The organism is Bradyrhizobium canariense (genome assembly GCF_019402665.1).
In the GTDB taxonomy this organism is placed as follows: Bacteria; Pseudomonadota; Alphaproteobacteria; order Rhizobiales; family Xanthobacteraceae; genus Bradyrhizobium; species Bradyrhizobium canariense.
The window spans coordinates 1-46,229 of record NZ_VSST01000065.1; the positions used below are offsets into that span (position 1 = coordinate 1).

The 46,229-nt window shown below is 63.9% G+C and carries 47 protein-coding genes; 22 read left to right on the forward strand and 25 right to left on the reverse strand.

Annotation, left to right across the window (positions count from 1 at the left end):
- Nucleotides 1-40 precede the first annotated feature (40 nt).
- From FXB41_RS31435 to FXB41_RS31455, 5 genes are all read right to left on the reverse strand, one after another.
- Nucleotides 41-1,456, reverse strand: a complete 1,416-nt coding sequence (locus FXB41_RS31435; protein ID WP_219684539.1) for a phage/plasmid primase, P4 family — start codon at nt 1,454-1,456, stop codon at nt 41-43.
- 342 nt (nt 1,457-1,798) lie between these two features.
- Nucleotides 1,799-2,110, reverse strand: a complete 312-nt coding sequence (locus tag FXB41_RS31440; RefSeq protein ID WP_219684540.1) for a hypothetical protein — start codon at nt 2,108-2,110, stop codon at nt 1,799-1,801.
- Between the two features lie 58 nt (nt 2,111-2,168).
- Nucleotides 2,169-2,444, reverse strand: coding sequence for a helix-turn-helix transcriptional regulator (locus FXB41_RS31445; protein ID WP_219684541.1), 276 nt, complete (start codon nt 2,442-2,444; stop codon nt 2,169-2,171).
- A 109-nt stretch (nt 2,445-2,553) separates the two neighbouring features.
- On the reverse strand, nt 2,554-3,186 hold the full coding sequence (locus FXB41_RS31450; protein WP_219684542.1) for a hypothetical protein: 633 nt from the start codon (nt 3,184-3,186) through the stop codon (nt 2,554-2,556).
- Entirely contained in the window at nt 3,183-4,553 is a 1,371-nt protein-coding gene (locus tag FXB41_RS31455; protein WP_219684543.1) for a tyrosine-type recombinase/integrase, read from the reverse strand. Before FXB41_RS31455 ends, FXB41_RS31450 begins: the two co-directional genes overlap by 4 nt.
- 327 nt (nt 4,554-4,880) lie before the next feature.
- Between FXB41_RS31455 and FXB41_RS31460 the strand changes: the two genes are divergently transcribed.
- Complete coding sequence (locus FXB41_RS31460) at nt 4,881-5,603, forward strand: DUF2569 family protein (protein ID WP_246649373.1); 723 nt, start codon at nt 4,881-4,883, stop codon at nt 5,601-5,603.
- A 262-nt stretch (nt 5,604-5,865) separates the two neighbouring features.
- Nucleotides 5,866-7,005 (forward strand): amidohydrolase/deacetylase family metallohydrolase, encoded by a 1,140-nt coding sequence (locus FXB41_RS31465; protein WP_007599321.1) that lies wholly within the window; start codon nt 5,866-5,868, stop codon nt 7,003-7,005.
- A 7-nt stretch (nt 7,006-7,012) separates the two neighbouring features.
- Here FXB41_RS31465 and FXB41_RS31470 read toward each other — a convergent pair whose 3' ends face one another.
- From FXB41_RS31470 to FXB41_RS31480, 3 genes are read right to left on the reverse strand one after another with little or no spacing between them, the layout of a single operon-like run.
- Complete coding sequence (locus FXB41_RS31470; protein WP_035993963.1) at nt 7,013-7,609, reverse strand: TlpA family protein disulfide reductase; 597 nt, start codon at nt 7,607-7,609, stop codon at nt 7,013-7,015.
- Nucleotides 7,602-8,063, reverse strand: coding sequence for a DsrE family protein (locus FXB41_RS31475; protein ID WP_219684545.1), 462 nt, complete (start codon nt 8,061-8,063; stop codon nt 7,602-7,604). Before FXB41_RS31475 ends, FXB41_RS31470 begins: the two co-directional genes overlap by 8 nt.
- A gap of 19 nt (nt 8,064-8,082) precedes the next feature.
- A complete protein-coding gene (locus FXB41_RS31480) occupies nt 8,083-8,547 on the reverse strand; it encodes a DoxX family protein (protein ID WP_246649374.1) in 465 nt (154 codons plus the stop codon).
- Nucleotides 8,548-8,617: 70 nt separating this feature from the next.
- Between FXB41_RS31480 and FXB41_RS31485 the strand changes: the two genes are divergently transcribed.
- A complete protein-coding gene (locus FXB41_RS31485; protein WP_219684546.1) occupies nt 8,618-9,502 on the forward strand; it encodes a LysR family transcriptional regulator in 885 nt (294 codons plus the stop codon).
- Between the two features lie 18 nt (nt 9,503-9,520).
- Here the strand turns inward: FXB41_RS31485 and FXB41_RS31490 are convergent, their stop codons facing one another.
- On the reverse strand, nt 9,521-10,666 hold the full coding sequence (locus FXB41_RS31490; RefSeq protein WP_007604639.1) for an acyl-CoA dehydrogenase family protein: 1,146 nt from the start codon (nt 10,664-10,666) through the stop codon (nt 9,521-9,523).
- A 126-nt stretch (nt 10,667-10,792) separates the two neighbouring features.
- Between FXB41_RS31490 and FXB41_RS31495 the strand changes: the two genes are divergently transcribed.
- On the forward strand, nt 10,793-11,470 hold the full coding sequence (locus tag FXB41_RS31495) for an alpha/beta hydrolase family protein (RefSeq protein WP_219684547.1): 678 nt from the start codon (nt 10,793-10,795) through the stop codon (nt 11,468-11,470).
- 4 nt (nt 11,471-11,474) lie between these two features.
- Here the strand turns inward: FXB41_RS31495 and FXB41_RS31500 are convergent, their stop codons facing one another.
- A complete protein-coding gene (locus tag FXB41_RS31500; protein WP_219684548.1) occupies nt 11,475-12,449 on the reverse strand; it encodes a ketopantoate reductase family protein in 975 nt (324 codons plus the stop codon).
- A gap of 154 nt (nt 12,450-12,603) precedes the next feature.
- Here FXB41_RS31500 and FXB41_RS31505 point away from each other — a divergent pair, with 154 nt between their 5' ends.
- From FXB41_RS31505 to FXB41_RS31515, 3 genes are all read left to right on the forward strand, one after another.
- Nucleotides 12,604-13,407 carry an enoyl-CoA hydratase-related protein gene (locus tag FXB41_RS31505; RefSeq protein ID WP_219684549.1) on the forward strand — a complete coding sequence of 268 codons (804 nt, stop codon included), beginning with the start codon at nt 12,604-12,606 and terminating at the stop codon, nt 13,405-13,407.
- 162 nt (nt 13,408-13,569) lie between these two features.
- Nucleotides 13,570-14,553 carry a TRAP transporter substrate-binding protein gene (locus FXB41_RS31510; RefSeq protein WP_246649376.1) on the forward strand — a complete coding sequence of 328 codons (984 nt, stop codon included), beginning with the start codon at nt 13,570-13,572 and terminating at the stop codon, nt 14,551-14,553.
- A 34-nt stretch (nt 14,554-14,587) separates the two neighbouring features.
- Nucleotides 14,588-16,606, forward strand: a complete 2,019-nt coding sequence (locus tag FXB41_RS31515; RefSeq protein WP_246649377.1) for a methyl-accepting chemotaxis protein — start codon at nt 14,588-14,590, stop codon at nt 16,604-16,606.
- Nucleotides 16,607-16,651: 45 nt separating this feature from the next.
- Here FXB41_RS31515 and FXB41_RS31520 read toward each other — a convergent pair whose 3' ends face one another.
- Entirely contained in the window at nt 16,652-17,536 is an 885-nt protein-coding gene (locus FXB41_RS31520; protein WP_219684551.1) for a LysR family transcriptional regulator, read from the reverse strand.
- Nucleotides 17,537-17,649: 113 nt separating this feature from the next.
- On the opposite strand from FXB41_RS31520, the gene FXB41_RS31525 reads away from it, so the two are divergent.
- From FXB41_RS31525 to FXB41_RS31540, 4 genes are read left to right on the forward strand one after another with little or no spacing between them, the layout of a single operon-like run.
- The gene (locus tag FXB41_RS31525) at nt 17,650-19,014 is read left to right on the forward strand and encodes an FAD-dependent oxidoreductase (RefSeq protein ID WP_219684552.1); all 1,365 of its coding nucleotides are present in this window, start codon (nt 17,650-17,652) and stop codon (nt 19,012-19,014) included.
- 33 nt (nt 19,015-19,047) lie between these two features.
- Nucleotides 19,048-20,052: an ABC transporter substrate-binding protein gene (locus FXB41_RS31530; RefSeq protein ID WP_007599346.1), complete on the forward strand. Its 1,005-nt coding sequence runs from the start codon at nt 19,048-19,050 to the stop codon at nt 20,050-20,052.
- Nucleotides 20,053-20,068: 16 nt separating this feature from the next.
- On the forward strand, nt 20,069-20,842 hold the full coding sequence (locus tag FXB41_RS31535) for an ABC transporter ATP-binding protein (protein WP_219684553.1): 774 nt from the start codon (nt 20,069-20,071) through the stop codon (nt 20,840-20,842).
- On the forward strand, nt 20,835-21,659 hold the full coding sequence (locus FXB41_RS31540; protein WP_007599348.1) for an ABC transporter permease: 825 nt from the start codon (nt 20,835-20,837) through the stop codon (nt 21,657-21,659). Before FXB41_RS31535 ends, FXB41_RS31540 begins: the two co-directional genes overlap by 8 nt.
- 122 nt (nt 21,660-21,781) lie before the next feature.
- Here FXB41_RS31540 and gtdA read toward each other — a convergent pair whose 3' ends face one another.
- A complete protein-coding gene (gene gtdA, locus FXB41_RS31545) occupies nt 21,782-22,822 on the reverse strand; it encodes a gentisate 1,2-dioxygenase (protein ID WP_219684554.1) in 1,041 nt (346 codons plus the stop codon).
- 90 nt (nt 22,823-22,912) lie between these two features.
- Between gtdA and maiA the strand changes: the two genes are divergently transcribed.
- Both maiA and FXB41_RS31555 read left to right on the forward strand, forming a co-directional pair.
- Complete coding sequence (gene maiA / locus FXB41_RS31550; protein WP_007599350.1) at nt 22,913-23,545, forward strand: maleylacetoacetate isomerase; 633 nt, start codon at nt 22,913-22,915, stop codon at nt 23,543-23,545.
- Nucleotides 23,535-24,044, forward strand: a complete 510-nt coding sequence (locus FXB41_RS31555; protein ID WP_007599351.1) for a MarR family winged helix-turn-helix transcriptional regulator — start codon at nt 23,535-23,537, stop codon at nt 24,042-24,044. Before maiA ends, FXB41_RS31555 begins: the two co-directional genes overlap by 11 nt.
- Nucleotides 24,045-24,162: 118 nt before the next feature.
- Here FXB41_RS31555 and FXB41_RS31560 read toward each other — a convergent pair whose 3' ends face one another.
- The 4 genes from FXB41_RS31560 to FXB41_RS31575 form a co-directional block, all read right to left on the reverse strand.
- Nucleotides 24,163-25,776, reverse strand: coding sequence for a benzoate-CoA ligase family protein (locus FXB41_RS31560; protein ID WP_219684555.1), 1,614 nt, complete (start codon nt 25,774-25,776; stop codon nt 24,163-24,165).
- Nucleotides 25,773-26,912 (reverse strand): FAD-dependent monooxygenase, encoded by a 1,140-nt coding sequence (locus FXB41_RS31565; RefSeq protein WP_219684556.1) that lies wholly within the window; start codon nt 26,910-26,912, stop codon nt 25,773-25,775. Before FXB41_RS31565 ends, FXB41_RS31560 begins: the two co-directional genes overlap by 4 nt.
- A 269-nt stretch (nt 26,913-27,181) precedes the next feature.
- The gene (locus FXB41_RS31570) at nt 27,182-28,015 is read right to left on the reverse strand and encodes a cysteine rich repeat-containing protein (protein ID WP_219684557.1); all 834 of its coding nucleotides are present in this window, start codon (nt 28,013-28,015) and stop codon (nt 27,182-27,184) included.
- 153 nt (nt 28,016-28,168) lie between these two features.
- Nucleotides 28,169-29,170 (reverse strand): NADP-dependent oxidoreductase, encoded by a 1,002-nt coding sequence (locus FXB41_RS31575; RefSeq protein WP_219684558.1) that lies wholly within the window; start codon nt 29,168-29,170, stop codon nt 28,169-28,171.
- Nucleotides 29,171-29,378: 208 nt separating this feature from the next.
- Between FXB41_RS31575 and FXB41_RS31580 the strand changes: the two genes are divergently transcribed.
- On the forward strand, nt 29,379-30,674 hold the full coding sequence (locus tag FXB41_RS31580; protein WP_219684559.1) for a dicarboxylate/amino acid:cation symporter: 1,296 nt from the start codon (nt 29,379-29,381) through the stop codon (nt 30,672-30,674).
- A gap of 12 nt (nt 30,675-30,686) precedes the next feature.
- Complete coding sequence (locus FXB41_RS31585) at nt 30,687-31,610, forward strand: amino acid ABC transporter substrate-binding protein (protein WP_219684560.1); 924 nt, start codon at nt 30,687-30,689, stop codon at nt 31,608-31,610.
- Nucleotides 31,611-31,954: 344 nt separating this feature from the next.
- On the opposite strand, the gene FXB41_RS31590 is transcribed toward FXB41_RS31585, so the two are convergent.
- The 4 genes from FXB41_RS31590 to FXB41_RS31605 form a co-directional block, all read right to left on the reverse strand.
- A complete protein-coding gene (locus FXB41_RS31590) occupies nt 31,955-32,320 on the reverse strand; it encodes a nuclear transport factor 2 family protein (protein ID WP_219684561.1) in 366 nt (121 codons plus the stop codon).
- Between the two features lie 166 nt (nt 32,321-32,486).
- Nucleotides 32,487-32,837 carry a RidA family protein gene (locus FXB41_RS31595; RefSeq protein ID WP_007599359.1) on the reverse strand — a complete coding sequence of 117 codons (351 nt, stop codon included), beginning with the start codon at nt 32,835-32,837 and terminating at the stop codon, nt 32,487-32,489.
- Between the two features lie 115 nt (nt 32,838-32,952).
- On the reverse strand, nt 32,953-33,873 hold the full coding sequence (locus FXB41_RS31600) for an extracellular catalytic domain type 1 short-chain-length polyhydroxyalkanoate depolymerase (RefSeq protein WP_219684562.1): 921 nt from the start codon (nt 33,871-33,873) through the stop codon (nt 32,953-32,955).
- Nucleotides 33,874-35,532: an FAD-binding dehydrogenase gene (locus FXB41_RS31605; RefSeq protein ID WP_219684573.1), complete on the reverse strand. Its 1,659-nt coding sequence runs from the start codon at nt 35,530-35,532 to the stop codon at nt 33,874-33,876.
- Between the two features lie 292 nt (nt 35,533-35,824).
- Here FXB41_RS31605 and FXB41_RS31610 point away from each other — a divergent pair, with 292 nt between their 5' ends.
- The 5 genes from FXB41_RS31610 (at nt 35,825) to FXB41_RS31630 (ending at nt 40,116) form a co-directional block, all read left to right on the forward strand.
- Entirely contained in the window at nt 35,825-36,346 is a 522-nt protein-coding gene (locus tag FXB41_RS31610; protein WP_007599362.1) for a Clp protease/crotonase-like domain-containing protein, read from the forward strand.
- A gap of 109 nt (nt 36,347-36,455) precedes the next feature.
- Nucleotides 36,456-36,650 (forward strand): hypothetical protein, encoded by a 195-nt coding sequence (locus FXB41_RS31615; protein ID WP_219684563.1) that lies wholly within the window; start codon nt 36,456-36,458, stop codon nt 36,648-36,650.
- 24 nt (nt 36,651-36,674) lie between these two features.
- Nucleotides 36,675-37,265 (forward strand): SCO family protein, encoded by a 591-nt coding sequence (locus tag FXB41_RS31620; RefSeq protein WP_007599364.1) that lies wholly within the window; start codon nt 36,675-36,677, stop codon nt 37,263-37,265.
- 91 nt (nt 37,266-37,356) lie between these two features.
- Entirely contained in the window at nt 37,357-38,292 is a 936-nt protein-coding gene (locus tag FXB41_RS31625) for a transporter substrate-binding domain-containing protein (protein WP_219684564.1), read from the forward strand.
- A 180-nt stretch (nt 38,293-38,472) separates the two neighbouring features.
- A complete protein-coding gene (locus FXB41_RS31630) occupies nt 38,473-40,116 on the forward strand; it encodes a lysine--tRNA ligase (protein ID WP_219684565.1) in 1,644 nt (547 codons plus the stop codon).
- Between the two features lie 124 nt (nt 40,117-40,240).
- Here FXB41_RS31630 and FXB41_RS31635 read toward each other — a convergent pair whose 3' ends face one another.
- Both FXB41_RS31635 and FXB41_RS31640 read right to left on the reverse strand, forming a co-directional pair.
- Entirely contained in the window at nt 40,241-40,987 is a 747-nt protein-coding gene (locus FXB41_RS31635) for a carbonic anhydrase (protein WP_219684566.1), read from the reverse strand.
- Nucleotides 40,988-41,126: 139 nt separating this feature from the next.
- Nucleotides 41,127-41,780, reverse strand: a complete 654-nt coding sequence (locus FXB41_RS31640; RefSeq protein WP_219684567.1) for a S24 family peptidase — start codon at nt 41,778-41,780, stop codon at nt 41,127-41,129.
- 290 nt (nt 41,781-42,070) lie between these two features.
- On the opposite strand from FXB41_RS31640, the gene FXB41_RS31645 reads away from it, so the two are divergent.
- Together FXB41_RS31645 and FXB41_RS31650 are read left to right on the forward strand one after the other, a co-directional pair.
- Complete coding sequence (locus FXB41_RS31645) at nt 42,071-42,415, forward strand: DUF952 domain-containing protein (protein ID WP_007599376.1); 345 nt, start codon at nt 42,071-42,073, stop codon at nt 42,413-42,415.
- Entirely contained in the window at nt 42,412-43,509 is a 1,098-nt protein-coding gene (locus FXB41_RS31650) for a quinone-dependent dihydroorotate dehydrogenase (protein ID WP_007599377.1), read from the forward strand. The genes FXB41_RS31645 and FXB41_RS31650 overlap by 4 nt, the downstream gene beginning before the upstream one ends.
- Nucleotides 43,510-43,609: 100 nt before the next feature.
- Here the strand turns inward: FXB41_RS31650 and FXB41_RS31655 are convergent, their stop codons facing one another.
- The 3 genes from FXB41_RS31655 to FXB41_RS31665 form a co-directional block, all read right to left on the reverse strand.
- Nucleotides 43,610-44,941 (reverse strand): MATE family efflux transporter, encoded by a 1,332-nt coding sequence (locus FXB41_RS31655; RefSeq protein WP_219684568.1) that lies wholly within the window; start codon nt 44,939-44,941, stop codon nt 43,610-43,612.
- 1 nt (nt 44,942) lies between these two features.
- Complete coding sequence (locus FXB41_RS31660; RefSeq protein ID WP_219684569.1) at nt 44,943-45,677, reverse strand: MBL fold metallo-hydrolase; 735 nt, start codon at nt 45,675-45,677, stop codon at nt 44,943-44,945.
- Nucleotides 45,678-45,755: 78 nt separating this feature from the next.
- Nucleotides 45,756-46,058 carry a DUF6460 domain-containing protein gene (locus FXB41_RS31665; RefSeq protein WP_219684570.1) on the reverse strand — a complete coding sequence of 101 codons (303 nt, stop codon included), beginning with the start codon at nt 46,056-46,058 and terminating at the stop codon, nt 45,756-45,758.
- Nucleotides 46,059-46,229 lie beyond the last annotated feature (171 nt).

Here is a 46,229-nt window from a genome sequence, read left to right on the forward strand (position 1 = left end):
AAGTGACACAAGTGACACGCTCTGACATGGCGACCGAAAATCACATCGGTTCCCCCCATATCGGTTGCTGATCTTTCTCCTGCGTCAGAACCTTTGGGACCGTCGTGCTGAGCCCGAGAAATCCTCTTCCTGCGTGACGTCGATCTGGTCTAAAGCCGGCAGCTTCCAGTCTCTGGGAGAACCGCCTGTTCGAACCGGCATCTTCACCGTTAAACTCGGCCCATGCCTTCCAGCACAGGAACAGGGCGTCACTTCGAGTCCAGAGATCCTTGCCTTGGTTGCAGCAGTCCTTGAGCCAAAGGCCGAAGGCATCTTCAGCGCTTAGATATTCGTCAGTTGCGTTCTTGACGGCCTGCGGCGACGCGAGGCCGATCTTCTGCCACTCCATGCAGCCCCGAACCATCCAATCGAGGATGCCAGGATACTCAGCCACCAACTTCGAACCCAATTCCTGATCGCGTTCTGCTTGCGAGATTGTCACGGAGAACGGAATCATCTTGACGCGACTCTTGATCGCTTCATCGACCGACCGCAGACCGGGTTTGTGGTTGCCGGCGATAGCCAGCTTGAACTGCGGCACATACGTGAAGAAATCTTGTCGCATGAAGCGTGCCGGGATCGGGTCGCCGCCGGTCAACTTCTTGACACGAGCCTCCGCCCAGCGACGACCTTCCTCCGTTTCGGTGGAGGTGACGAGTCTGGCACCGCGGAGCATGGCCAGCTCGGTTGGGTGCTTGTCGGAGTGGGCCTCCGTGAACGTCTCGACCGGCGCCGACTGATGATAGTCGCCTAATATACCGATCAAGGTATTCATGAAGACGCCCTTGCCGTTTCTCCCGGTGCCGTAGAGGAAGAACAACGCATGCTCTCGCGTCAAGCCGGTGAGTGAATAGCCGGACATTCTCGCCAAGAAATTCTGGAGCTCCTTATCCTCATTCGTCACTGTGTCGAGAAAAGCATCCCAGAGAGGCGTCGGGCAGGAATGATCGGGTGCCACCGCCGTGATCTTGGTCATGTAGTCGTCTGGCCGGTGCCCGCTAAATTTGCCGGTACGCAAGTCAACGACGCCACCAGGAGTGTTCAGCAGCCACGGGTCGCCATCCCATTGATCGATGGTTGCAGCTAGTTTGCGGTCCTCACCTGCCAAGCTGACGACTGAGGCTCTCGTTTTAGCGGACGCAATGACCCTTGCCTCATTGGCCTTGTTGGTCCATCCCGCCGCCTCACGACAAATCCTGCGAGCCATGGAGAAAGTCTTCCGCGTCTCGTCCGTCCCCCACGTCTGGCCGTCGTAGCAAAACCATTTACCCCATGCGGCGACATATCGGAGATCACGTTCATGAAGATTTGCGAACCCGATGGCGATATCCTCTTCCGACAACCGCGGAGCTATCCCCGCGGGCCCCCACGAATCTTCTATCTCAATCCGCTCCTCAATTCTCCCTTCGCGGTTCATGACTCGCCTCCATCGCGATCGCGGCAGCACGGACGCGCGTCGCACTTCGCGGCGCACACATGCCTGTAGGCGTCTCCGAGGTGGAGCGTCGTGTGGGGATCGATCCTGCACCACGCGCGCAAGAGCTCGCCGGCGGTCCGGCAACCGAGGGCGGCCGGACAACCATAAATTGTAGATTTACTCTGACGCGACTTGCTGATAAAAGAGTCGCGTTGACGTCTACTAACCTCTTTCGCCGCGACCGGGGCCACACCGCGGTCGCGGTTTTTTTGTGCAGTTGTGTTCATGGTGATGATTGCCTTTCATGGTCTCCTCCACTCCTGTGTTGTTGTGGTTGTTGGTTTACTTCCGACCAGCGCTCCCACTCTCCCACGGATAGTTTTCGCCGGCCATTTGCACGAACTCATCTCGTGATAAATCCTTTCCGAAGATTCCGGATATGGCGCCGAGTGCGACAAGGACAATCAAACGATTACTGTCGGGTCCTTCAACGAGGCCGTCCTCGGTAATCTTACTGGCGCAGTCGTTCATCGCTTCGATGATGGTCTGCCTAAATCGCTCCAGTACCGGAATTTGAATCTCAGCATCTTCAGGGAGCATTCCCTGAAAGTAGATCCTCCTGATCGGGATGATATTGTCGTTGTTGGCGGTCATGTCATCCTCCTTGCGTGTTTGAATTTTTGCGGAGAATGATTTCTGACTCCTTGGTGGCTCATGCGTCCTGGCCAGCAGCCGCGAGACTCTTCTCATAAGCTTCGAGGGCCGCGAGACGAAAAAAATTCAGTCTCCCGAATTTAATTGGCTTCGGGAAATGCGGGTCGAGCTCGACCTTTCTCCAGAGCCACATCTGACTGCGGTCACCGTAGCGAGCTAATACCTGGTTTGTTGAGAGCCACACCGCGTCGGGTGGCACAGGGATCGACTTGCGGGGGCCGAGCCTCTCGGTCATCACGTTGACCGGCTTCGGACTCACCTTCTTCGTCGCCATGGTGTAGGTCCTTCTCTAGTTAAAAATAGAGAACCTACCTCTAATCCCTGCTGGATAAAAAAGACGGGTAAAGTTTTAGACCTGACTTTTGCAAGTAAGAAGTCGCGGTCTACTTCAAGCCCAACCGCTTGGCGATCCGATTGAGATCGTAGGGCCGACTGGCTTCCTTGCACAGCCGCTCGAAGATGGGGGCCTCAACCGCCTTGCCGCTGTAGAGCAGGTTGCAGAGCTTGACGAAACGGTTGAGCTGATCAGCATTGCTCTTCGAATGACGCATGAGCCGACTCGTTGCCTGGACGGCGAACTTTCGCCGCAGCGCCTCCTTCTGGCCGCGCCCCTTCTTGCTACCGATCTTCTGGCTTGCCGCCGTCTCGGCCCGCTTCCTCAAGTCAGCCAGCTCGGCGCTGTACCGACGAAATTCCAGGCTGAGGTCCGGATCCGTCAATGCCTTCTCAACGTGAAGCTTCAATGCATTGGCCAGCCTCCCCGCCGCCCTCTTAGAATTCTTGGTGACGGGTTGACCCCACACCCGCCACAGGACGTCGAATTCTTCCAGTTCCGCTAGTTCATGCTCGACCGCCCAGCGACGCTGCTCGACGGAGATGCCAGGGTCAAAGCGGATCAACTTGATCGCAGCATCAACCTGCTTGCGGCGAGCGAGACGCCACTTCTCGTCTCTGGCGCGGCTCATATCGTCCAGCTTGGCTTCTAACTGAGCTTCAGTGGCTTCGTCTATCATCATCGGAGCGACGCGATCTTGGCGACTTTACCCTCAACGACGTTTGCGATGTAGTCGGCCCATCGCTCCAGCGCGGCCCGCCTCTGAGATTCATATCTTTCCTTGTTGTAAATCCCGGCGACGCCGCTCTTCGCGCCGCTAACATGGTTCAACACCGCTTCAATGATGTGAGGCTGGATGCCGATGCCAGCCATGCCAGTTGCTGCGGACCGGCGGAGGTCGTGAATGCGCCAGTGGGGGATGTCCATCACCTCATCGAGGCGGCTCTTGATCTTTGAGAAGCCACTGACCGGCGTCCTGCCGTTCGTCGAGAACACATACTTGCAGTTCGGAGTGCGCTTGGTGCCAGCCAGTATCTCTCGGGCCAGCGGCGCCAGCGGCACGTCGTGAGGCAAGTTGTTCTTGGTTCTGCTACCCGGCAGGCGGATCATCTCAAGATCGTCGGTCAGTTCCGACTCCTCAAGGCGGGCAATCTCGTTCAACCTGCAGCCGGTCAAGATCAACAGTTTCAAGATCGCGCCGAACGGCTCTCCGACTTCGGCAGTGGCGGCCCAGAAGAGACGGAGTTCGTCGGCATTCCGAACGTCGGTCTTGACGTTGAGGACTCGGTCTCGCGTGGCTGGAGGCGGTGGCCGGTGAGCACCGATGCACGGGTTGGCCTTGATCCGCCGATGTCGCGACAACCACTTGAACATCGTGCCGAGGGCATCGGCCATGCTCCTGCCTCTGGCATCTGACGTACCTGAGTTGCGCCGCTCGAGACCGGGGATGCCCGAACGTCGGGCTTCCTCCACGAGATGATAGATATCGTCACCGTCGACGTCGACTATTGGTTTCTCGGCCCAGAGGTCGCAGAGGCCATTCTTGATGACGGTCGGCTCGTTGCCGTCTGCGTCATAGTAGAGGCCAAGGAGTCGCGCCACTTCGCGCCAGCGTCTCGGCTTCTTGCCCGTCTTAGCTACCTTGTGATCGTCGATGAAGTCTCTAACCGCTTCAGCAAATGTGTGGGAGAGGCGATCTGACAATAGTTCGCCCTGCCTCCGCTTGGCGGTCTTCCTGACGGCGACGACATCGACGTCCTGTTCGCGCTGAGCATTGATGTCGGCCGCGATCTTTCGCGCCTGGGCCAGCGTCAGGGACTTCCCGATTTTAGGTTCGGAGACTGCCTCACCTGACAGGTTGACGGGACCTAGCGTCAATTTTGTCGGCTTGCCGTTCGGACGGTAGAACCGCATCGCCCACGACTTGTGACCTGAAGGCTGAACGATGAGTCGCAGGCCAGGACAACCGGCGTCCGATATTTCAAGTCTCTCTGTGGCAGGTTTTATGTTGCTTACTGCCGTTGCCGTCAGGGTCTTGGCTTTGGCCATTGGCCGTCCCTCGGGGTAACATGGGGTAATATTTTTAACGTGTTTACCACAGATAACCCAAGTTATTAACGCAAGCCATTCCTAAAGGAAAAGCCAGTGAAGTCAGTGGCTTGGTGAGCCTCTAGAGGTGGTCCAAGTGGCCCCAAGTTATTCCCAGATCACTTATTCCTAAACCGTAGGTCGGAAGTTCGAGTCTTCCCGGGATCGCCATTTTCTCGAGAGCTAAGCGCCGCGACGGCCGCGGTACTGGTCGCCCCTCCAATTACTTTCTATCGTGACGTGTGTCGATCGCCGGCTAGGATATGGCGGGTGCAGGGGGGCGTTCGCATGGCGGATTCGTGGTTCTACGCGGAAGGTGGGCAGAAACGCGGTCCGATGCCGATATCGGAGCTCCTTCCGCTACTGGCTCGCATCGCAGATTCACCGCGCGTGCTGGTCTGGCGGGAGGGCTGGGAGAGCTGGAGGCCGGTCGCGGAGGTGCGTGAGATCACGGAGCACCTCTTTCGAACGCAGTCGCCGATGCCGGCACCGCAACCGGTCAACGCCACGCGGGAGCCGTCCGTTCCCGCAGAAGACGCTGCTGCCTTCAAGAACGTCCAACCCGAGATGACCGGTATCAGCGGTTGGCTCGCGCTACTCGCGTTCGGCCAAGTGATGGGCATTCTGCGCCTGATCTTCAACGTCGGACAATACGTGCAGTCGATCACCGACGAAACCTGGACTTACTTTCCGACGGTGATCTGGAGCGAAATGCTGATAAATGCCGCCATGATAGGCTTCTCGGTCTGGACAACGGTGCTCCTGTTCAGACACTCCCACAGATTTCCCGCCTTTTTCATCGTGCAAATGATCTGCGCTGTGCTGATGCCGCTCGTCGATCTCCTCTGCGTCGCATCGTTTTTTTCCGCCGCGCTGAACCGACCTTTCAGCGATTTTTTCATCATTGAAACGCGACAGGTCGGACAAACGGTTGTCGGTGTGATGAGTGCCGCGGTTTGGATAACGTACGTGCTTCGCTCCCGCAGAGTCGCGAATACGTTCACGAAATAAGCCGCGTTTGTGGTCCGCGTTGCGTCGGGCCTGATCCCGACCGCGATGCTGAGCTCGATGTCCGGCCGAATGATGCCGGATGCACTGGAGCGGCTGAAGGACGAGGCGCCGCGCGGATCGCAAGCCCAACGGGCACCGACTGCGGCCGATTTGCTTCGGCGGCGCGAAAATTGCTAACAGAGGTGACCAGGCTGGAAGTCTGCCTTCCAGCCTGGTCTGTTTCCCGCCTCTCACGATGCCTCAGCGATATCCGGAGACCATGATGCCTTTCGACTTGATCCTGCGCGGCGGCCGTGTGGTCGACCCGTCCCAGAAGCTCGATGCCGTGGCCGATGTCGCCTTTGCGGGTGGCAAGGTCGCTGCGATCGGCAGCGGGCTCAAGGCGGATCCGGGCACTGACGTGCGCGACGTCTCGAAGTTCATGGTGACCCCGGGGCTGATCGATCTCCACACCCATGTCTATTGGGGCGGTACGTCGCTCGGCATCGATGCCGAGGAATTCTGCCGTCTCTCCGGCGTCACCACCGCGGTCGATACCGGCAGCGCGGGGCCCGGCAATTTCGCCGGATTCCGCAAGCACGTGATCGAGCCGAGCCAGGTCCGCATTCTCGCTTATCTGCACGTCTCGCATGCCGGCATTTTCGGCTTCTCGCACCGGATCATGGTCGGCGAGAGCGAGGAGCTGCGGCTGATGAATCCGATCGAGGCGGCCAAGGTGGCCGATGCCAACCGCGACCTCATCGTCGGCATCAAGGTGCGCGTGGGGCTGCACTCCTCGGGCACGTCGGGCGTCGTGCCGCTCGACATCGCGCTCGAGGTCGCGAACGAGGTCGGCATGCCCCTGATGGCGCATATCGATCATCCGCCGCCGAGCTACGAGGAGGTGCTGGGCCGCCTGCGCCCCGGCGACGTGCTCACCCACGCGTTCCGGCCCTTCCCCAATACGCCCGCGACCGCGCAGGGCACGGTGAAGCGGGCGGTGCTCGACGCCCGCGAGCGCGGCGTGCTGTTCGACATCGGCCACGGCAAGGGCTCGTTCGCGTTCAAGACCGCGCGCGCCATGCTCGCCAATGGCTTCTATCCGGACACCATCTCGTCCGACATTCATCAACTGTGCATCGACGGCCCGGCCTTCGACCAGGTCACGACCCTGTCGAAATTCCTGTGCATGGGCATGCCGCTGTCCGACGTCATCGCAACCTCGACGGTCAACGCGGCGATGGCGCTGCGGCGGCCCGAACTCGGCAGCCTCAAGCCAGGCAGCGTCGGCGACGCCACGCTGATCTCGGTGAGGGAAGGCCAGTTCGACTATGAGGACGTGGTCGGCGAGCACCTGATCGGCGACCGCAAGATCGTCTCCGAGGGTGTCGTGATCGGCGGCCGCTGGTGGCATCCGAATTGATGCGGCGCTAGCCCCGCTCGCGATAGAATTGCAGCAGCTGCGCGCCTGCCGGAGAAAGCCAGTCGGGCGCACCGGCGATGTAGCCCTCGACGTGACCGCTCGTTCCGACGAGATAGGTGATGGGCATGCCGACGAGGGAGAATATCGCGGTCGATGCTTCTGCCGCTGCGCCATAGGCGTCGACATAGCAAGCGAGGTTCTGCACGGCGAGGCCGCTGAGAAACGTGCGGATCTTGCGCAGGTCTTTGGTATCCGTGCAGATCGCGACAACATCGAGCCGGTCCGACCGTGATCCCGCGAGACTTGCGAGCACAGGCAGATCGAGCCGGCAGGCCGCGCACCAGGTGGCCCAGAAATTGACGAGGGTGATGCGGCCCGGCTTCGCGCTCAACGCGACCTCCTTCCCGCCAATGTCTTGAAGCCTGAGCATTGGCATCGACGCGCGCGGCCGCACCAGCGTGAACTGACTGCGGCCGGCCTCGAACACCGGCGGCCAGTCTTCCTGCGCATGGGCCGCGCGGAAGGAGGCAACAAGCGCCGGCGCGGCCATCATGATCGATCGCCGCGACGGCAATGGACCGCTTTCGCGCGCGGTCTCACGCATGAATGTAGGCCCAGCCCTTGAGTTGCAGATCGACCACGCGGCCGATGCCGAACGGCACGAGGCTGGCACCTGCTATCAGCGGAATCGGGACCTGCTCCTTGGCTTCGGCGATCGCTTTTGACGATGCGCACATGCTGTAGGCGAGGTTGGGCAGCGACTGCCGCAGCGCCGCGAGCGGCTCGACCAGCGGACTCCTGTCCGCCCGAAAGACGTCGATGCCCTTACCATTGGCGACGACCTCGATCAGCAATCGCGCGCCCCTGTCCGCAAAGTGCTTCGAGAGGTTGGCCGAGTAGCTGATCGCGTGTCCCATGACATAGGGCTCGTTGCTGTCGATCAGGATCACGACGCCGTCGGCGAGACGATCCTCCTTGGCCGCGGCGGTGCCGCCGGCCGTGAGGATCGCGGTGCCGGCGAGCAGGCCCCTGCGGGACCATCCGTTGGCAGAAATCATGGCTGCGGCGTTCAGCTGTTCAGAACTGACGCGGCGCGATCGGCGCCTTGCGGTCGCGCCCCCACAGCACGAACAGGCTGAGCGCGAGCAGAACGACGTTGAGCGGCGTGACCGGCGCCTCGCCGCGCGAGATGTGGAAGACGAGCGCCAACACCTGCAACATGGAGCAGCCCAGTGCAGCCAACACCGTCAGCCGGGGCAGGACCCGCGTCAGCGCCGGCAGCAGGATGCCGATTCCGCCGGCGAGATCGACCAGCCCGATGAACCGGACGAACGTTGCGGAATACTGGCCGGCCCAGGGCATCATCGCGGCAAGCTCTGGAATCGGCGTCAGCAGCTTGACCAGCCCGGCCGCGGTGAAAACGAAAAAGAGCAGGGCCTGTGCGACCCAAAGGCCGATACGAATGGCGCGGCCGGGGGAGGCAGTCTCGAAGGCGGTGGTGGACACGGGTGGTTCTCCAAAAAAGGTGACGGTCGCCACCATTTGATAGTTTCCTCATATTTGATCATTATGCGTCCCGGGATTAGTTCATTTCCTGGGTGTTGATGATTTCATGGATTCCTTAGTCAGCATGAGGGTGTTCTGCCTTGTGGCCGAGCTGAAGAGCTTCGCGACCGCGGCGCAGCGCCTGCGCATCTCGCCCGCGATGGCGAGCAAGCATGTGATGCAGCTCGAGAAGCGGCTGGGCACGCGGCTGCTCAACCGCACCAGTCGGCGCGTCAGCCTGAGCGAAAGCGGAGCGCTCTATTTCGAGCAGGCGCGGCAGATGCTGGACTCCCTCGACGAGGTCGAAGCCGCCGTCAGCAATGCGACGGTCGTTCCGCGCGGCACGCTGCGGCTGACCGCGCCGGTGTGGATGGCGAACACGATCTTCGCGGGCGTGCTGGCGGACTACCAGGCGCGCTATCCGGAGGTGCGCCTCGACGTCGATCTCAGCGGACGGATGGTCAATCTGGTCGAGGAGGGATTCGATCTCGCCCTTCGCGCGACCGCCGCGCCCGACGAGGCGCTGATCGCGCGGCCCATCACCAAGGTTGCGTTCCATATGGTCGGCGCGCCCGCTTATCTCGATCGCGCGGGGCGCCCGACCAAACTTGCCGATCTCGCCGGCCAGGCGATGCTGCACTACGCGCTGTACCCGGGTGAAACCTTCTCCTTCGAGGGCGAGCACGGCACCGAGACCGTTAAGCTCAATCCGGTCCTGCGCAGCGGCAATGAAACGCTGCTGCACATGGCGGCGCTCGAAGGCATGGGCCTCGCCTTCCTGCCGAAATGGCTGGTCGCGGAGGATATCACCGCCGGCCGCCTCGAGCACGTCATGCCCGGGCAGGTCCTGTTCGAGGGCAAGCTATTCGCGGTCTATCCCAGCCGCAAATACCTTTCTGCCAAGGTCCGGACGTTCATCGACTTCGTCGCGGCCGACAAGCGGATGAGATAGCCGGCTATAGCGAGCTGATTAGAGCGACCTCGCGATCAACAGCTTCATGATCTCGTTCGTGCCGCCATAGATCTTCTGGATGCGGGAATCGATGAAGATGCGCGAGATCGGATATTCCTGCATGTAGCCGTAGCCGCCGAACAGCTGGAGGCATTCGTCGGCGGTCTCGACCTGCTTCTCCGAGCACCAGTATTTCGCCATCGACGCGGTCACGGTGTCGAGGTCCTTTGCGACCAGCCGCTCGATGCACCAGTCGACGAAGACGCGCGCGATCATCGCTTCGGTCTTGCGCTCGGCGAGCTTGAAGGCGGTGTTCTGGAAATCCATCAGCGGCTTGCCGAACGCTTTCCGCTCCTTGGTGTAGTCGACGGTGAGTTTTATGGCGCGCTCCATCGCGGCGACCGCGCCGACCGCGAGCGCGAGGCGCTCCTGCGGCAATTGCTGCATCAGCTGCACGAAGCCCTGGCCTTCTTCGCCGCCGAGCAAATTGTCCGGCGGGACCGTGACGTTGTCGAAGAACAGCTCTGAGGTGTCGGAAGCATGCAGGCCGATCTTGTCGAGGTTGCGCCCGCGCTTGTATCCATCCGCGCCTGATGTTTCGACCACGATCAGCGAAATGCCCTTGGCGCCGACATCGCCGGTGCGCGCGACCACGATGACGAGATCGGCGGCCTGGCCGTTGGTGATGAAAGTCTTCTGTCCGTTGATGACGTAGGAATTGCCCTGCTTCCTGGCGGTGGTCTTGACGGCCTGCAAATCCGAGCCGGTGCCGGGCTCGGTCATGGCGATGGCGCCGACCATCTCGCCCGAGGCCATCTTCGGCAGCCAGCGCTTCTTCTGCTCCTCGGAGCCGTAATTGAGGATGTAGTGCGCGACGATGGCGCTGTGCACGGACACGCCGGTCGTCAGCTCCGGCACCGTGCTTTCGAGGTCGTCGAGTACGGCGGCATCATAGGCGAAGGTCGCGCCGAGGCCGCCATATTCCTCCGGCACGCTTGCCAGCAGCGCGCCCATCTCACCGAGCCCGCGCCAGGCGAAGCGGTCGACCATCTTCTGCTCGCGCCATTTTTCGGCATGCGGGGCCAGATCCTTGGCAAGATACTTCCGGAACTGATCGCGGAAGATTTCGAGCTCTTCGGTCATCCAGGAGGAGCGGTAGGACATGGTCACCTCGGTCAATGCGGCTTGCCGGCTTGGTAGGCCAGCCTTCGGCGGCAATTATTGTGTTTTCAGGCTGCGCCGGTGACGCTACCAAGGCGACCGGAAACGCGTCTTTCGGGATGGTTGATTGTGGCTGTCAAAACTCAAGAGCTCAAGCTCGACATCGCGCGCATCGGCACGGTGTCAGCGATCCTGACGCAGCCGGACAAGGCGCGCTCCTGCTACGTTCTGGCGCATGGTGCCGGTGCAGGGATGCGGCACGCATCGATGGACAAGATTGCGGAGGGGCTCGCGAACCGCGGCATCGCGACGTTCCGCTTCAATTTTCCCTACATGGAAAACAAACAGGGCCGTCCCGACCAGCCGGTGGTCGCCCATGCCACGATCCGCGCGGCAGTCGAGGAAGCCGCGCGGCTCTGCCCCGGTGTGATGCTCGTTGCGGGCGGAAAATCCTTCGGCGGGCGCATGACGTCGCAGGCGCAGTCGAAGACGCCGCTGCCTGATGTCAAAGGGCTCGCCTTCCTCGGCTTTCCCCTGCACGCCGACAAGAAGCCATCGACCGAGCGTGCCGAGCACCTCGCCCGTGTCGAGATCCCGATGCTGTTCCTGCAAGGCACCCGCGATGGGCTCGCCGATCTCGGCCTCCTCAAGCCCGTCATCGCCGCTCTTGCCCCGAAGGCGACGCTGCACGAGATCGAGGGCGGCGATCACTCCTTCGCGGTGCTGAAAAAGTCCGGTCGCAGCAACGAAGAGGCGCTTGCGGAGGTGCTCGACACGCTCGCGGACTGGATCGACAAGCTCGCCTGAAATCTCACGCCGAATATAGCCCCTTGTCGCGCGCCTTCTGGATCGCGAGCGCGGCAATGAGATCGAGGGTCGGCGTCGACAGGCCGGCGGTGCGCGCGAAGGCTTGGGGCGCCTTCACCAGGACGTCGATCTCCATGGCGCGGCCGAGCTCGTAGTCCTGCAGCAGCGACGGCTTGTGATTGGGCGCGGGACCACTGCGGCTCACGCGCTTGACCTCGGGGATGAAGTGCTGGGCGATCTCGTTGGCCTCGTTCAGCATTCGCGGGATGACCTCGGCGAACGCAGGATCGTCGCGCACGCCGCGCGCGGTCTGGCCGGTGAGCAGGCACAGCACCGACAACGACATGTTGGTCAGCAGCTTTGACCAGATCGCCTCGCGGATCTCGGCAACCGGCGGCGATTCCAGCCGCGCGTCGGTGAAGACACCGCGCAGCGTCGTGATGCGCTCGCAATTGCGGTCGTCGCATTCGCCGATCAGCAGGCGGTTGCGGTCCGGCGTCAGGTTCTGCACCACGCCAGGCGCGATCACCTCGTTGGAGGAGAAGACCACGCCGCCGACGATCCGCTCCTTCGGGATGCAGGCGCGCAAGCGCCCGCCCGGGTCGAGAAAGGAAATGTCCGGCGGGGTCGGGTGTCGCGGCGGCAGGCCGATCCCGTACCACCAGGGAATGCCGTTCTGCGCGAACACGATCGCGGTGTCGTCCTGCAGCAGCGGCTTGAGGCTGGAGACCAGCCCGGTCAACGCGGTTGCCTTCAAGGTGCTGATCACGACGTCCTGGGGGCCGAGTTGGGCCGGATCGCCGGAGGCGTTCACCTTGGCGGAGACCTCGGAATCGCCGACGCGCAGCTTGAGGCCGTTGGCCCGGACCGCCTCCAGGTGCGCGCCGCGCATTACGCACGAGACCTCGTGGCCGGCGCGGGCCAGCCTGACCGCGAGATGGCTGCCGACGGCGCCCGCGCCGAAAATGCAGATGCGCATGTGATGTCCGTCCCTGATCCCTTGATGCCGCCCCGCGACAGCATGACACAAGCCGCCATGCGATGGACGCGGCTGCCCTACGCTCGAAAGATATGGATCAAGGTGCGGAGCCTCGGCCATAGTACGCGCCAAACAAACGAGCGGAGGAACACCGATGACCGACAGCCCCGTCCTGTGGACCCTGGATGCGCGTGGGGTTGCGACCGTCACGTTGAATCGGCCCGAAGTGAACAATGCCTATGACGGTGCATTGATCGCGGGCGTGCTCGCGGCCATGGACGATCTCGGTAGCAAGCCCAACCTTCGCTTGGTCGTGCTCAAGGGCACCGGCAAGCATTTCCAGGCCGGCGCCGACCTCAAATGGATCAACGGCGTGCGGCCGCAATCGAGCGAGGCGAACGAGGCCGCGTCGCGTGCGACGTTCGAGGCCGTGCAGCGGCTCAACACGCTGCCCATTCCGACGGTCGCGCTGGTGCAGGGCGGCTGCTTTGGCGGCGGCACCGGCGTGATCGCGGCCTGCGATGTCGTGATCGCGGCCGACAACGCCCTGTTCTCGATCACCGAAGTGCGCTGGGGCCTGACCGCGGCCATCATCATCCCGCAGCTCTGCGATGCCATCGGTGTACGGCAAGTCCGCCGCTACGCGCTGACAGGGGAACGTTTCGGCGCCGAGGATGCTCGCCGCATCGGCCTCGTCCACGAGGTGGTGCCGCTCGCCGATCTCGACGCCGCCGGCGCCAAGGTGGTCGAGCAGTTGCTCGCCAACGGACCGGAGGCGATGGCCGAGACCAAGCGGCTGGCACTGGAGAGCTCGTTCGGCGGAATGGCGGTGGACGATGCCGCCTACAAGCGGCTCGTGCACCTGCATTCGGTCAAGCGCCAGAGTGCGGAAGCTGCGGAGGGGCTGGCGTCGTTCGCGGAGAAGCGCGCGGCGAATTGGAGTGGCGGCAAGGCCTGAGCGCGCCGCTCAGCAGCAACCCGATACGATCTGCGTCGTGCACCATCCCCAAACCCTGGCCGCGGGACCGATTCGAATCCCCGTAATTCCGCGGGCCCGTCCTTAAGAGTTCAATCATTCCCGGCCATTATGGTTACGACAATTGTCACGCCATGGTGTCGAATGCACAGAGTTCTGGGGTTTTGGAAGGCTGGATCGATCGTCGCGGCGGCAACGCTGCTGGTCCTGCATCCGGTTGCCGCTTCACCTCGACTGGTCTCTCTGGCGTTCAATTCCCAGCTGGGGAGCCCGCAGCAGATCGGGGCGGATGAGTTTCGCCGGAAGCTGGTGGCATTGCCCGGCAAGCCCATCGTGATCGACCAGCGCGCCACCAATGCAGTCGGTAGCGAGAACGCCATTCTCGCCGCGACGCAGGCCGGCGCCGTCGATATGGCGGTGCTGTCGGGTTCGGTGGTCAGTGCGGTCGTCCCCGAACTCGGCGTGTTCGACATTCCCTTCCTGTTTCGCGATACGGCTCACGCCAAAGCCGTGGCGCAAGGTCCGGCAGGCGCCGCAATCGCCGCCAAATTCGGCGATAAGGGGCTGACCTTGCTGGCGATTGGCCGACAGGGCTTCCGCAACGTCACGAATTCCAAGCGGCCTGTTCGCAGCCCCGACGATATCAAGGGTCTGAAGATTCGTGTCATCCCGAACCCGATCTATCAGATGACGTTCAAGGCGCTCGGTGCCGAAGTGGTCCCGATGGAATTTCCGCTGGTCTATACCGCGCTCAAGGATGGCCGGCTCGACGGGCAGGAAAATCCGGTGCCGACCATTGCCGGCTCCCGTCTCTATGAAGTCCAGAAATACCTCACATTGACCGGCCACTTCTTCGCGCCGATCGTGTTCATCGCCAACCGTGCCATGTTCGAGCAGCTCACTCCGGCCGACCAGGCAACGCTGATCGCGCAGGCAAAAGCGGGGGCGGAGGCGACATGGCAGGCAAAGCTCGATGCCGCGTCGCTCGAGCAGGTGCGCAGCGGCGGCATGGACGTGATCGAGAAATTCGATCGCCAACCCTTCGTCGATGCGGTCAAGCCGCTCGACCAGGAATTCGAGAAGCGGTTCGGCAAGGATCTGCTCGCCACCATCCGGTCCACTCAGTAAAGATTTCGGGATTCCTATGAAATTATCGCACATGATGTCCCGGGTCGGTGTCCGTCCGCGCGTGTTTGGCGGTTTCGCGTTGGTCCTCAGCTTTCTGGTCCTGCTCGCGGGCTTCGCCGTGGTCCAGGTCGAGCGGATCGGCGGAACGGTCAATGACCTCGTGACCAGCGCGGCTGGCGACGCCGGAATGTCGCAGGCGCGTGCCGCGCTCTTGGAAGCGAACTCGGCGGTCGAGAAATTCATCCGAACCTGGAATGTCGGCGACAAGGATGCCGCAGCCAAGGCGATCGACGGCGTGGGCAAACTGGCCGATCAGGCCGATCGGCAATTCGGCAAGCTGCAAGCGATCGCGGAAGGCATCGGCCCGGTCAAGACGGCGCTGGAAACCTATCGTTCGTCGTTCACCGCAGCGGCGGATGCCGCCGATCGGCTGCGCGCCGCCACCACGAAGACCGACGCCCAGGGCGCGGCCGCCGGCCTCAATGTCGGCGGCATTCAGGTTGCGCTTGCCAATCGCCCGGAAGATGCGGAACGACTTGTCAACCCGATGCGCCTGGCCGGCGTCGTCGACGCGCTGCGCGTCACCGTGATGCGCTATGGATCCACTTTGTCGACGGGCGATGCCGACGACGCCAGGCAGGCGTTGTCCTACGCCCAATTGGCGATCGCAGACACCGAGGCTGAGCTGGCGACGGTGGACGCCCCCAAATTGAAGACGCTGGTCGCAGCACTCAAGACCGCGATCGCCGCCGACACGACGGCGCTCGAAGAGGTCATCAAGGTCGCCGCCGATCTGCGCGCCAGGCAGGCCGAATTGAAGAAGGCGAGTGCGGCGATCGACGATCAAGTCAACAAGATCAATGCGAAGCTCGGCACCGTGCGCGCCGAGCAGGGCGACAAGACCTCGGCAGCGGTCGATCAAACCAAACAGACCGTCGTCGCGACCGCGGCCGGCGCGCTGCTGCTGGGAGCGGTGCTCGCATGGCTTATCGGAGCCAGCGTATCCGGCCCGATTCGCGGCATGACGGACCGGATGCAATCGCTGGCGGCGGGCGAGCTCGATGAGCCCATTCCCGGCGGCGAATCGCGCGACGAAATCGGCCGCATGGCGCGTGCCGTCGAGGTGTTCCGCGAAAATGCACTGGCGGTTCGTCGCATGGAAGGCGAGGCCACGGCACAGCGCGAAGCCACCGAGGCCGACCGTGCCCGCATGATGTCTGATCTTGCCGGCCGCTTCGAGCAGGGCATGCAGGGGGTGATCGCCGGTGTCGGTGGCCGGGCCGACGACATGGGGCGTAGCGCCGAGGAGTTGGCAAAGGTCGCCGAGCGCGGTCGCGGGCTCGCCGAAGCGGTCGCGACCCGCGCCGAGCAGGCATCGATGAACGTGCAGACCGTCGCCTCCGCCACCCAGCAGCTCGCGGCCTCGATCCGCGAAATCTCGAGCCAGGTGCACCGCTCCGTCGCGGTCTCGAACCGGGCGACCGACGAGACCAACCGCACCTCCGATTTGATCCATGGGTTGTCGGATGCGGCTGAAAAGATCGGTACCATCATTCAATTGATTCAGGCCATCGCCAGCCAGACCAATCTGCTGGCGCTGAACGCGACCATCGAAGCGGCGCGCGCCGGCGACGCCGGCCGGGGCTTCGCGATCGTCGCCAGCGAGGTCAAGAGTCTCGCGACCCAGACAGCGCAGGCGACCGAGCAGATCGCCAGCCAGATTGCGACGATCCAGAGCGCGACCGGCCAATCGGTCGAGGCGATCAAGCAGTTCGGCACCACCGTCAAGGAAATGGCCGACATCGCCACCGCGATCGCCGCGGCGGTCGAAGAGCAGGGCGCGGCAACGGGCGAAATCGCGCGCAACGTCGAAGAGGCGGCGAACGGCACCACGGCGGTGACGCAGGAAATCGGTCAGGTGCGCGCGGTGGCGGGCGAGACCGACGCCGGTGCCGAAGCCGCTCTTACGGTCGCAGCGGCCCTGAAGCAGCAGGCGGATTCAATGAAGTCGAACGTCGACGATTTCCTCCACACCATCCGCTCGGCGGCCTGAATTCCCGAGAAACCGGCGATGCCGCGGGTGCCAACGAAACGGGCCTCACAGCACCGGCAACAGCGAGCTCTTCAATTCGCGCAATAACGCCTGAACCGCAGCAGCCTGGACCCGTCGCTCGGGAATGCTTGCCTTCACCCATAAATCGGGGATTGGAAAATCCGGCAACACGACCTGCAACGTGCCTTGACGTAGGGCCTCTTCCGCAAGGTAGTGCGAGATGAAGGCGATGCCGTTGCCGGCGATCGCGCTTTTCACGAGCACGTGGCCCTCGTTCGAACTCAACAGCGGTCGGACCTGAACCGTGATACGGTCGCGCGGCCCGTCGAACACCCAGTCCGGGCCGGTGGGAAGAAAACTCAGGCAACGATGATCGACCAGATCGCGCGGATGTCGCGGCACGCCGTGCGCCCTGAGATAGGCCGGCGACGCGCACAACAAGCGCTTCAATCGGCATAGGGGCTCGTCGACCACACCGCCGAACGAATGCGGGAACGCGCCGATGGCGATATCGAAGCCTTCCGTCACCGGATCGACGGGACGGTCGATCAGGACGATCTCGAGCTTCAGCTTCGGGTTTTGAGTCTGGAACGCGCTGAACACATCGGCAAGTCGGGCGATGGTCAGCGAGGTCGGGGCCTTGATACGCAAATGATCGATAAGATCATGGCCTTTCTCGCCCATGCGCGACAGGAGATCGCCGACATCGGCGACCACGCTCCGCGCCCTCTGGACATATTCCTGGCCGGCCGCGGTCAGCCGCAATTGCCGCGTCGAGCGATGAAATAGCGGCGTGCCGATCCGCGTCTCCAATTGGGTGACCCGCTTTGCGACCACCGAAGTTGCGACATTGAGTTTTCTCGCCGCGGCGGAAAATCCGGCGGCGTCTGCGGTGGCGAGGAAGGCTTGGAGGTTCACGAGGACGTCCATTTTCCACCTTTCTCGATTCGTGAAAGCTGATCGTGTATTTTGGTGGATTGTAGCCCGGCACGCGTTAATTCATAGTCGGCCCAAGCAAGAGATTTTCAGGGACGGGACGCGCCATGCAGGCCACCACGATCGAAGAACCGGCGCGCCATGTGCCGCTTTACGGCGAATATGAAGTCGTCGTCCTCGGCGGCGGTCCGGCCGGCATCGTCGCGGCGGCCTCAAGCGCGCGCGCGGGGCGGAAGACGCTCTTGATCGAGCGCTACGGCTTTCTTGGCGGCATGGGCACTGCCGCAGGCGTCACCAATTTCTGCGGCCTGCACGGCAATGTTTACGGCGAGGCCCACCGGCTGGTGCAGGGCATGGCGTCGGAGTTGCTGGCGCGGATCGATCATTTGAACGGCCTCAACGCGCCGCATCTCATTCTCGGCAAGGTCTTCGCCCAGGCCTACGACACCGCCGCCTACAAGATCGCGGCCGACCAGCTGCTCGCCAGTCACAAGGTGCACATCCTCTTCCACGCGCTCGGTGCCGGCGTCGTGATGGGCGATAACAGGTGCATCGATGCGCTGATGGTCGAGACCAAGGCCGGCCGGCAGGCGGTGCGATCGGAGATATTCATCGATTGCTCCGGCGACGGCGATCTCGCGGTCTGGGCCGGCGCGCCGTTTGAATTCGGCGACGAGCACGGCCATCCGATGTATCCCTCGATGATGCTCCGTCTCAACGGCATCGATCCGGCGAAGGCAGGCGATGCCTGGCGCACCATCCCGCAATTGATGGAGCAGGCCACAGCCGCCGGCACTCACACATTCCCGCGCAAGAGCGCGATCGTACGGCCGCAAAAGTCCGGCACCGAATGGCGGGTGAATTTTACGCAAGTGGCGCGCGAGGACGGCCATGCCATCAACGGCATCGTGCCTGACGATCTCACCCGCGGCGAGATCGAGGGCCGTAAGCAAGCGCTGGCTGCGTTCGAATTCCTGCGCACCGTGCCGGGCTTTGAAAAATCCTACATCGTCGACCTGCCGCCGCAGCTCGGCATCCGCGAAACCCGCCGCATCAATGGCGGCTATCAGCTCAGCGGTGAGGACGTGCTCGGCTGCGCCTCGTTCGAGGATTCCATCGGGGTCAATGGCTGGCCGATCGAGGCCCATGTCCCCGGCGACGTCGTCTTCACCTTCCCGCCGATCCCGGAATCGCGCGGCTATAACGAGCTGCCTTACCGCATGCTGGTGCCCGAAGGTGTCGACAATCTGCTGGTCGCCGGCCGCTGCGCCTCGATGACCCATGAGGGCCAATCAGCGGCCCGGGTCTCCGGTGCCTGTTTCGTGATGGGGGAGGCGGCCGGTTCCGCCGCCGCGCTGGCGCTCTCCGGAAACCGGATCCCGCGTGACATCCCGGTTGAAAAGCTGCAGGAAACGTTGAAACAACAGGGCGCCTTCATCGGACGGGACCAGCCCGTGCCCGAGGGCCTGTAACCGACTGCAAGATAACGACGGCGAGGAAACGAAATGACCGGGATTGTGCGGCTCGCGCTAGCTAGCCTGATGGCGATCACAGCGATGGGCACGGCCCGAGCCGAGGACGCGCTGAAGGCCAGGATCGGCGTGCTCAGGCTGTCCTCCTCCGCGCCCGTCTTCATCGCGCAGGACAAGGGCTATTTCCGCGAGGCCGGCCTCGACGTCGAGCTGAAATTCTTCGACGCGGCGCAGCCGATCGCGGTGGCAACGACCTCGGGCGACATCGATTTCGGCGTCACCGCCTTCACCGCCGGCCTTTACAATCTCGCCGGCAAGGGCGTGCTGAAGGTGATCGGCGGCATGAGCCGCGAGAAGGCAGGCTATCCCCTGATCGGCTATTTCGCCAGCAACAACGCCTATGCGAGCGGTCTGAAGACGCCGAAGGACCTCGCGGGCAAGCGCGTGGCGATGACGCAGGTTGGCTCGTCCTTTCACTATTCGCTCGGCCTGCTTGCCGACAAATACGGCTTCAAGCTTGCCGACGTGAAGATCGTGCCGCTGCAATCGCTGTCGAATGCCGCGGCCGCGCTGAAGGGCGAGACCGTGGATGCAGCGCTGCTGCCGATCTCCACGGCGCGAAAGCTGATGGACGACGGCGGTGCGAAGTTTCTCGGCTGGGTCGGCGACGAGACACCCTGGCAACTGGGCGCGGTGTTCGCTTCACCGAAGACGCTGACCAACAAGGTGCTGGTGACGAAGCTGCTCAGCGCTTTGGCAAAGGCCGACCGCGAATATCACGACGTCATCCTTGCCGCGATGAAGGACGGTGTCGCCCCGATCAACGACAAGACAAAGCCACTGCTGGAGATCATCGCAAAATATACCAATTTGCCGGTGGAGCAGGTGGTCGGCAACTGCGCCTATATCGATCCTGACGGCAAGCTGGATGTGAAGAACGTCGACAACCAGATCAAATGGCTCCAGGAGCAGGGTTTTGCCGACAAGGGCTTCGACGCGAACGCGATCATCGCAAAGGACTTTGTGAAGGCGGATTGAGAGTAGAACGCAACGCATGGACCTGATCGCCAACCACATCACCCATCGCTTCGGCGAACTCGCCGTGCTCGACGACGTCTCGTTCACCGTCAGCGCGGGCGAGGTGGTGGCGATCGTGGGGCCCTCGGGCTGCGGCAAGAGCACGCTGCTGTCGATCCTCGGAGGCCTGTTGCTGCCGACCTCCGGCGCGCCCGAGCTGCGTGGATCGCCGCCGGCGGACAGTCTCAATCCGCTCACCTTCGTGTTCCAGGACTTTGCGCTGCTGCCCTGGGCCAATGTGGAGGAGAACGTCGAATTCCCGCTGCTGCACACCCAGCTCTCGCCCGTGCAGCGCCGCGCGCTGGTCGACGACGCCTTGCGCCGCACCGGCCTGACCGATTTTCGCAAAACCTATCCAAAGCAGCTGTCCGGCGGCATGCGCCAGCGCGTCGGCATTTCGCGCGCGCTCGCGGTCAGGCCGGCCATTCTCCTGATGGACGAGCCGTTGTCGGCGCTGGATTCGCAGACCCGCGAACTGCTGATGGAGGATTTCGTCCGGCTGCTCGCCGATGGCGGCATGGGCGCGGTCTATGTCACCCACAATCTCGAAGAGGCGGCGCGGCTTGCCGACCGCATCGTGGTGCTGTCGCGGCGTCCTGGCCGCATTCGCGAGGTCGTCAGCGTGCCGATGACGCGCACTGAGCGCGGTGACATTGCAGCCCGTGAAAAGCTGCTCGCGCTTCAGAACCAGATCTGGTCGCTGATCCGCAACGAGGCGATCGATGCCGAGCGCGAGGTTCAGCATGCTTGATCGCGCTCCGGCGGGACCATCTGCGAAGGATGAAGCGGTCCGACGCGTCCGCTTTCGCGGCGCCGGCTTCGTGCCGGCGAGCAGCCGCTTCGGCGGCTGGATCGCGCTCGCGCTGGTCATTGCGATCTGGCAGGCGGCCGGCAGCACCGGCCTGGTCAATCCGCTGTTCCTGCCGCCGCCGTCGGCGATCGCGCGTGCAATTTACCAGCTCGCGATCTCGGGCGCGCTGTGGCAGCACCTTTCCGCGTCGCTCCTGCGCATCGGTGTCGGCTGGCTGCTCGGCACGGCGGCCGGCGTCGCGGTTGGCTTTGCCATCGGCCTGTCGCGGCTGGCGCGCAGCGTCGGCATCACCTTCATCTCGGCGCTGTTCCCGATCCCGAAGATCGCGCTGCTGCCGCTGTTGATCCTCTGGCTCGGCATCGGTGAAGAGCCGAAGATCGCGACCATTGCGCTCGGGGTGTTCTTCTCGACCGCGATCTCGGTCTATAGCGGCGTCGACGCGGTGCCGCGCAACCTGATCCGCATGGCGCAGAGCTTCAACGTGCCGTTCGCCACCATCGTGCGCAAGGTGGTCTGGCCGGGCGCGCTGCCCGCGATCCTCGCCGGCTTCCGCATCACGTCGTCGGTGGCGCTGCTGCTCGTCGTCAGCGCCGAGATGATCGGCGCGCAGTACGGCATCGGCGCGTTCGTGCTTCAGGCCGGCAATTTGATGCAGACGGATCAGCTGCTCGCGGGCGTGGTGATTTTATCGGTGTTTGGGTTGATCGTGGGGCGGGTGATCAACTGGCTGGAGATACGGCTCTTGCACTGGCGATAGCCGCAGTCACTGCAGCCGTAGGGTGGGCAAAGCGAAGCGTGCCCACCAATTGTTTCATCGCTCGCGGAGATGTGGTGGGCACGGCGCGTTGCGCCTTTGCCCACCCTACGAGACCGGTGTCGTCACGCGTTCCCGCGATCCTCCCGGAACAAATCCAGCTTCTGCTGCACGGGTCGATCCGAGAAGCTGAACAGCACTGCATCCAGGTCGGCCTCGTGCGTGACCCATTGCCAGCTCGGCACCACGAACAAATCGCGCGGGCCCCATTCGAAGGTCGAGTCCCCGATGCGGGTACGGCCGTGGCCTTCGATCGGACAGAACACCGTTGCGTCCGTCGAACGATAGCGCGCGGTCTTGAAGCCCTTCGGCAGCAACTGGACGAACGTGCCGATGGTCGGCATCGCGAAGTCGCCGGTCTCGGGGTTGCTGAATTTCAGCTTCAGCCCGTGACAGGCGTCCCACTCCTGGCTCGTGCGGGCTTTCTCCAGTGCCTCGCGCGTGTAGGCATAGGGATAGCTGAAGATCGGCGACGTCTTCGAGCTCCGCTTTACGTCGACCGGCAGTAAATTGTGGCCGTAGCGCGCAAAACTGTCGCCGGCGGGCCTTGTGATCTTCTGCTGGTCCTCGTTGGAGCCTTCCGCGAAAGAGCAGTCGAAGAACTGCACCAGCGGAATGTCGAGACCGTCGAGCCAGAACATCGGCTGGTCGGTCTCGTTGGAATGATCGTGCCAGGTCATCGACGGCGTGATGATGAAGTCGCCTTGCTCCATCGCGGTGCGCTCGCCGTCGACCGCGGTGTGGGCGCCCTTGCCTTCGAGCACGAAGCGCAGCGCCGATTGGCTGTGCCGGTGCGCGGGCGCGACGTCGCCGGGCACCACCATCTGCACGCCGGCATAGAGCGACGTGGTGATTTTCGACTGCCCGCGCAGGCCGGGATTTTCCAGCACCAGCACGCGCCGCTCGGCTTCTTTCGCCGTGATCAGCTTGCCGGCCTCGGTCATGTAGTCGCGGATGATGTCGAACTTCCACAGATGCGGCCGGCAGGCGCTCTTCGGCTCCGGCGTGATCAAATCGCTCATGACGGTCCAGAGCGCGGTGAGATTCTCGCCGTCGATCTTCTTGTAGAACGCCTCGCGTTCCGGCGTCTTGGTCACGGCTTCCATGGTGCGGCTCCCGTCGTTTTGTTGATTGACAGTATACTTACGATCTAGGTAGCGTCAACGTGCGAACAAGAACGAAACGGGAGGGTTCCGATGAAGCTGCACGGCTATTTCCGCTCCAGCGCCGCCTACCGGGTACGGATCGCACTGAACCTGAAGGGTCTTGGTGCCGAGCACCTGCCGCATCACCTTCGTAAGGGCGAGCAATGCGCGCCGGCCTATCTCGCCATCAATCCGCAGGGCCTGGTGCCCGCGCTCGAGAACGATGCGGGCGCAGTGCTGACCCAGTCGGTCGCCATCATCGAATGGCTCGACGAGACCCATCCCAACCCGCCGCTGTTGCCGGGGGATGCGTTGCAGCGCGCCAAGGTGAGGGCGTTTGCGCTGGCGATCGCCTGCGACACTCACCCCGTACAGAATCTGAAGGTGCTGGCGCGGCTGCGCGAGCTTGGCCTTGCCGAGGAGAAGGTTCAGGACTGGGCGGCCTGGGTCAACCGCGAGGGCCTCGCGGCCTGCGAGACGCTGATCAGGGCCGAGCCGGGCCCGTTCTGCTTCGGGGATGCGCCGACGCTCGCCGATCTCTGCCTGGTGCCGCAGCTCGCCAATGCCCGCCGCTTCGGCGTCGACGTCTCGGCCTATCCGCGCCTGCTTAAGGCGGAAGCCGCGGCCAAGGCGCTGCCGGCGTTCGTCAATGCCGCGCCGGAGAACCAGCCCGATGCCGAGTAAGCCGCCTCCGATCACGATAGACGCAGTCTATGCCGCGCCGGGCTATCTGTTCCGGCGGATGCAGCAGATCGCGGTCTCGATCTTCATGGAGGAGTGCAAGGCGTTCGACCTCACGCCGGTGCAATACGCGGCGCTGATCGCGATCCACACCCACCCCGGCATCGACGCGACGCGACTGTCCGCGGTGATCGCCTTCGACCGCTCCACGCTCGGCAGCGTGATCGAGCGGCTTCAGGCCAAGGATTTCGTCGAGCGCAGGCCGGCGCCGGAAGACAAGCGGATCAAGCTGCTCTATTTGACCAAATCAGGCGCGGCGATCCTGCGTGACATCATTCCCGCCGTCGAACGCGCCCAGATGCGGATGCTGGAGCCGCTCAAGCCGGCGGACCGCAAGGCACTGATGGGGCTCCTGGCGCAGCTCGTCGATCTCAACAACGAGGCGTCGCGGGTGCCGCTCCGGGCGGAGGACGCGCTGGAGCATCTGGGGAAGGCGCCTTAATCATGGTTGTCATTCCCCGCGAAGGCGGGGAATCCAGTACGCCGAGGCTTCTCGGCTCGATCACTACCGTCTCTGGAATACTGGATCGCCCGCCTTCGCGGGCGATGACGGCGGAGGCTCACATCCGCAACAGCGCCTGCCGGTCGATCTTCCCCGTGCCGGTCTTCGGCAGCTCGTCGATGAAGATCACCTCGCGCGGATATTTGTAAGGAAGCAGCTTGCCCTTCACGTAATCCTGCAGCCGCCGGGTCGCCTCGCTTTGGTCCGCCGCGCGGGTGTTCATCACCACGACCGCCTTCAGCGTCATGCGCCGGTCCGGCAGCTCGGCGGCGAAGACCGCGCATTCGCGGATGTCCGGGTGGTCGGCGAGGCACAGCTCGACCTCGAGCGGGTAGACCCACTGGCCGGAGATCTTGATGAGATCGTCGGCGCGGCCGCGGAAGAAGTGAAAGCCGTCGGCATCGCGGACGAAGCGGTCGCCGGTGTAGATCCAGCCGCCTTCGCGGATGGTCTCGGCGGATTTGTCCGGCCGGTTCCAGTATAGCGGCGTGTTGGAATCGCCGCGCACCCACAAGATGCCTTCCTCGTCGCCGGCGACATCGCGGCCGTCCTTGTCGCGCAGCGCGACCTCGTAGCCGGGCACGCGCAGGCCGGCGGCGCCAAGCTTCTTCCGCTCGGGACGGTTGGAGAGATAGATGTGCAGCACCTCGGTCGAGCCGAGGCCTTCGACGATCTCGAGACCGGTGAGCGTCTTCCAGCCATTGAAGACGTCGGCCGAGAGCACCTCGGCGGCCGAGAGCGCCATGCGCAGCGACGAGAAGTCGGTCCTGTCGGCACCCTCGGCCTTGGTCAGCGCTGTATAAAGCGTCGGCAGGCCGAAGAAGACCGTCGGCTTGTACTGCTCGATCGCCGAAAAGATCGCCGCGGGCTTGGGCTGGCCCGGCAACAGCAGCGTCGTCGCGCCCGCCGAGAACGGGAAGGTGATCGCGTTGCCAAAGCCATAGGCGAAGAAGATTTTCGGCACCGAGAAGCAGATGTCATCCGGCGTCAGCTTCAAGACGTTCTGCGCAAAGGCGGCCTCACTATAGGCCATGTCGTGCTGGAGATGCACGATGCCCTTGGGCCGGCCGGTCGATCCGGACGAGTACATCCAGAACGCCATCTCGTTGCGATGCGTGTCGGCTTCCGCGAGCTCAGTCGGCAATTGCGGGAGCCAGCCGGCGGCAGAGACGGCGTTCGGTGCGGCGTGATCGCCCACAGCGCCATTGACGACGACCAGGGTGTGCAGGGCCGTGTCCTTGCACGCCTCGGCGTTGAACCGTGCACAGAACTCGGCATCCGCCACCGCAACAGAAGCGCCGGAATCGGCGAGATAGAATTGCAGCAGATCCGGCGGCGTCAACGTGTTGATCAGCAATGGCACGAAGCCGGCGCGCACCGCGCCGAAGAACGCGGCCGGATAGGCCGGGGTGTCGTCGAGGAACAGCAGCACGCGGTCGCCGCGCTCGAGGCCGAGCGAGGCAAAGCCGTTGCCCCAGCGCCCGGCTTCCGCGCAGAGCTCCGCGTAGCTGCGCGTCCCCGCGGGGCCAATGAGTGCGAGCTTGTCGCCGCATCCTCTTGCGAGATTGTCGAATAGAACGCGGCTGGCATTGTAGACCTGCGGAACGGAAAAGCCGATCTCGCGCGCGCCCGCGCAGTCGGCGGGCACCTGATCGTTAATCTGCCCGCTCATGCCTCGTCCCCACCATTCTTGGCGGCTTCGTAGCGCGCCATGAAAGCCGGCGACATCGCGCGCAGGCGGGAGTCGTCGATGCGGCCCGAACGGGTGATGTAGCTGTAGGCAAAGTCCATCAGGCCCTGCTGCATGTGCTGAGCAAAGTGCTCGTACCAGAAAGCGCTGGTCCGCGCGGCGTTGACGAGCTTCTGCACCACCGGCTTTCGCGCGGCCTGGTAGCGATGCAGAGCAGTGGACAGGTGCGCATCCGATTCCAGCGCCTTGACCAGCGCAATGGCGTCCTCGATCGCGAGCCGCGTGCCCGAGCCGATCGAGAAATGCGCCGAGTGCAGCGCGTCGCCAAGCAGCACCATGTTCTTGAACGACCAGTGCTCGTTCCAGACCCAGGGGAAGTTGCGCCAGACCGATTTGTTGGAGACCAGCGAGCGGCCGCCGAGCGTGTCGGCGAACACCTCCTCGCAGACGCCTTTGGACTGCTCCACGTCCTTGTAGGCGAAACCATAGGCCTGCCAGGTCGCATGATCGCATTCGACCAGGAACGTGCTCATCGTCGGCGAGTAACGGTAGTGGTGGGCGTTGAAGGCGCCGCGGTCGGTCTTCACGAAGGTCTGCGACAGCGTGTCGAAGCGCTTCGAGGTGCCGTACCAGACGAACTTGTTCGAGGAGTAGGACAGCGAGGTGCCGAAATCGCCCTCGAAGGCGCGGCGCACCAGCGAGTTCAGCCCGTCGGCGGCGACGATCAGATCATGGCCGTTGAGCTGATCGATCGCATGAATCGGCGTGTCGAAGCGCGGGGTGACGCCGGCATCGAGCGCGCGCTGCTGCAGGAACCGCAACAGCTCGAGCCGGCCGATCGAGGAGAAGCCGACGCCGTCGATGGCGACGCTGTCACCGCTCAGGTTCAGGGTGATGTTCTCCCAGCTCTCCATATGCGGCGCGATGGCGTCGACCGTCTCGGGGTCGTCGGCGCGCAGGAATTCCAGCGCCTGGTCAGAAAACACCACGCCAAAGCCCCAGGTCGCGTCGGCCGGGTTCTGTTCGAACAGGTCGACTTGATCCTCGGGGTGACGCTTCTTCCAGAGATAGGCGAAGTAGAGCCCACCGGGCCCCCCGCCGATCACGGCGATCCGCAACGTCTGTCCTCCCTGATTGACAGTATACTTACTATCTAGGGGTAGACTAATGTGCTCGGGTCGCCCGCGCCAGCGGAATTATCGGCAAGGCGCGGGGCACGCCGAAGCTCACGTCCGGACGCGCGTTTGGCGCGTGTCCGAAGCAGTGACCTTGCGAAGCATAGCCAAACCGTGGCGGCTTGGCCATCCGCCCCGTCAGACGCAGCGCTTCACGTAGACCCCGTCCACCAGCACCCCTGGTAAAGCGGACCACCGGATGGCACGCTTCTCTAGCGCGCAGCGAACGGCGCCAGCACGTCCTTGCAGGCGGGCGACAGCGACGCGGCGTTGCTGGCAATGCATTGGATGATCCGACCGCCACCTGGCGCCACGCTGCCGCACAGCGTGCGGACATCCTCGCGACATGCGGACTGGACGATGAACAGCTCTTCGCGTGGTCGCAGCGGGCGCAGCACGATCACGGCAGGCGCGGCTGCCGGTGCAGCTGCCGCCGGTGCTGCCGTGCCACCGCCGCCGGCCGCGGCGCTCACGGCCTTCTCGCACGCCGGCGAAACCTTTGCCTTGTTCTTCTCCAGGCATTCGAGCGCAGGCGCGCCGCCCGGTGGCACGCTGGCGCACACCTTGGGATAATCGGCGCGGCACGCGCTCTTGACGGCAGCGACCTGCGCGCTGCTCGGCTGTTTGGCTGCACCGGCGGCTGCAGCAGCCTTGGGCGCGGCCGCCGCAGCCGGCTTTGCGGCGGGAGCGGTTTCAGCCTTCGGCGCGGCAGGCGCGGCCTCCGCCTTGGGTGCGGCCTCCTTGGGTGCAGCCTCGGTCTTCGGCGCGGCTTCGGTCTTCGGCGCCGCAGCAGGCTCGACCGCGCGAACCGCGGTTTGGCATCCCGATGACAAGCTGGACATGTTCTTCTGCAGGCATTGATAAGCTTCCACGCCGCCGGGCGTGACGCTCGAACAGTGCGCCATGAAGTCCGAGCGGCATGCGGAGCGGATCGCGCTCTTCTGCGCCTCGGTCGGTGCTTGTGCGAATGCGCCTGCTGCAGTTGCGAAGAGAGCCGCCGCCAGCAACGCCCCGCGTGCCGGCGCATGTTTCAACATGTTGAACATCTGAGTGAATTCCTGCCCTGTCGGTAACGCCGACAATTTTTTCAAATGTGATGCAAACAATCGTCGCGGGTGACGCCGCGCGCGGCATCATTGGCCGCCGCGACCTCTACCGCAAGTAGATATTGGCGTTGCAATTGCGACGTAACTAGGTCGTCAGAGCTTGACCATCCGCTTGCCGCGGTTCTCGCCCGCCAGCAATCCGATCAGCGCCTTCGGCGTGTTCTCGAGGCCGTCGATGATGTCCTCCTGCACCTTCAGTTTGCCGGACGTGACCCAGGCCTGGAGATCGGCGAGCGCACGCTGGCTTTCCTTCATGTAGTCCATCACGATGAAGCCCTGCATGACGAGCCGCTTCACCACGATCAGGCCGGGCACGCCGCGCGGGCCGTGTGCCGAGGGCGCGCCGTCATATTGCGAGATCGCGCCGCAGCAGGCGATGCGGCCGTAATTGTTCATCTGCGGCAGGCAGGCTTCGAGAATGTCGCCGCCGACATTGTCGAAATAGACGTCGATGCCCTTCGGAGCCGCCGCGCGCAGCGTCTTGAACACCGCGCCGTCCTTGTAGTCGACGGCGGCATCGAAGCCGAGCTCGGAGGTCAGCCAGTTGCATTTGTCGGCGCCGCCGGCGATGCCGACCACGCGGCATCCCTTGATCTTCGCGATCTGCCCGACAATCGAGCCGACCGAGCCCGCGGCCGCGGAGACTACGACCGTCTCGCCCTCTTTGGGCTTGCCGATCTCCAGCAGGCCGAAATAGGCTGTGAGGCCGGCGATGCCGAACACGCTGAGCAGATGCGTCATCGGCTCGAGCTTCGGCATCTTGGTGAGATGTTTGGCGGGCACTGCCGCCAACTCCTGCCAGCCGGTGTCGCCGAACACGATGTCGCCCGGCGCAAGCCCCGACGCCTTCGAGCTGATGACCTCGGCGATGGCGCCGCCGGCCATCACGCTGTTGGCTTCGACGGCTGAGCGATAGGTTGCGCCGTGCATCCAGGCGCGGTTGGCCGCGTCGAGCGAGATGTATCGCACGCGCAGCAAGGCCTCGCCGTCCTTCGGCTCAGGCACCGCACCTTCGACCAGCTTGAAGTGCTCGGGGCCGAGCTTGCCGCTGGGCTTTTCCACCAGAAGAATCTGACGATTGACGCTGCCGCTCATGATGTTTCCCCTCGGTCGCTTGACGATTATTGATGCAGCTGCCGCAAGAAAAACGTGCAAGCCGCTTTCGTTGTGCGCTGCATGCAGGCTAGATCGCGGGCGCCAGTTTCGCAACGGGAACATCCGCCCCGACGGTCGCACGCCAAGCGTGTTGCGCAGCCGTCATATCTGCGACATCATGAAGCGATCGGTGTAGCGGGGGTGTTCAATGTCGAACAGGTTTACGCAATTCATTCTGGTGGCGATGGTGCTGGGCATCATCATGGGCGCGGCGATCTACAATTTCCTGCCCGACACGCGGGGCGACTGGGCCTCGTCCATCAACCTGATCGCCGTGATCTTCCTGCGCCTGATCAAGATGATCATCGCGCCGCTGGTGTTTGCGACCCTGGTCGGCGGCATTGCTCATATGGGCTCGGGCTCCAAGCTCGGCCGCATCTTCGCCAAGACCATGGGCTGGTTCGTCAGCGCCTCTTTCGTCTCGCTGATGCTTGGCCTCGTGATGGTCAATCTGCTCCAGCCCGGCGCGAACTTCCCCGGTACGCTGCCTGACAAGGCGCAGTCGACCGGCCTGCCGGTTTCCGCCTTCTCGATCGAAAAATTCCTGACCCATCTGATCCCGACCTCGATCGCGGATGCGATGGCGCAGAACGAGATCCTGCAGATCGTGATCTTCGCCGTGTTCTTCTCGGTGGCGATGGGCTCGATGCCCGAGCGCTCCAAGCCGATCCTGGCGCTGATCGACGACATCGGCCACATCATGCTCAAGGTGACGGGCTATGTGATGCTGTTCGCGCCGTTCGCGGTCTGGGCCGCCATCACCGCGACGGTTGCCAAGAACGGCCTGCTGGTGCTCTGGAAGCTCATCGTCTTCATGGGTGGCTTCTATCTCTCGCTCGCGCTGCTGTGGGGCATCCTGGTGGTCGTGGGCTTCATCGTGATCGGGCCGCGCTACGCCCATCTGCTGAAGCTGATCCGCGAACCGCTGATGATCGCGTTCTCCACTGCGAGCTCTGAAGCGGCCTATCCGAAAACCCTGGAGGGGCTGAACAAGTTCGGCGCCTCGTCGCGGATATCGAGCTTCGTGCTGCCGCTCGGCTATTCCTTCAATCTCGACGGCACGATGATGTACTGCACCTTCGCGAGCATCTTCATCGCGCAGAGCTATCACATCGACATGCCGCTCGGCACGCAGCTCGCGATGCTGGCGACCCTGATGATCACCTCGAAGGGCGTCGCCGGCGTGCCGCGCGCCTCCCTCGTGGTGATCGCCTCGACGCTGTCGCAGTTCGGCATCCCCGAGGCGGGGCTGTTGATGATCATGGGCATCGACACCTTCCTCGACATGGGCCGCAGCGCCACCAACGTGATCGGCAACACGCTCGCGACCTCGGTCGTGGCCAAGTGGGAGGGCGAGCTCGGGCCCGAGCACGAGCTTGGAGCGGGCGATGCCGTGCCGGGGGACATGATTCCCGGCGAAGTGCCCGCGATGGCCGGCCATTGATCGGAGTGCATCATGCGCCTTTCAATGGCGATATCGGGCGGCCTCTTGCTGGCAGCGTGCCAGCTGGCCACGGGTGCCTCCGCCCAGACGACCGGCGGCAGCGAAGGGCTTAGCCCGACGCTGTCAGCCATCAAGACCGCGCACACCGTGCGGCTCGGCTATCGCGAGAGCTCGCCGCCGTTCTCCTTCCTCGACCAGGCCAACCGGCCGATCGGATACAGCCTCGAGCTCTGCGAGGCTGTCGTCGAGGAGATCGGCGTCGAGGTGGATGATCCCAATCTGAAGATCGCCTACGTCAAGGTCACCTCCGATGACCGCATCGACGCCGTGCTCCAGAACAAGATCGATCTGGAATGCGGCTCGACCACGGCCAATGCCGAGCGCGCCAAGCGTGTCGCCTTCTCGCCGCTGATGTTCGTCGCCGGCACCAAGCTGATGGTGCCGAAGGCCTCCAGCGTCCAGTCACTGACTGATCTGAAGGGCAAGACCATCGTGGTGACGAAGGGCACCACCAACGAGCAGGCGATCCAGGCGGCCGACAAGAAGTCCTCGTTGGGACTGACCATCGTTGTCGGTGCCGATCACGAACAGTCGTACCAGATGCTCGTCGACGGCAAAGCCGATGCGTTCGCGACCGACGACATCCTGCTGTCCAGCCTGATCGTGCGCCACAAGGCACAGGACAAGTTCCGCGTCACCGGCGATTACCTGTCCTACGACCCCTACGGCATCATGTTCCGCAAGGGCGAACCGCAACTGGCGGCGGCGGTCGACCGTACCTTCCGCAAGCTCGGCTCCAACCACGACCTCGTTCCGCTCTACAACAAATGGTTCACCGCACGGCTTCCGACCGGCGAGCGGCTGAACGTGCCGATCTCGCTGCAGTTGGAGGAAGCCTTCAAGGCGATGGACGATTCCGCGAGCGCGAATAACTAGCGCTTGTGCGATGAGCGCCGCTGCGCCCTCTCTCCTTACAAGGCAGGGCAATTGCATATCGCGTGCACGATGCGGCCCCATCGGCAGTGGGCTCCCTCTCCCGCTTGCGGGGGAGGGCTGGGGTGGGGGTGTCTCCGCGTCGGGATTGCTGAGAATTGCGCAGGATGTCCCTGTGTGGTGAGAGCCCTCACCCGCCGCGCGCGGGACGATGCTGCGCATCGCCCGGGGCGCGTCGGCCTCTCCCGCAAGCGGGAGAGGCGGAGCAAGCCCGCGGTCCTCGTGAAATCCATATGCGATTGCCCTGCCTTACCAGCGGAGAGGGCGCAGCAACGATCAGCGCGCGCTCACGCGCCGGCGGGCACCTGGTCCAGAAATCCCGTGATGCTCCTGATGCGGCCGTCCTTCAGCACGGCGAAATCCGTCCCCTTGATCGGGCTGTCGATGCCATCAGGACCAAGGCCCCAACTGAAGCGGACATGGTCGCCGTAGCCGTTGGGCTCGCCGATCAGCTTGAACCTGAAATCGGGAAAGCGCTGCTGCACGCCTGCGATCAGCGCATCGACGCCGTCATGGCCGTCGCCCTTCATCAGGGGATCGACATAGCTCGCATCCGCCGTCCAGTTCTGGCTCAGCAGTTCGCGCCGGCGATCGGCTGCACGTTCGTTCCAGAGGTCGATATAGCGGCGGGCGATTGTGATGGGGTCGGTCATTGTCGTCTCCTTCGATGGCGCCGTGTCGTTCGGCTGACCTGACTATCGAAGGTTCACGCGCGCTGATCGATTACCTCGGAGGTCATGCGCATGATCCGGGAAAGTGTGAAGCGGTTTCCCGATCGGATCATGCGCCGACAAGCGCGCGCAAATGTTTGTCGCGAACTTACTTGGCCGCAGTGACCATGATTTCGACGGTGTATTGTGCTGCCGCGAGCTTGGCTTCGACGGTGGCGCGCGCCGGCGTGTTGCCGGGCGAGACCCAGGCGTCCCACACCGCGTTCATCTCGCCAAACGTCTTCATGTCGGTGATGTAGATCGTGGCCGAGAGCAGTTTCGACTTGTCGGTGCCGGCCTTGGCGAGATGGCTGTCGATGGTCGCCAGGATGTCCTGGGTCTGCTTCGTCACGCTTTCGCCGGCGGCGTTGTTGGCGACGACACCGGCGAGATAGACGGTGTTGCCGTGCACGACGACCTGGCTCATGCGCGGGCCGGTTTCAAGACGCTGAATGCTCATTGGGAGTCTCCTTTGAATGGCGGCCCTGTCTAGCGCAGCGGCTTGCCCTGTGCCACCCCAGGCACGCATGCGTTGCCAGGCACGCATGCGTCGCCGGCTATGCATGCGTTGCACTTCAAGGAAACTGGCCGAAGAACGTCCAGATCGTCTCGGCTGCGTCGATGTCGCCGTTCTGCGTCCCGAGCAAGCTGGTTGCGACCTTCGGGAAGCGGGCATCCGGAGAAAATCCGGGCATGCGATGGCCGCCTTGATTGATCCGATAAAGCACGACCTCGTGCCCCTCAGGACAGCGCGAGGAGATCCGCGTCACCGTCGACTGGTCTGCGGGCGCCCTGTCGGGCAGATCGGTCATGTCGGAATTATCGATCTCGCAGCCGTTGAGCTTGCGCCAGAACGCAAGCGTCTCGTCGGTGGACCAGAAACCGTCTGCGGCATAATAGCTCGATCCGCGGCCGCCCTCGTAGGGGACCAGCGGATCGGCCGTGCCGTTCATCAGCAGCATCGGCAGCGGCCGCGACGGATGGCACGTGACAGCGGCCTCATCGGTGAGATTCATGCTCACGCTCGCGCCGGCAGCAAACAGATCGGCGCGGGCGCAGACGAGCGTCATTGCCATGGCGCCGCCATTGGAAATGCCGGTGACATAGACGCGGCGAGGGTCGGCGGTGCCGTTCGCCACCAGCTTCTCGACCAGCTTTGCGATGAAGGCGACGTCGTCGGTGCCCGCGCGCGGACCACGGAGCGCCGGTCCCGCCTTGGTCCGCGCATCGACCCAGGCGTGGTTGAGGCCATCAGGAAAGACCACCGCAAACCCTTCGCGCTTTGCGACCTGCGGCCACGCCGTCCGCGTCATCATGTCGGCGCCGCGCTGGGTCTTGCCGTGCAGCACGACGACGAGCGGCACCAGCCGCTTCGCCGGCAATTGCACAGCGTAGGACCGCTTCACGCCGTCGATATCGATCGTATCGGCGGACGCAGCCGGGGCGGCGGCCAATGCCGCAACAAGCGCCGCGATGCGCAGCCGCCGCCGCATCATCTAGCCCACGGCTTTCGCCGCGGCCCGGCCTGCATTGCGGCCCGAGAACAGGCAGCCGCCGAGGAACGTGCCTTCCAGCGAACGATAGCCGTGCACGCCGCCGCCGCCGAAGCCGGCAGCTTCGCCCGCTGCATAGAGGCCGGGAATGACGCTGCCCTCCTCGCCGAACACGCGCGAAGAGAGGTCGGTCTCGAAACCGCCCAGCGTCTTGCGGGTGAGGATGTTGAGCTTGACCGCGATCAGCGGCCCTTGCGCGGGATCGAGGATGCGGTGCGGGGAGGCGGTGCGGATCAGCCTGTCGCCGATATAGCGCCGCGCATTGTGAATGTTCATCACCTGCGCATCCTTGACGTAAGGGTTGGCGATCTCACGGTCGCGCGCCTCAATCTGCATCTTGATGTGCTCGAGCTTGAGGAGGTCGCTGCCGGCCAGCTTGTTCATGGCCGCAACGAGATCCTCGATCTTGTCGCGCACGATGAAGTCGACACCATGGCTTTTGAACGCTTCCACCGGCGCCGGTGCGCCCTTGTTGGTGGCGCGCTTGATTGTCATGCGCCAGCTCTTGCCGGTGAGGTCGGGATTCTGCTCCGAGCCCGACAGCGCAAACTCCTTCTTGATGATGCTCTGGGTCAGGATGAACCAGGAATAATCGTAGCCGGTGGACATGATGTATTGGAGCTGGCCGAGCGTGTCGGAGCCGGGGAAGAGCGGCGCCGGCAATCGCGTGCCGGTGGCGTCGAACCACATCGAGGAAGGGCCGGGCAGAATGCGGATACCGTGGCGCGGCCAGATCGGTGACCAGTTCTGGATGCCTTCGACATAATGCCACATGCGGTCGCGGTTGATCAGCCGCGCGCCTGATTTTTCGGTGATGCCGATCATGCGGCCGTCGACATGCTCCGGCACGCCGGAGATCATGAATTTGGGCGGCGCGCCGAGCCGCTTCGGCCAGTTCTGCCGCACCAGCTCGTGATTGCCGCCGATGCCGCCGGACGCCACGATCACGGCTTGCGCCTTCAACGCAAACTCGCCGACGACGTTGCGCGATGAGCTCTTGCCGCGCTCGACATTATCCGGGGCGAGAATGGCGCCGCCGACGCCATCCACCGTGCCGTTGGTGATCGAGAGCGCATCGACGCGATGGCGGAACCTGAAGCTCAGCCGGCCGCTCCTGACGGCCTCGCGCGCGCGGCGCTCGAACGGCTCGACGATGCCGGGCCCGGTGCCCCAGGTGACATGAAAGCGCGGCACCGAATTGCCGTGGCCCATCGCATCATAGCCGCCGCGCTCGGCCCATCCGACCACGGGAAAGATGCGATGGCCCATCGCGCGCAGCCACGCGCGCTTCTCGCCGGCCGCGAACGCCACATAGGCCTCGGCCCATTGCCGTGGCCAGAAATCCTCGTCACGGTCGAAGCCGGCGGTGCCGAGCCAGTCCTGCATCGCCAAGTCGAAGGAGTCCTTGATGCCGAGCCGGCGCTGCTCCGGCGAATTGACCAGGAACAATCCGCCGAACGACCAGAACGCCTGGCCGCCGAGCGACTGCTCGCCCTCCTGGTCGACCACGATCACGCGCTTGCCGGCGTCCGCGATCTCGGTTGCGGCCACGAGGCCCGACAGTCCTGCGCCGACAACGATGACGTCAGTCTCTTCAGCCATCTGTTCGGCCATATGTTGCCCCCTCCATGTGTTCCCCCTCCACAGGTTCCTCCCTGTAGTTGCCCGGATTGAAGCCGGCGGTTGCAACTGAGATCAAGAGTACGGCGCGTAAGACATCGTTAACTTGTTCCACTTCGGGAAAAAGACCGGCTGAGTGCAGCGCCGGCGCAACACTGGATTTGAATTTGTTTTGAGCGAGCCGGCATGCCTAGACAAAACCGCGGTTACGACGGACCCTAGCAGGGCATCACCACCTGACACACAGATTCGAATTCGACTGGGGCGGGGGCCAATGAAGTTTCTGACGGGGTTGCTTGCGGCGGTTCTCCTGATCGCGAGCATGGGCGCTTCTCACGCGGTGGTTCGGATCGCGGATGACCGCGGCGGCCGGATCGGAACCTACGTCGACAAATACCAGGACCTGCGACAGTCGGGCGACACCGTCATCATCGACGGTCTCTGCGCCTCTGCCTGCACCATCGTCCTCGGCGCCATCCCGCCCGACCGCATCTGCGTGACGTCGCACGCGACATTGGGCTTCCACGCAGCGTGGGATTTCGGCAGCAACGGCCGTGCCGTCACCAATACCGAAGCGACCCAGATGCTCTATGCGATGTATCCGTCGCAGGTGAAGCGCTGGATCAATCAGCGCGGCGGGCTCACCCCGCATATGCTGTTCCTGAAGGGCCGGCAGCTCCAGGCCATGTACAAGCCCTGCTACCTCGACGCGCAGGCCTCGGCCAACAAGCCGTCGCGCGCGCCACTCCCGCAAGCGGATCGGCTCGAATCCGCCCGGGGCCAGCTCTTGCACTGACGTCCTCGGCCTGACGGGATTCTTTGCCAGCCGGTGCTGCCTTGCCCGCAGGCGGGGCAAAGCTTATCTGAACGCTCGGGAAACTCACGTTTTCACCCCGATCGTTGTCATGGCTCAACCACTGCACCCCGCCCATCCTGTATCGGACAATTCGCCCACTGCCGGCCGGATGCCGTTCGTGCTGCTGTTGGCGGGTGCCGGCGTCGGCGGCCTGGTCGTGCTCGGTGCGCTCGCGCTCTGGTTCCACTATGGCAGCCAGGTGTTCTTCGAAATGATCAGGACCGGTTTTGCCGCCTGCTTCTGACCCGCGACAGGAAGTTTTCCGCCCATGAGCTCCACCGCCCGTCCGCTGGTGATCGCGACCGCCTTCGCCGCAAGCCTCGTCCTCGGGCTCCTGATCGTATTCTGGGCCATGGGCGGGGTCAGCAAGGTGGCGCAGCCGGCCGCGATCGGCGGCCCGTTCCAGCTCACCGACCAGAACGGCAAGCCCGTCACCGACAAGAACCTGAAGGGCAAGCCGACCTTGATCTTCTTCGGCTACACCCATTGCCCCGATGTCTGCCCAACCTCGCTGTTCGAGATCTCGGAAGTGCTGCGCGCGATGGGCAAGGACGCCGACAAGGTCAACGCCGTCTTCATCTCGGTCGATCCCGAGCGCGATACGCCGGGGACGATGAAGGATTATCTGTCGAGCTTCGACCCGCACCTCGAAGGCCTCAGCGGCGATCCTGCCGAGACCGCCAAGGTGATCACCTCCTACCGGGTCTACGCCAAGAAGGTCCCGACCAAGGACGGCGACTACACCATGGACCACACCGCGCTGATCTATCTGATGGACCGCGACGGTCGCTTCGTCTCGCCGTTCAACCTGAAGCGCACGCCGGAAGAAGCCGCAGTGGACTTGAAGCGGTATCTGTAGGCTCCCTATTCGCCGCAATCCGCGCTCGCGTTCCCGGCCGGATGGGCTATAAGGCCCTCCGATCCCAACGAAAATCGTTCATTTTCAGCCGATGGCTCCATCGCAACAGGCGAAATCGTCCAAATCCGCCCGTGGCTTGCTGACCGGGCTGGTCGTCGGCGTCTGCCTGCTCGCTGCCGCGCCGTGCGCGCAGGCGCAGGCTCCGGCCAAGCAGCCCCCCGTGGCGCCGCAAGCCTCACCTCAGGTCGCGCCGCAAGCCGCACCCCAGGCCGTGCCGGGCTTCTGGGACCCACGGCGGCGGCCGGAGCGGCCGGACCTGTCGCGCCTGACAGTGATCCGTTTCCTGACCGAGACCGACTATCCGCCGTTCAACTATACCGGCGCCGACGGCAATCCGGCCGGCTTCAACGTCGACTTCGCCCGCGCGCTGTGCGAGGAGATCAAGGTCACCTGCACGGTGCAGATGCGCCGCTTCGAGACGCTGGTCGATGCACTCGCCTCCAACCGGGGCGACGCCATCATCGCCTCGATGGCGGTGAGCCCGCAGCTCCGCGCCCGGGTCGACTTCACCGATCCCTATTACCGCGTGCCGGCGCGCTTCGCCTCGCGCAAGGACGCGGTGATGCCGGAGATCCGGCCCGAATATCTCGAAGGCAAGAAGGTCGGCGTCATCGCCGGCTCCGCGCATGAGGCCTATCTCAAGGCGATGTTCACCGACGCCGAACTGCACCCCTATCCCAACGACGATGCCGTGCGCGCCGCCTTGCGCAAGGGCGAGGTCGACTTCATCTTCGGCGACGCCATCGCGCTTGCGTTCTGGATTAACGGCACCGATTCCGGCGATTGTTGCGCCTTCTCCGGCGGTCCCTTCGTCGAAAGCCGTTTCTTCGGCGAAGGCATCGGCATCGCCGTGCGCAAGGGCAACGACGTGCTGCGCCAGGCCCTGAACTGGGCGATGTTCCGCGTCTGGGAAAAGGGCCGCTACACGGATCTGTGGCTGCGGTACTTCTCGGTGAGCCCGTTTTAGTTCGCTGCCTCCTCGTTGTCATTGCGAGGAGCGCAGCGACGAAGCAATCCAGAGTGCTTCTGCGCGAAGATTCTGGATTGCTTCGCTTCGCTCGCAATGACGGTGGGTGCGGTTGCACCGTCTCGCAAAATTGCATTCTGCCCGGAAATCGCTATTTTCCGCGGCCCGGAGGCCCCTTAGATGTCCGTTATCGATCTTGCCGCGAACCCGAGCGATCTTCGCGTCCTCGCCGAACAATCCAACGCCTGGCCGTTCGAGCAGGCGAAGGCCATTGTCGCGCGGCTGAAGAAAAGCCCGAAGGACGAGGTGCTGTTCGAGACCGGCTACGGGCCATCAGGCCTGCCGCATATCGGCACCTTCGGCGAGGTCGCGCGCACCTCGATGGTGCGGCACGCCTTTCATGTGCTGACCGAGAACAAGATCAGGACCCGCCTGCTCGCGTTCTCCGACGACATGGACGGGTTTCGGAAAGTGCCCGACAACGTCCCCAACAAGGAGATGCTGGCCGCGCATCTCGGCAAGCCGCTGACGCGCGTGCCGGACCCGTTCTCCAACGAGTACCCGTCGTTCGGGCACCACAACAATGCGCGGCTGCGCGCCTTCCTCGATCATTTCGGCTTCGACTACGAATTCGCGAGCTCGACCGACTATTACACGTCCGGCCGTTTCGACGCGACGCTGCTTAAAATGCTCGCGGCCTACGACAAGGTGATGGCGATCATCCTGCCGACGCTCGGCCCCGATCGCCGCGCGACCTATTCGCCGTTCCTCCCCATCAGCAAGACCACGGGTGTGGTGCTGCAGGTGCCGATGATCCGCCGCGACGTTGCGGCCGGCACCGTGACCTATCTCGATCCCGATACCAACCAGGAAGTCGAGACGCTGGTCACCGGCGGCAACGTCAAGTGCCAATGGAAGGCCGACTGGGCGATGCGCTGGGTTGCGCTCGGCGTCGATTACGAGATGGCCGGCAAGGATTTGATCGACTCGGTCAAACTCTCCGGCGCGATCGCGAGGGCACTCGGCGCCACGCCGCCGGAGGGCTTCAACTACGAGCTCTTCCTCGACGACAAGGGCCAGAAGATTTCGAAGTCGAAGGGCAACGGGCTGACCATCGACGAATGGCTGCGCTACGCCTCGCCGGAATCGCTGTCGCTGTTCATGTATCGCGAGCCGAAGGCGGCCAAGCGGCTGTATTTCGACGTCATCCCGCGCAACGTCGACGACTACCAGCAGTTCATCGACGGCTTTGCCAAGCAGGACGCCAAGCAGCAGCTCGGCAATCCGGTCTGGCACGTTCACAGCGGCCATCCGCCGAAGTTCGATATGCCCGTCACGTTCCAGCTCTTGCTGACGCTGGTGTCGTCGTCGAATGCGGAGAATGCCGCGACGCTGTGGGGTTTCATTGGCCGCTATCGGCCCGGCGTGAGCCCGCAGACGCATCCCAAGCTCGATGCGATGGTCGGCTATGCCATCAACTATTATCGCGACTTTGTCGCGCCGACGAAGACGTTCCGCGAACCGACCGAGACCGAGCGCGCGGCGCTGCAGGATTTGCGCGATGCATTATCGCAGCTGCCGCAGGATGCCACGGCCGAGGACATCCAGAACGTCGTCTACGAGATCGGCCGCCGCGAGCCGTTCCTCGATCCGGTCAAGAAGGGCAAGGACGGCCGTCCCGGCGTGACACTCGACTGGTTCAACATGCTCTACCAGGTGCTGCTCGGCCAGGAAAAGGGCCCGCGCTTCGGCTCCTTTGTCGCGGTGTATGGCGTGCAGAACGCGGTGAACATGATCGACGGCGCACTGGCGCGGAGTGCGTGAGGCGGTTGTAGCGAACGCGTAGCCCGGATGAGCGAAGCGACATCCGGGGTTTTCGCTAGTTAGCCGCACCAGCGGTCCCGGATGTCGCTTCGCTCATTCGGGCTACGGACCTTCAGCCCCCCGCTCAGGTCGACCGCAGCACGTAGCGCCGGTTATCCTTCTGCACCGGACGCGCGTTCATCGGGTAGAGCTTTGCGAATGCGGCGACGTCGGTGGCCGACACCTGGATGGGGGTCGTCAACAACAGCCACTCGACCACTTCTGAGCAAGGCGGCGTCGTCAGCGAGCCGGGATAGCGGAAGTAGCTGAGCCTCGTGGGCAGCATGGCGTGGGGATCGATGGTCGAATCCGCCTTCACGGCGGGGCCTTCCGCGGCCGGCATGGTCTTGACGATCTTGCCGAAGGCAGGGCTCGGCCTGCCCTCGGCCATCAGCACGCCGACCACGGCGAGCCCGCCGGCATCGTTGCGGTGGACGAAATGCGCCTCCATCGGAAAATTCTTGCCGCCGATCATGTGCTCGCTCGGCCGGTGGAAATGCACCTGGAGCAGCTTGTATTTGACGTCGCCGAGCGTGAGCGTGCTGCCCTCGGTGAAGTTGAGCTGGATCGTGTGCCCGTTGTTGACGATGGTGTCGGCGCTCTTGCCCCAGTTCAGCTTCAGCGCGGGCAGTTGCGATTTGACCGTCGCCTCGATGTCGATCGGCGATTGTTGCAGGCCGACCGCGCAGGCCTTGTTGGCCGCGTCGAGATCGCCCCATTTGGCGCCGGCGCCTTCATAACTCCAATGCGCACCTTCGGCGGCGAAGGCCGGCTTGCAGAGCGGACAAAGCGCAAGACCTGCGAGGGCCTTCAATGCGTGACGGCGATCCATCATATTCCCCCTGACATGAATTTGCTCGGCAATGAGTGGCCGCAACCTATGCGAGAGAGACGCTGAGTCGCAAGGCTGCCTGCGGCGGATGCGGCGCGGCTGAAATCATCGCCCGGTCACGACGCCAAGCGAGACGCGATCACTGGCTTGCCCACACGATCCGCGCGATCCAGCCGACCTCGCTCACCGCCATCCTGCGCTCGGCCTGGGAGGCATCGAGCGGCTGCAAATCCACAGCCTTTGCGGTGCGGCGCTTCAGCGTCGCCACCGTCACCTCGCCCGCCTTAGTCTTCACCACCACGCGATCCCCTTTACGGATCGGCACGCCGGGCGCGACCAGGATGATATCGCCGTCGCGATAGGCGGGCGCAAGCGCGTCGCCGGAAATCTGCAGCGCGAAGCTGTGGTTGTCCTCGGCGGCGGGAAGGGCAAATTCGGTCCAGCTCTTGCCGATGGGAAGGCCGGACTCGTCGAAGGCGCCGCTCGCGCCCGCCAGTGCCAAGCCGAGCAGCGGCACCGAGCGGCCGCCGCCTGCCTCGTCGCCGACCAGCCTGGCAAAAATGTCGATCGAGGAATCTGCCGCCGCCAGCGCTTTCGCGATCGATTCGGTCGAGGGCCAGCGCTCGCGGCCGTCGGAGGTGACGCGCTTGGACTTGTTGAAGGTGGTGGGATCGAGCCCGGCGCGCTTGGCGAGGCCCGACGGCGACAAGCCGGCGCGCGCCGCCAGCCGATCCAGCGCGCCCCAGATCTGGTCGTGAGTGAGGATCCTCTGCGCTTTGGCCTGCCTGACCATGAAAGGTCCAGCCCGTCGCAACTCAGGAAAACTATCCTCGAATCAACCGGTTTTCCGCTTTTTGCGCAAGGGGCGCGCTGAGCGTGTTTTCAAGCGAACCGGTTACCGGTTCGCACCAGGAAACGCGTCAAAGCAGGAAATTGGCGCTCCGCTTCGATTTCATCGGAACGGAAATGGCTCTAAGTCTTGAGTTCGGAGGGGGCGGCCATTACGGTCGCGCCCGGGTTTCAGGGACCCGCACGACCCAAAAACCCCAAAAGACTCAACGAGCAAACAGGGCTGCGTAAGCGGTGGTCAAGATCTACAAAATCTGTCCGGCCTCGGCCTGGCGTGAGGCGGAACGGCAGGGCGTCTACCGCGGCAGCGCGGACGATTCGCGCGACGGATTCATCCATTTCTCGACCGCCGCCCAGGTTCCCGAGACCCTGCACAAGCATTATGTCGGGCAGCGCGCGCTGTTCCTGGTCGAGGTCGACGGCGATGCGCTCGGTAGCGCATTGCGCTGGGAGCGTTCGCGCAATGAGGAGCTGTTTCCGCATCTCTATGGCGAACTCGATCTCGGTGCGGTGATTGCCGTGATGAACCTCAACACGCGCTCCGACGGTGGCCACGATGTTCCGGAGCTTGCCCCGTGATCCGCGCTTTCGACGCTCTCTCGCTGCCGGTGTTGCGTTGGCTCGATCCGGAGGATGCGCATCGCCTCGCGATCCAGGGCCTGCGCTTCCTGCCGCCGGGCAAGCCGCACGCTGACGATCCCAAGCTTGCGGTGCGTGCGTTCGGGCTCAACTTCCCCAATCCGATCGGCATGGCCGCGGGCTTCGACAAGAGCGCCGAAGTGCCAGATGCGCTGCTGCGGCTCGGCTTCGGCTTCGTCGAGATCGGCTCGGTGACGCCGAAGCCGCAAAGCGGCAATCCGCGGCCGCGGCTGTTTCGTCTGGAGCGCGACGAGGCCGTGATCAACCGCATGGGCTTCAACAATGACGGCGCGGAGACAGCGCTGCGCAGGCTCGCGGCGCGCGCGCAGCACGGCGGCATCGTCGGCGTCAATGTCGGCGCCAACAAGGATTCACCCGACCGCGTCAATGACTACGTCAAGCTGATCGAGACATTTGCGCCGGTCGCGAGCTATTTCACCGTCAACGTTTCCTCGCCGAACACGCCGGGCCTGCGCAATCTGCAGGAAGGCGCGCTGCTCGACGATCTCCTCGCCAGGGTGATCGACGCGCGCGAGCGGGTGCGGCAAAAGGCCGGCGACACGCCGGTGCTGCTCAAGATCGCGCCGGATTTGAGCCTCGCCCAGCTCGACGACGTCGTGCAGGTCGCACGCTCGCGCCGGGTCGACGGCATGATCGTGTCGAACACCACGATCGCGCGGCCGAGCACGCTGCGCGAGGAAATGCGCGCCAAGGAGCAGGGCGGCCTGTCCGGCCGGCCGCTGTTCCGGCTGTCGACGCGGATGGTCGCGGAAACCTATGTGCGGGTCGAGGGCGCATTCCCCCTGATCGGCGTCGGCGGTGTGGACTCGGGCGGCGCCGCGCTGACGAAAATCCGCGCCGGCGCGAGCCTGATCCAGCTCTATTCGTCGCTGGTCTACAAGGGCCTCGGCCTCGTCGACGAGATCAAGCGCGATCTCGCCTCGACCCTATTGCGCACCGGGCGGGATTCTCTCTCCGAGATCGTCGGCTCCGACGCCGCCACGTTGACGGCGGAAGCCTGGCCGGGGATGTAGCTCTTCGCCGCGTAGCCCGGATGGAGCGAAGCCCAATCCGGGATTCTATCCGCGGACGCGAAGGTCCCGGATTACGCTTTCGCTCCATCCGGGCTACGCGTTACAGCGACTGCTTCGAAAACGTCTTCCTGTACAGCGCCGGATAGCGCGCGGCCTGCAAGCCGCCGCGCGAGACGTAGGAGGCGATCAGCGCGCTCCACAGCCCGGCATTGCCGAACGATTGCAGCGCCCACCAGGTGGCGAGGAAGATCGCGAGTGAGGCCAGCATCAGATTGCGCATCTCGCGCGCCCAGGTCGCGCCGATATAGATGCCGTCGAAGCCGAAGGCGAACACGCCGGGAATCGGCGCAAGCACGACGAACGGCAGGAATTCCCGGGCGCCGCGACGGACGGCTTCGCTCGTCGTCATGAAATCGATCAAGTTCGGTCCGAACAGCGCAAACAGCGCGGACACGACCAGCGCGAAGCCGAGCCCCCATAGCAGCACCAGCCGGGTCGAATCCGCAAATCCCCTGGCGTCGCGTGCGCCAAGCGTACGGCCGCAAAGCTGCTGGGCTGCGTTGGCAAGACCGTCGAGGAAGAAGGCGCTGACCAGCAGAAAATTGTTGAGCACGGAATTGGCGGCCAGCGTGACGTCGCCAGCCCGCGCGCCCTTGGCGGTGAAAAACAGAAACACCGCGATCAGCGCCGCGGTGCGGATCAGGATGTCGGAATTCACCGCCAGCAGCCGCATCAGCTTGGCCCGGTCGAACAGCTCTGCGTATGACACCGCGAACCCACCGTCCGCATAGCGGCGGCAGACCATCATGCCGAGCCCGAATCCGGCCGCTTCGGACAGCAGCGCGGCGATCGCAGCACCGGCGATGCCGGTGTCGTAGACCAGCACCAGCAGGATCGTCGCGGCCGCGTTGACGAGATTGATGACAATTTGGAGCGCGAGCGCCGGATTGGCGCGGGCCTGGCCGACCAGCCAGCCGAGGATGACGTAATTGGCGAGCGCCAGCGGCGCCGACCAGATCCGGATCACGAAATAGGTCTTCGCCGCGCGCGTGACGCCTTCGCTGCCGCCCATCAGGTCGAACAGCACGGCGGCCAGCGGCAGTTGCAGCGCGATCAGGGCCATGCCGATCAGGCCCGCGACGATGAAGCCGCGCACCAGGATCGCGGTCAGCTCGCGCGTCTCGCCGGCGCCGAGCGCCTGCGCCGTGAAGGCGAGCGTGCTCATGCGCAGGAAGCCGAACAGCCAGAACAGGCAATCGAAGATGACGGACGCGATTGCGACGCCGCCGAGCAGCGCGGCATCGTCGAGCCGTCCGATCGCGGTGGTCGAGACCACCCCGATCAACGGCGTGGTGAGGTTGGCGACCATCGCCGGGCCTGCGATGGCGAAGACCTGACGGGAACCGATCTTCAAGTGAACGGGTGCGTGCATGTCAGAACACGAGCACCATGCCGTCTTCGGCGGCGAGATGGGCGATGTCGTCGAGGCGCGACAGCACGTCTTCGCTCATATGGGTGAGGACGAGGCGTTTTGCGCTAATTTCGGGCAGGTGCTGTTCCAAGGTCTTCAGGCTGAGGTGATTCTTGACCACCTTCTCGTACATATAGGCCTCGACGATGAAAAGGTCCGCGCTATGCGCCAGCGGAATGAGCGTCTCCGTCCATTCGGTATCGGCGCTGTAGGCCAGCGTGCGGCCCTCGGCCTCGATGCGATAGGCGAGGAACGGTCCGCCGGATTCGCCGTGCACGACGGGATAGGGCGTCACCGTCACCGCGCCGAAGCTTTGGCTCTGCCCGGGCGCGAGCTCGACGACCGACAGCTCGAAGCGCCGGTCCGTCTTGGAGGAATGCTCGAACAGAGCCTCCATCACCGTACGCAGCCGCGTCTCGATGCCTTTGGGGCCGGCGATGGTGAGCGGCCGCGTCCGCCGCGAGAATTGCGCGTCGAGCAGGACAAACGGCAGCCCGGCAAAATGGTCGCCGTGGAAATGCGTGATCAGGATGAGATCGATCTCATTGCAGTCGATCTCGAGTCGCTTCAGCGCCGGCAGAGCCGACGCGCCGCAATCGATCAGGAAGTTGGCCTCGCGCCCCGAGACGTGGAAGCAGGTGTTGAGCCTGCCGCCCGATCCGAAGGCGTCGCCGCAGCCGACAAAGCGCAATTGCATCGGCCGCGAGCTCCCTAGAGCATGATCCGGAAAAGTGTGAAGCGGTTTTCCGACAAGATCATGCTCAAAACTAACGACTTACCTGCGCGGCGCACCGAAAACGCGCATCAGCAGCCAGATCGGAATCACGATGACAGCGCCGAGCAGGAAGTAGCGCCACAGCCAGTTCACGGTGTCGAAGCCGAGATCCCACAAACGCTGGAACAGAAGACGAATGCTTAAGATGATATTCCAGGGATCGAAGCCGATCGCCGCCAGCACGACGCCGACAAGGATCGAGAGCAGCACCAGGCGAAACGCGACCGCCAGCGGCGAGCCGCCGAGAAAGCGGTTCAGGCCGTCACCGCGGCCGGCCGGCAAATCTCTGACGTCGTGGGCCATCTCAAACTCCTCAGGGGATTCGACCCTATCATAGGGCAAGGCGGGGGACATGGGGAACCCGCAACGGGGCGTCAATCGGCTTACGGGATTTTAATTCGGGCAGGGCGGGTACGCCTTCGTTGCGAGATGATCGTGCCGCAGGCTCGCTGCAACCTCTCCCGCTTGCGAGGG

Coding starts and splice junctions, on each gene's coding strand:
- FXB41_RS31435 (WP_219684539.1), bottom strand. CDS start 1,456: ATGAACCGCGAAGGGAGAATTGAGGAGCGGATTGAGATAGAAGATTCG.
- FXB41_RS31440 (WP_219684540.1), bottom strand. CDS start 2,110: ATGACCGCCAACAACGACAATATCATCCCGATCAGGAGGATCTACTTT.
- FXB41_RS31445 (WP_219684541.1), bottom strand. CDS start 2,444: ATGGCGACGAAGAAGGTGAGTCCGAAGCCGGTCAACGTGATGACCGAG.
- FXB41_RS31450 (WP_219684542.1), bottom strand. CDS start 3,186: ATGATGATAGACGAAGCCACTGAAGCTCAGTTAGAAGCCAAGCTGGAC.
- FXB41_RS31455 (WP_219684543.1), bottom strand. CDS start 4,553: ATGGCCAAAGCCAAGACCCTGACGGCAACGGCAGTAAGCAACATAAAA.
- FXB41_RS31460 (WP_246649373.1), top strand. CDS start 4,881: ATGGCGGATTCGTGGTTCTACGCGGAAGGTGGGCAGAAACGCGGTCCG.
- FXB41_RS31465 (WP_007599321.1), top strand. CDS start 5,866: ATGCCTTTCGACTTGATCCTGCGCGGCGGCCGTGTGGTCGACCCGTCC.
- FXB41_RS31470 (WP_035993963.1), bottom strand. CDS start 7,609: ATGCGTGAGACCGCGCGCGAAAGCGGTCCATTGCCGTCGCGGCGATCG.
- FXB41_RS31475 (WP_219684545.1), bottom strand. CDS start 8,063: ATGATTTCTGCCAACGGATGGTCCCGCAGGGGCCTGCTCGCCGGCACC.
- FXB41_RS31480 (WP_246649374.1), bottom strand. CDS start 8,547: ATGGTGGCGACCGTCACCTTTTTTGGAGAACCACCCGTGTCCACCACC.
- FXB41_RS31485 (WP_219684546.1), top strand. CDS start 8,618: ATGGATTCCTTAGTCAGCATGAGGGTGTTCTGCCTTGTGGCCGAGCTG.
- FXB41_RS31490 (WP_007604639.1), bottom strand. CDS start 10,666: ATGTCCTACCGCTCCTCCTGGATGACCGAAGAGCTCGAAATCTTCCGC.
- FXB41_RS31500 (WP_219684548.1), bottom strand. CDS start 12,449: ATGCGCATCTGCATTTTCGGCGCGGGCGCCGTCGGCAGCCATCTCGCG.
- FXB41_RS31505 (WP_219684549.1), top strand. CDS start 12,604: ATGACCGACAGCCCCGTCCTGTGGACCCTGGATGCGCGTGGGGTTGCG.
- FXB41_RS31510 (WP_246649376.1), top strand. CDS start 13,570: ATGCACAGAGTTCTGGGGTTTTGGAAGGCTGGATCGATCGTCGCGGCG.
- FXB41_RS31515 (WP_246649377.1), top strand. CDS start 14,588: ATGTCCCGGGTCGGTGTCCGTCCGCGCGTGTTTGGCGGTTTCGCGTTG.
- FXB41_RS31520 (WP_219684551.1), bottom strand. CDS start 17,536: ATGGACGTCCTCGTGAACCTCCAAGCCTTCCTCGCCACCGCAGACGCC.
- FXB41_RS31525 (WP_219684552.1), top strand. CDS start 17,650: ATGCAGGCCACCACGATCGAAGAACCGGCGCGCCATGTGCCGCTTTAC.
- FXB41_RS31530 (WP_007599346.1), top strand. CDS start 19,048: ATGACCGGGATTGTGCGGCTCGCGCTAGCTAGCCTGATGGCGATCACA.
- FXB41_RS31535 (WP_219684553.1), top strand. CDS start 20,069: ATGGACCTGATCGCCAACCACATCACCCATCGCTTCGGCGAACTCGCC.
- FXB41_RS31540 (WP_007599348.1), top strand. CDS start 20,835: ATGCTTGATCGCGCTCCGGCGGGACCATCTGCGAAGGATGAAGCGGTC.
- gtdA (WP_219684554.1), bottom strand. CDS start 22,822: ATGGAAGCCGTGACCAAGACGCCGGAACGCGAGGCGTTCTACAAGAAG.
- maiA (WP_007599350.1), top strand. CDS start 22,913: ATGAAGCTGCACGGCTATTTCCGCTCCAGCGCCGCCTACCGGGTACGG.
- FXB41_RS31555 (WP_007599351.1), top strand. CDS start 23,535: ATGCCGAGTAAGCCGCCTCCGATCACGATAGACGCAGTCTATGCCGCG.
- FXB41_RS31560 (WP_219684555.1), bottom strand. CDS start 25,776: ATGAGCGGGCAGATTAACGATCAGGTGCCCGCCGACTGCGCGGGCGCG.
- FXB41_RS31570 (WP_219684557.1), bottom strand. CDS start 28,015: ATGTTCAACATGTTGAAACATGCGCCGGCACGCGGGGCGTTGCTGGCG.
- FXB41_RS31575 (WP_219684558.1), bottom strand. CDS start 29,170: ATGAGCGGCAGCGTCAATCGTCAGATTCTTCTGGTGGAAAAGCCCAGC.
- FXB41_RS31580 (WP_219684559.1), top strand. CDS start 29,379: ATGTCGAACAGGTTTACGCAATTCATTCTGGTGGCGATGGTGCTGGGC.
- FXB41_RS31585 (WP_219684560.1), top strand. CDS start 30,687: ATGCGCCTTTCAATGGCGATATCGGGCGGCCTCTTGCTGGCAGCGTGC.
- FXB41_RS31590 (WP_219684561.1), bottom strand. CDS start 32,320: ATGACCGACCCCATCACAATCGCCCGCCGCTATATCGACCTCTGGAAC.
- FXB41_RS31595 (WP_007599359.1), bottom strand. CDS start 32,837: ATGAGCATTCAGCGTCTTGAAACCGGCCCGCGCATGAGCCAGGTCGTC.
- FXB41_RS31600 (WP_219684562.1), bottom strand. CDS start 33,873: ATGATGCGGCGGCGGCTGCGCATCGCGGCGCTTGTTGCGGCATTGGCC.
- FXB41_RS31605 (WP_219684573.1), bottom strand. CDS start 35,532: ATGGCTGAAGAGACTGACGTCATCGTTGTCGGCGCAGGACTGTCGGGC.
- FXB41_RS31610 (WP_007599362.1), top strand. CDS start 35,825: ATGAAGTTTCTGACGGGGTTGCTTGCGGCGGTTCTCCTGATCGCGAGC.
- FXB41_RS31615 (WP_219684563.1), top strand. CDS start 36,456: ATGGCTCAACCACTGCACCCCGCCCATCCTGTATCGGACAATTCGCCC.
- FXB41_RS31620 (WP_007599364.1), top strand. CDS start 36,675: ATGAGCTCCACCGCCCGTCCGCTGGTGATCGCGACCGCCTTCGCCGCA.
- FXB41_RS31625 (WP_219684564.1), top strand. CDS start 37,357: ATGGCTCCATCGCAACAGGCGAAATCGTCCAAATCCGCCCGTGGCTTG.
- FXB41_RS31630 (WP_219684565.1), top strand. CDS start 38,473: ATGTCCGTTATCGATCTTGCCGCGAACCCGAGCGATCTTCGCGTCCTC.
- FXB41_RS31635 (WP_219684566.1), bottom strand. CDS start 40,987: ATGGATCGCCGTCACGCATTGAAGGCCCTCGCAGGTCTTGCGCTTTGT.
- FXB41_RS31640 (WP_219684567.1), bottom strand. CDS start 41,780: ATGGTCAGGCAGGCCAAAGCGCAGAGGATCCTCACTCACGACCAGATC.
- FXB41_RS31655 (WP_219684568.1), bottom strand. CDS start 44,941: ATGCACGCACCCGTTCACTTGAAGATCGGTTCCCGTCAGGTCTTCGCC.
- FXB41_RS31660 (WP_219684569.1), bottom strand. CDS start 45,677: ATGCAATTGCGCTTTGTCGGCTGCGGCGACGCCTTCGGATCGGGCGGC.
- FXB41_RS31665 (WP_219684570.1), bottom strand. CDS start 46,058: ATGGCCCACGACGTCAGAGATTTGCCGGCCGGCCGCGGTGACGGCCTG.